At 52.8% G+C, this 57,158-nt stretch carries 55 protein-coding genes and 3 tRNA genes (1 of these 58 running past the window's edge); 38 read left to right on the top strand and 20 right to left on the bottom strand.

What is annotated here, in order from left to right:
• Positions 1-1,229: the 5' portion of a flagellin N-terminal helical domain-containing protein gene (locus KB213_RS09685; protein WP_211682573.1), read on the bottom strand. Its footprint begins 286 nt before the window's first position; 1,229 of the gene's 1,515 nt are visible here — the first part of the coding sequence; it begins with the start codon at positions 1,227-1,229; the stop codon falls past the left edge of the window.
• Positions 1,230-1,482: 253 nt separating this feature from the next.
• Between KB213_RS09685 and KB213_RS09680 the strand changes: the two genes are divergently transcribed.
• Both KB213_RS09680 and KB213_RS09675 read left to right on the top strand, forming a co-directional pair.
• Positions 1,483-2,556, top strand: a complete 1,074-nt coding sequence (locus KB213_RS09680) for an HlyD family secretion protein (protein ID WP_211682571.1) — start codon at positions 1,483-1,485, stop codon at positions 2,554-2,556.
• Between the two features lie 10 nt (positions 2,557-2,566).
• Positions 2,567-4,150: a DHA2 family efflux MFS transporter permease subunit gene (locus tag KB213_RS09675; RefSeq protein WP_211682569.1), complete on the top strand. Its 1,584-nt coding sequence runs from the start codon at positions 2,567-2,569 to the stop codon at positions 4,148-4,150.
• Here the strand turns inward: KB213_RS09675 and KB213_RS09670 are convergent.
• Complete coding sequence (locus KB213_RS09670) at positions 4,147-4,815, bottom strand: TetR/AcrR family transcriptional regulator (protein WP_211682567.1); 669 nt, start codon at positions 4,813-4,815, stop codon at positions 4,147-4,149. The genes KB213_RS09675 and KB213_RS09670 overlap by 4 nt on opposite strands.
• Positions 4,816-4,913: 98 nt before the next feature.
• Between KB213_RS09670 and KB213_RS09665 the strand changes: the two genes are divergently transcribed.
• From KB213_RS09665 to KB213_RS09635, 7 genes are all read left to right on the top strand, one after another.
• Entirely contained in the window at positions 4,914-6,464 is a 1,551-nt protein-coding gene (locus KB213_RS09665) for an efflux transporter outer membrane subunit (protein WP_211682565.1), read from the top strand.
• A 113-nt stretch (positions 6,465-6,577) separates the two neighbouring features.
• Positions 6,578-7,342: a response regulator gene (locus KB213_RS09660; RefSeq protein ID WP_211682563.1), complete on the top strand. Its 765-nt coding sequence runs from the start codon at positions 6,578-6,580 to the stop codon at positions 7,340-7,342.
• An 86-nt stretch (positions 7,343-7,428) separates the two neighbouring features.
• Positions 7,429-8,718, top strand: coding sequence for an ATP-binding protein (locus KB213_RS09655; RefSeq protein WP_211682698.1), 1,290 nt, complete (start codon positions 7,429-7,431; stop codon positions 8,716-8,718).
• 83 nt (positions 8,719-8,801) lie between these two features.
• The gene (locus KB213_RS09650; RefSeq protein WP_211682561.1) at positions 8,802-9,371 is read left to right on the top strand and encodes a NifU family protein; all 570 of its coding nucleotides are present in this window, start codon (positions 8,802-8,804) and stop codon (positions 9,369-9,371) included.
• A 3-nt stretch (positions 9,372-9,374) separates the two neighbouring features.
• Entirely contained in the window at positions 9,375-9,983 is a 609-nt protein-coding gene (locus KB213_RS09645; RefSeq protein WP_249110462.1) for a malonic semialdehyde reductase, read from the top strand.
• A gap of 24 nt (positions 9,984-10,007) precedes the next feature.
• Positions 10,008-10,637 carry a tRNA (adenosine(37)-N6)-threonylcarbamoyltransferase complex dimerization subunit type 1 TsaB gene (tsaB, locus tag KB213_RS09640; protein ID WP_249110461.1) on the top strand — a complete coding sequence of 210 codons (630 nt, stop codon included), beginning with the start codon at positions 10,008-10,010 and terminating at the stop codon, positions 10,635-10,637.
• Positions 10,637-11,080: a GNAT family N-acetyltransferase gene (locus KB213_RS09635; protein WP_211682558.1), complete on the top strand. Its 444-nt coding sequence runs from the start codon at positions 10,637-10,639 to the stop codon at positions 11,078-11,080. Before tsaB ends, KB213_RS09635 begins: the two co-directional genes overlap by 1 nt.
• Positions 11,081-11,190: 110 nt before the next feature.
• On the opposite strand, the gene KB213_RS09630 is transcribed toward KB213_RS09635, so the two are convergent.
• Entirely contained in the window at positions 11,191-11,433 is a 243-nt protein-coding gene (locus tag KB213_RS09630; RefSeq protein ID WP_211682556.1) for a sulfurtransferase TusA family protein, read from the bottom strand.
• 85 nt (positions 11,434-11,518) lie between these two features.
• Between KB213_RS09630 and KB213_RS09625 the strand changes: the two genes are divergently transcribed.
• The 5 genes from KB213_RS09625 (at position 11,519) to KB213_RS09605 (ending at position 15,660) form a co-directional block, all read left to right on the top strand.
• Positions 11,519-11,926 (top strand): MucR family transcriptional regulator, encoded by a 408-nt coding sequence (locus KB213_RS09625; RefSeq protein WP_211682554.1) that lies wholly within the window; start codon positions 11,519-11,521, stop codon positions 11,924-11,926.
• 96 nt (positions 11,927-12,022) lie between these two features.
• The gene (locus KB213_RS09620; RefSeq protein WP_211682552.1) at positions 12,023-12,556 is read left to right on the top strand and encodes a Fur family transcriptional regulator; all 534 of its coding nucleotides are present in this window, start codon (positions 12,023-12,025) and stop codon (positions 12,554-12,556) included.
• Positions 12,557-12,654: 98 nt separating this feature from the next.
• Positions 12,655-13,488 (top strand): GNAT family N-acetyltransferase, encoded by an 834-nt coding sequence (locus KB213_RS09615; protein WP_211682691.1) that lies wholly within the window; start codon positions 12,655-12,657, stop codon positions 13,486-13,488.
• A gap of 57 nt (positions 13,489-13,545) precedes the next feature.
• Positions 13,546-15,045 carry an apolipoprotein N-acyltransferase gene (lnt, locus tag KB213_RS09610; protein ID WP_211682550.1) on the top strand — a complete coding sequence of 500 codons (1,500 nt, stop codon included), beginning with the start codon at positions 13,546-13,548 and terminating at the stop codon, positions 15,043-15,045.
• A gap of 78 nt (positions 15,046-15,123) precedes the next feature.
• Positions 15,124-15,660 (top strand): helix-turn-helix domain-containing protein, encoded by a 537-nt coding sequence (locus KB213_RS09605; RefSeq protein ID WP_211682548.1) that lies wholly within the window; start codon positions 15,124-15,126, stop codon positions 15,658-15,660.
• Between the two features lie 76 nt (positions 15,661-15,736).
• Here the strand turns inward: KB213_RS09605 and KB213_RS09600 are convergent, their stop codons facing one another.
• Positions 15,737-16,399, bottom strand: a complete 663-nt coding sequence (locus KB213_RS09600) for a tyrosine-protein phosphatase (protein ID WP_211682545.1) — start codon at positions 16,397-16,399, stop codon at positions 15,737-15,739.
• A 67-nt stretch (positions 16,400-16,466) separates the two neighbouring features.
• On the opposite strand from KB213_RS09600, the gene KB213_RS09595 reads away from it, so the two are divergent.
• A complete protein-coding gene (locus tag KB213_RS09595; RefSeq protein ID WP_249110460.1) occupies positions 16,467-16,901 on the top strand; it encodes a hypothetical protein in 435 nt (144 codons plus the stop codon).
• Positions 16,902-17,089: 188 nt separating this feature from the next.
• On the opposite strand, the gene KB213_RS09590 is transcribed toward KB213_RS09595, so the two are convergent.
• The 11 genes from KB213_RS09590 to KB213_RS09540 all read right to left on the bottom strand — a co-directional run bounded on the left by KB213_RS09590 (position 17,090) and on the right by KB213_RS09540 (position 29,242).
• The gene (locus KB213_RS09590; RefSeq protein WP_068173461.1) at positions 17,090-17,509 is read right to left on the bottom strand and encodes a hypothetical protein; all 420 of its coding nucleotides are present in this window, start codon (positions 17,507-17,509) and stop codon (positions 17,090-17,092) included.
• Positions 17,506-18,144 (bottom strand): glycoside hydrolase family protein, encoded by a 639-nt coding sequence (locus tag KB213_RS09585; RefSeq protein ID WP_211682543.1) that lies wholly within the window; start codon positions 18,142-18,144, stop codon positions 17,506-17,508. Before KB213_RS09585 ends, KB213_RS09590 begins: the two co-directional genes overlap by 4 nt.
• A 187-nt stretch (positions 18,145-18,331) precedes the next feature.
• Positions 18,332-19,693 (bottom strand): c-type cytochrome, encoded by a 1,362-nt coding sequence (locus tag KB213_RS09580; protein ID WP_211682541.1) that lies wholly within the window; start codon positions 19,691-19,693, stop codon positions 18,332-18,334.
• A complete protein-coding gene (locus tag KB213_RS09575; protein WP_211682539.1) occupies positions 19,690-21,468 on the bottom strand; it encodes a GMC family oxidoreductase in 1,779 nt (592 codons plus the stop codon). Before KB213_RS09575 ends, KB213_RS09580 begins: the two co-directional genes overlap by 4 nt.
• A gap of 14 nt (positions 21,469-21,482) precedes the next feature.
• Entirely contained in the window at positions 21,483-22,211 is a 729-nt protein-coding gene (locus KB213_RS09570) for a gluconate 2-dehydrogenase subunit 3 family protein (protein WP_211682538.1), read from the bottom strand.
• Positions 22,212-22,344: 133 nt separating this feature from the next.
• A complete protein-coding gene (locus KB213_RS09565; protein ID WP_249110459.1) occupies positions 22,345-23,226 on the bottom strand; it encodes a hypothetical protein in 882 nt (293 codons plus the stop codon).
• A 24-nt stretch (positions 23,227-23,250) separates the two neighbouring features.
• Positions 23,251-24,267 (bottom strand): hypothetical protein, encoded by a 1,017-nt coding sequence (locus tag KB213_RS09560; protein ID WP_211682536.1) that lies wholly within the window; start codon positions 24,265-24,267, stop codon positions 23,251-23,253.
• Positions 24,264-25,199 carry an Hsp33 family molecular chaperone HslO gene (gene hslO, locus KB213_RS09555; protein WP_346266703.1) on the bottom strand — a complete coding sequence of 312 codons (936 nt, stop codon included), beginning with the start codon at positions 25,197-25,199 and terminating at the stop codon, positions 24,264-24,266. Before hslO ends, KB213_RS09560 begins: the two co-directional genes overlap by 4 nt.
• A 75-nt stretch (positions 25,200-25,274) precedes the next feature.
• Positions 25,275-26,243, bottom strand: a complete 969-nt coding sequence (gene argF / locus KB213_RS09550) for an ornithine carbamoyltransferase (RefSeq protein ID WP_346266699.1) — start codon at positions 26,241-26,243, stop codon at positions 25,275-25,277.
• The gene (locus KB213_RS09545) at positions 26,240-27,445 is read right to left on the bottom strand and encodes an aspartate aminotransferase family protein (RefSeq protein ID WP_211682534.1); all 1,206 of its coding nucleotides are present in this window, start codon (positions 27,443-27,445) and stop codon (positions 26,240-26,242) included. The genes argF and KB213_RS09545 overlap by 4 nt, the downstream gene beginning before the upstream one ends.
• A 156-nt stretch (positions 27,446-27,601) precedes the next feature.
• The gene (locus KB213_RS09540) at positions 27,602-29,242 is read right to left on the bottom strand and encodes a D-aminopeptidase (RefSeq protein WP_249110457.1); all 1,641 of its coding nucleotides are present in this window, start codon (positions 29,240-29,242) and stop codon (positions 27,602-27,604) included.
• A gap of 10 nt (positions 29,243-29,252) precedes the next feature.
• Here KB213_RS09540 and KB213_RS09535 point away from each other — a divergent pair, with 10 nt between their 5' ends.
• The 8 genes from KB213_RS09535 (at position 29,253) to KB213_RS09500 (ending at position 36,500) form a co-directional block, all read left to right on the top strand.
• On the top strand, positions 29,253-29,861 hold the full coding sequence (locus KB213_RS09535; RefSeq protein WP_211682532.1) for a regulatory protein RecX: 609 nt from the start codon (positions 29,253-29,255) through the stop codon (positions 29,859-29,861).
• Positions 29,862-30,332, top strand: a complete 471-nt coding sequence (locus KB213_RS09530; protein ID WP_211682530.1) for a CHAP domain-containing protein — start codon at positions 29,862-29,864, stop codon at positions 30,330-30,332.
• Between the two features lie 100 nt (positions 30,333-30,432).
• The gene (gene tatA, locus KB213_RS09525; RefSeq protein WP_211682528.1) at positions 30,433-30,696 is read left to right on the top strand and encodes a twin-arginine translocase TatA/TatE family subunit; all 264 of its coding nucleotides are present in this window, start codon (positions 30,433-30,435) and stop codon (positions 30,694-30,696) included.
• A gap of 17 nt (positions 30,697-30,713) precedes the next feature.
• Positions 30,714-31,343 carry a methylthioribulose 1-phosphate dehydratase gene (locus KB213_RS09520; RefSeq protein ID WP_211682678.1) on the top strand — a complete coding sequence of 210 codons (630 nt, stop codon included), beginning with the start codon at positions 30,714-30,716 and terminating at the stop codon, positions 31,341-31,343.
• Between the two features lie 5 nt (positions 31,344-31,348).
• The gene (locus KB213_RS09515; protein WP_211682526.1) at positions 31,349-31,912 is read left to right on the top strand and encodes a 1,2-dihydroxy-3-keto-5-methylthiopentene dioxygenase; all 564 of its coding nucleotides are present in this window, start codon (positions 31,349-31,351) and stop codon (positions 31,910-31,912) included.
• A gap of 10 nt (positions 31,913-31,922) precedes the next feature.
• On the top strand, positions 31,923-32,606 hold the full coding sequence (gene mtnC, locus KB213_RS09510) for an acireductone synthase (protein WP_211682525.1): 684 nt from the start codon (positions 31,923-31,925) through the stop codon (positions 32,604-32,606).
• Between the two features lie 5 nt (positions 32,607-32,611).
• The gene (locus KB213_RS09505; RefSeq protein WP_211682523.1) at positions 32,612-33,535 is read left to right on the top strand and encodes a bifunctional riboflavin kinase/FAD synthetase; all 924 of its coding nucleotides are present in this window, start codon (positions 32,612-32,614) and stop codon (positions 33,533-33,535) included.
• Between the two features lie 478 nt (positions 33,536-34,013).
• Positions 34,014-36,500, top strand: coding sequence for a TonB-dependent receptor plug domain-containing protein (locus KB213_RS09500; RefSeq protein ID WP_211682676.1), 2,487 nt, complete (start codon positions 34,014-34,016; stop codon positions 36,498-36,500).
• Between the two features lie 138 nt (positions 36,501-36,638).
• Here KB213_RS09500 and KB213_RS09495 read toward each other — a convergent pair whose 3' ends face one another.
• Together KB213_RS09495 and KB213_RS09490 are read right to left on the bottom strand one after the other, a co-directional pair.
• Positions 36,639-37,319 (bottom strand): Fe2+-dependent dioxygenase, encoded by a 681-nt coding sequence (locus tag KB213_RS09495; RefSeq protein ID WP_211682521.1) that lies wholly within the window; start codon positions 37,317-37,319, stop codon positions 36,639-36,641.
• A gap of 16 nt (positions 37,320-37,335) precedes the next feature.
• Positions 37,336-39,582 (bottom strand): TonB-dependent receptor, encoded by a 2,247-nt coding sequence (locus KB213_RS09490; RefSeq protein WP_211682519.1) that lies wholly within the window; start codon positions 39,580-39,582, stop codon positions 37,336-37,338.
• A 191-nt stretch (positions 39,583-39,773) separates the two neighbouring features.
• Here KB213_RS09490 and KB213_RS09485 point away from each other — a divergent pair, with 191 nt between their 5' ends.
• From KB213_RS09485 to KB213_RS09445, 9 genes are all read left to right on the top strand, one after another.
• Positions 39,774-40,370: a tetratricopeptide repeat protein gene (locus KB213_RS09485; RefSeq protein ID WP_249110455.1), complete on the top strand. Its 597-nt coding sequence runs from the start codon at positions 39,774-39,776 to the stop codon at positions 40,368-40,370.
• Between the two features lie 130 nt (positions 40,371-40,500).
• Positions 40,501-43,335, top strand: a complete 2,835-nt coding sequence (gene ileS / locus KB213_RS09480; protein ID WP_211682516.1) for an isoleucine--tRNA ligase — start codon at positions 40,501-40,503, stop codon at positions 43,333-43,335.
• Positions 43,336-43,502: 167 nt separating this feature from the next.
• Entirely contained in the window at positions 43,503-43,994 is a 492-nt protein-coding gene (gene lspA / locus KB213_RS09475) for a signal peptidase II (protein WP_211682674.1), read from the top strand.
• Positions 43,995-44,070: 76 nt separating this feature from the next.
• Entirely contained in the window at positions 44,071-44,646 is a 576-nt protein-coding gene (locus KB213_RS09470) for a DUF3035 domain-containing protein (RefSeq protein ID WP_346266698.1), read from the top strand.
• Between the two features lie 24 nt (positions 44,647-44,670).
• Positions 44,671-46,533, top strand: coding sequence for a DNA mismatch repair endonuclease MutL (gene mutL / locus KB213_RS09465; RefSeq protein WP_211682514.1), 1,863 nt, complete (start codon positions 44,671-44,673; stop codon positions 46,531-46,533).
• 74 nt (positions 46,534-46,607) lie between these two features.
• Positions 46,608-46,683 (top strand) — tRNA-Thr (locus KB213_RS09460).
• 152 nt (positions 46,684-46,835) lie between these two features.
• Positions 46,836-48,341: a paraquat-inducible protein A gene (locus KB213_RS09455; RefSeq protein WP_211682512.1), complete on the top strand. Its 1,506-nt coding sequence runs from the start codon at positions 46,836-46,838 to the stop codon at positions 48,339-48,341.
• Positions 48,342-48,394: 53 nt separating this feature from the next.
• A complete protein-coding gene (locus KB213_RS09450) occupies positions 48,395-50,011 on the top strand; it encodes a PqiB family protein (protein WP_211682660.1) in 1,617 nt (538 codons plus the stop codon).
• Positions 50,012-50,015: 4 nt separating this feature from the next.
• Positions 50,016-50,612: a PqiC family protein gene (locus KB213_RS09445; RefSeq protein WP_211682510.1), complete on the top strand. Its 597-nt coding sequence runs from the start codon at positions 50,016-50,018 to the stop codon at positions 50,610-50,612.
• A gap of 74 nt (positions 50,613-50,686) precedes the next feature.
• Here KB213_RS09445 and nusG read toward each other — a convergent pair whose 3' ends face one another.
• The 3 genes from nusG to KB213_RS09430 form a co-directional block, all read right to left on the bottom strand.
• Positions 50,687-51,217 (bottom strand): transcription termination/antitermination protein NusG, encoded by a 531-nt coding sequence (gene nusG, locus KB213_RS09440; protein WP_211682507.1) that lies wholly within the window; start codon positions 51,215-51,217, stop codon positions 50,687-50,689.
• A 10-nt stretch (positions 51,218-51,227) separates the two neighbouring features.
• Positions 51,228-51,479 (bottom strand): preprotein translocase subunit SecE, encoded by a 252-nt coding sequence (secE, locus tag KB213_RS09435; RefSeq protein WP_084367295.1) that lies wholly within the window; start codon positions 51,477-51,479, stop codon positions 51,228-51,230.
• An 81-nt stretch (positions 51,480-51,560) separates the two neighbouring features.
• Positions 51,561-51,637, bottom strand: a tRNA-Trp gene (locus KB213_RS09430).
• A gap of 155 nt (positions 51,638-51,792) precedes the next feature.
• Between KB213_RS09430 and KB213_RS09425 the strand changes: the two genes are divergently transcribed.
• The 6 genes from KB213_RS09425 (at position 51,793) to atpC (ending at position 57,079) form a co-directional block, all read left to right on the top strand.
• Positions 51,793-51,866, top strand: a tRNA-Gly gene (locus tag KB213_RS09425).
• 336 nt (positions 51,867-52,202) lie between these two features.
• The gene (gene atpH / locus KB213_RS09420) at positions 52,203-52,751 is read left to right on the top strand and encodes an ATP synthase F1 subunit delta (protein WP_211682658.1); all 549 of its coding nucleotides are present in this window, start codon (positions 52,203-52,205) and stop codon (positions 52,749-52,751) included.
• Positions 52,751-54,286: a F0F1 ATP synthase subunit alpha gene (atpA, locus tag KB213_RS09415; RefSeq protein WP_211682505.1), complete on the top strand. Its 1,536-nt coding sequence runs from the start codon at positions 52,751-52,753 to the stop codon at positions 54,284-54,286. Before atpH ends, atpA begins: the two co-directional genes overlap by 1 nt.
• A 9-nt stretch (positions 54,287-54,295) precedes the next feature.
• Positions 54,296-55,186, top strand: coding sequence for a F0F1 ATP synthase subunit gamma (locus KB213_RS09410; protein ID WP_211682503.1), 891 nt, complete (start codon positions 54,296-54,298; stop codon positions 55,184-55,186).
• A gap of 22 nt (positions 55,187-55,208) precedes the next feature.
• Positions 55,209-56,672, top strand: coding sequence for a F0F1 ATP synthase subunit beta (gene atpD, locus KB213_RS09405; RefSeq protein WP_211682502.1), 1,464 nt, complete (start codon positions 55,209-55,211; stop codon positions 56,670-56,672).
• A gap of 5 nt (positions 56,673-56,677) precedes the next feature.
• Positions 56,678-57,079 (top strand): ATP synthase F1 subunit epsilon, encoded by a 402-nt coding sequence (gene atpC, locus KB213_RS09400; RefSeq protein WP_211682500.1) that lies wholly within the window; start codon positions 56,678-56,680, stop codon positions 57,077-57,079.
• Positions 57,080-57,158: the final 79 nt, after the last annotated feature.

Here is a 57,158-nt window from a genome sequence, read left to right as displayed (position 1 = left end):
GTTTGTGAGGTGCTGGCGCTAGAGGATACTGTTCCTGCACTACCTTTTGATCCCGCGGTATAGGTTCCCATTTTGACGCTGCTATTTGTAGCATCAAGGTTGCCACCGGCCATGGTGATGGAGCCATCATTGTTTGTTTGTGCGCCAAAGCCAGCGTTATTAATGGCTGTGACGAGTGAGGATTCTTTTGCGTTATTTTGCTGAGCTGTAGAGCCAGCAGAATCAGCTTTGCTAATATCAACATCGACAATTTTGCTCATGGCTCTAACGTTGCCATTCGCATCAACATCGCCACCCTTGGCAACGGTGTAGGTCATATTGCCGGAGGCATCGGCTTGCGATTGAATGCTGTCACCATTTGTGAGCTTGTAAGATGTTGTTCCATCTGAACTCGTGGTCGTGGAAGCGATAGCACTTTTATTGTTCCCGTCCGTAACACTGAGTGTGCCGCCTGTCATGCTCACGCTCAGGTTGCTTCCAGATGTGAGTGCATCGGTAATCATGCTGGAAACAGTGCCTGATGCACCTGTGGAATCGCCTGGCTTGCTATCGAGAACAAAGGACGTGGTAACGGCTGGGTTTCCCGCGGCTCCAGTGTTGCTTGCTTGGGCTTGGTTCTGCACTTGTAGTACGCTGGCGCTACTGCTTGCGCCAGAAAGGGTGCCCGGATTGCTGATAGAAACACCATTCATAGAGGTGCTCAGCCCTTGAAGTCCAAGACCTGCGGACGTGGCATTAAATCCATTTTGCGTGAAAAGATTGCCGCTAACGTCCTGGGCTGCGGAAATGGAGTTATAATTCACACCATTTCCGGTGGAGCCGGAGAGAAGGTTGACGCCTTGGAAGGTTGCGGTATTCGCAGCGGAATCGATGGAACTGAGTGTTGATTTGATGGCGCTATTTAATTTGCTTTGATCCATACCATTATTGGCGGCCTGCGTAATGGTGCTAGATAAAGTAGAAAGATTGCTAGTGATTGAACTTGTTGCTTGCGTGGTGGTATTTAAAACCTGACCGGCAAACTGTAGGCCGGTTGAAACACCGCTCAGGCCTGAAATTTGTGCATTCATGCCTTGAGAGATGGCGTAAACGGCAGGGTTGTCAGAGGCATCGTTTACTTTTTTGCCGGTAGAGACAGCATTTTGCGTTTTGCTGAGGTCGTTAGATGTTTGATTAAGTGACTGTAGGGCTGCCATTGCAGCATTGTTGGTATTAATTGACATGGACATTGTTCTAGACTCCGTCAGTGCATTATGGCCTGCTAGAGGATAGGCAAAGGGATATTAATAGATTCTGAATTATCCTTTTATTCTTCTTGGTATTGGGTAGGAGTAGAGAAGGAAACGCGGTAGTTTTTTGAGCTTGCTGCCTCCGACATGATATGCAAAGAATGACCGAACTGATCGGTCATTTTGGGTGTTCGTGTCATCCTTCTGGCCTTCATAAAAATTTGTAAGCTCTTTGGAGTGTAAAAGAGACCACATGGCGCAGGATGATCAGCCGTCAGGCTCAGCACCGAAAAAGTCTAATCCCTTACGACGGATTATTCTTATTCTTCTGGTAATTCTCGCAATTGTGGGGATTGGTTTTTATGTGTTTCTGACACGAAATCAGTATAAAACAGATGATGCATACACAGAAGGGCGAAAAATTTCGATTGCCGCTCATGTGAATGGTTATGTCACGCGTTTATTGGTTAATGATAATCAATTTGTTCACCGTGGCGACTTGTTGTTTACGGTAGATGACCGTGATTACAGAGCCTCTCTGCAGAAAGCACAAGCTGCGGTAGAGCAAGCAAATGCCAATATTGATGCTTATCGTTTGCAGGTTGCTGTAGCACAGAAAAATTTCCCGGGTCAGTTGGTGACAGCTAAAGGCAACCTTGCGGCAGCGCAGGCGCAACTTGTGAAAGCCGAGGCAGATTTTCGTCGGCAACGTACTGTAGCGCGTGCAGCGACGTCACAGCAGGATATTGATACTGCCCATGCTGCTTTGGAAGAAGCACGAGCACGCGTTTTGCAAGCTGAAGGCCAAATGACGCAAGCTGAGCCCGTGGCGGCTAATTTGAGCAATGTTTCAGCACGTGTGACACAAGAGGAAGCATCACTGGCCTCTGCCTTGGCTCAGCTTAAGCAAGCTGAATTGAATATGGAGTGGACACAAGTGCGCGCTCCGCAGGATGGTTGGATTGCAGAGCGTAGTATTGAGCAAGGTAATTTTGTTCAAACGGGACAAAAGCTCTTTTCTATTGTTCAGCCAGAAGTGTGGGTTGTTGCGAACTTCAAAGAAACTCAAATTACGCGTATGCGCATTGGTCAGAAAGTCGACATGGAAGTCGATGCATATCCTGACCTGAAGCTGCATGGGCATATTGATTCTATCCAGTTAGGTTCAGGGGAAAATTTCAGCACGTTCCCACCTGAAAATGCGACGGGAAATTTTGTGAAAACCGTTCAGCGTATTCCGGTTAAAATTTTGATTGATCGTGGTTTAGACCCGCATCTTCCATTGGCGCTCGGCTTGTCCGTTACGCCGACCGTTTACGTGAAGTGAGCTGTGTTCCATGAGCGCGCCGGATACATCAAAAGAAGAGTGGAAACCCAAGCATAACCCTTGGTTGATTGCCGTTGTTGTGACGATGGCTGCGTTCATGGAAGTGCTGGATACAACGATTGTGAATGTGGCTTTGCCACATATCGCCGGGTCTTTGGGGGGGTCGTATGATGACTCTACATGGGCTCTGACGGCGTATCTTGTGGCCAACGGTATTGTGCTGACCATCTCAGGATGGTTGTCCCGACTGTTCGGGCGTAAACGATACTTCTTGATTTGTATTGTGATGTTCACCGTATCGTCATTCTTGTGTGGCCTTGCACAATCATTGCCGATGTTGGTGGTATTTCGTTTGATGCAGGGCTTCTTTGGTGGTGGACTGCAACCAAGTCAGCAATCAATTATTCTGGATACTTTCCCGCCAGAAAAACGTGGAGCTGCCTTTGGTCTGACGGCAATTGCAACGATTGTCGGGCCGGTTCTGGGTCCGCTTTTGGGCGGTTTTTTAACGGATGATTATTCATGGAGATGGGTTTTCTTCGTTAATATTCCGTTTGGCATTATTTGCGTTTTAGCCGTGTCTGCCTTGGTGGAGGATCCACCATGGGAGCGCCGGCGTCGTATGCCGATTGATGGTGTTGGTATTGGTTTGATCACTTTAGGTTTGGGTTGCCTTGAACTCGCTTGTGACCGTGGTGAAGATGAAGATTGGTTCGGGTCGCACTATATTATTCTAATGGCCGTTTTAGGGGCGATTGGTATTATCGGTGCAATCATCTGGATGTTAAAAGCACGCCAGCCTTTGCTTAGGTTGGAAGTTTTTAAAGATCGTAATTTTGCAACCAGTATGTTGCTAATGTCTATGGTCGGCGCTCTACTCTATAGCTCCTCCATTATCATCCCTCAGTTTGCGCAGCAGGTACAAGGGTATACAGCGACGACCTCTGGGCTTTTATTGGCGCCGGGTGGTATGGTCGTGATTGTGTTGATCCCTATTGTAGGGAAGCTCATGAAAGTCATACCGTTACGCTATATTATTGCGTGTGGCTTTACCCTGATGGGTTTGTCGATGTTCCAAGCCGCGCATTTGAACGCGCAAATTGACTTTACGACCCTAATTCAATACCGCGTGAGCCAGACGGCAGCGCTGGCTTTTCTGTTCGTGCCGATTTCAACGGTGGCGTATTCCACGCTCCCGCGGGAGTTAAATGCGGATGCATCGGCACTCTTCAGTATGTGCCGTAATTATCTTGGGTCTTTAGCGATTTCGTTATCCACGGCTGCTGTGGTGGAAGCGCGGCAAAGACATCAGAATGATATGGCTGGGCACATGATTACAGGGCACCAGCCGTACACTGATTATCTCAACACTGTGCAGAAAACGGCACAAGACCATGGGCTGACACCTGCCGCAGCCCATAGCTTTGCCGTACATCGGTTAATGGGAGAATTCTCAACTCAAACAGCAATGCTGGCTTACAATGAGGTCTTTCGTTGGATCGGTATTGTGGCCCTCATGGTTGTGCCGCTTTGTGCTTTATTGGCACCAGTGGCGAAAAAGCGCAGCGGTGATGCCCCCGCAGGGGGGCATTAATGAGGGGCATAAATCTTCCAAAAGCTTTCCGCCGTCAGCTGTGCCAAGCGCGTAATGGCTTTACTGCTATCATCGACCGGCATGGCCAAGCGGCGGCGGTTGATGATGCGCGTTTGGCACATAGCAATCAGTTGTTCTGCGGCGAACTCGACATCAGGGATTGCCAGCATGCCAGTGTCATGGCAGCGCTGCAGCCATTGGCTCAGATTGTTCACGGTTGCACCAAAGCTGTGCTTCCAGAAAGTATCCGCCAAGTTGGGAAATTTTTCTGTTTCAGCAACCAATATGCGATACAGTCCCATTGCTTCGGGGTTGAGCAGCAAGTGGATCGCCGCTTCGCACACATTCAACAGTGTGCTCTGGAGGTCATGAGCATCATCATTCACCAAGGCGGTAAGCGTTTGAAGCTTAGTTCGCGACTGTTCAATGATGAAGGCCGAGAACAGATCGGCTTTGCTGGTGAAGTGATTATACAGCGTTCCTTTGGAGACGCCGGCCTCTCGTGCGATATGAGACATGGAGGCGCCTTCGTAGCCATGCGCCAAAAAGACCTTCTCCGCTCCTCTCAGAATTTGTTCGCGTTTGCCAGAGAGCGAGTGAGGGGAGGGCGCCGAAGGAGTGGTGGGTGTCTGACATGGTGTCTTGGTACCCCGTTGGTTTCTCATAAAGCGCCAGCGTTCTTTCGTAATCAAACTGCAATACGCATTATGCTGACCGAACTGGTCGGTCAGTGCAAGATTATTTCTGTTTCAGGGGTCTGATCGTGAGAGCAACTTCTTTTGTACGAGCTTTGTCTGCTGGCGTTGCCATTGTTGCTCTTTCAGGGTGCTTGCATGTCGGCCCGGAGTTTCATGCGCCTAAGTCATGGGCTCCGGAACATTATACCCAAAGCGTGACACAGGCTCCGACTAGCATCACGCGTGAAGAAGCAATATCGGATCAGTGGTGGGCCTTGTTCCATGATGACGAACTGACGTCTTTGGAAAATCGTTTGGTGCATCAGAATTTGGCATTTCGTCTCTCCACAGCAAATCTTGCGCAGAGTAGAGCGCAATTGATGATGGCAGGTGCAGAGCGTTTTCCGGGTTTGAGTGCTTCGGGCTCCTATCAGCGTAGCCAATTTAGTTCTAAATTCGCCCAAGAAGCGATTGGGCAGGTTGGAAAAGGGTTAGGCTCTGGTACTGCAGGGCAGCTGGCGCAACGTGCTGCGAGCGATACTGAAATCCCACAATTAGATCAGTGGAAAGATGGGATTGATGCCACTTATGAAATCGATCTTTGGGGGCGAGTAGCACACCAATATGATGCGGCAAAAGCAGATTTGGCTGCGTCTGATGAAGAGCGGCGGGCTGTTTTGATCGCACAACAAGCGGATATGGCGCGTGCATATCTTACATTGCGTGGTGATCAGACGCGCCAACGTGTTTTGACGGACAATTTAGCAACATTGAAGCAGTTCCAAGCTCTTGCGCAGGCTCGTTATCGCGCCGGTCTGGTATCGGAACTTGACGTGGATACTGCTCAAGGACGTGTGCACGAAACTGAAAGTCGCTTGGCGCAATTAGCGCAGGCTGTGGCGCAAGAAAAGAATGCCGTCGCACTCTTATTGGGTGATGCGCCTAGTAGCTTAAATGAAGAGCTTACGGCGCGTGCAACGCCGGTTGTTCCGCCCGTTGTTCCGGTTGGTTTGCCTTCTGAGCTTGCGCAGCGTCGTCCGGATATTCGTGAGGCTGAAGCAAAGCTCCGTGGGGCTGTTGCAGAAGTCGGCGAAGCAACCGCTGACTTTTATCCTAAAGTGACGATTAATGCTGACTTTGGATTCCAAAGCTTGTCTTTCCGTGACTTAGGATTCTGGAATGCACGAGCATGGAATATTGGTCCATCTATTTCATTGCCTATTTTTCAAGGTGGGCGTTTGCGCGGGCAATTAGCGTTGAAAGAATACGCACAAAAAGCGGCTGCCATTAATTATCAGCAAACGGTTTTGCAGGCTTGGCATGATGTTGATAATGCGCTCATTGCTTACCGAAACGAGCAGTTACACCGTCAGGCTTTGGCAGGTGCGGTTGATGATAACCAACGCGCCTTGAACCTCGCAAAAAGCCAGTATCGTTCAGGGTTAACGACGTATCTGAGCGTGCTAAATGCGCAGACGCAGCTCCAGTCAGTACAGCTGGATTTGGCCGAAAGCGATTGCACTCTCGCGACAGATTTGGCGCGTTTGTATAATGCTTTGGGCGGTGGTTGGAGCAGTGTTTTGCCAGAAAATGATCCTTCTAAGCGTTCATTGGTAGCAGTGTCTCCGGGGCCGTAATGATGGCTCGCTAAAATTTGTTGCTAAAATATTGCGCTGCTCTTTATTGCTAAGCGCAATTTACATGTTATTGAGGGTGTAAGTTTTTCTTCTCAGCATGGATAAGCAAGAGCGTGCAGCCAAATCTTACTGATCCCAATCTACCGGCGCGTATTCTCGTTGTTGAAGACGATGCGGGGATGCGCACCCTGATTTTGCGTGCTCTTCAAGGGGCTGGTTTCCGTGTGCGCGGTGTCGCATGTGGAGAGGAAATGTGGGAAGCGTTGGAACTGGCACCGGTTGATTTGATCATCATGGATGTGATGTTGCCGGGTAGTAACGGTGTAGAACTGTGCCGTGCTTTGCGTAGTGGTAATGCCATGGCGCACGCCGAAGAGCCCCCGCCAGCACAATTGCCGATTATTATGGTGTCTGCTCGTGGGGAAGAGCGTGATCGCGTTAATGGGCTTGAGGCTGGGGCTGATGACTATGTGCCAAAGCCTTTTGGTCAACGTGAGCTTCTGGCGCGTGTTCGTGCTGCGTTGCGTCGGGGTAGTGTTGGTACGGTGCAAGAGCCAGCACGGCGTGAGCGTCTGAAATTTGCTGGATGGACACTGGACTTGCGTCGCCGTGAGTTGGTTGACCCTGCAGGTGTAACGGTTGATATTTCGGGTGCAGAGCACGACCTCTTGACAAGTTTCTTGGATAATCCCCAGCGGGTTATCGCGCGGGACCGCTTGTTGGAACTGTCTCGGACGCGCTTAGGGGATGTATCAGACCGAAGCATTGACGTGTTGGTTAGCCGTCTTCGCAGGAAGCTAGGCGGTGATGCGGAGCAATTAATTCGCACGGTGCGCGGGTTAGGATATATTTTTGTCGCCGAAGTAGAGCGGGTCTGACAATTTCTGAGCGTTTTTCATTTTTACCCTTAGGCCACGTGGGGCGCGTTAGCGTTGTTTTGATCGTGGCTGTTGTCTTGGTCTTTATGGCCAATACAATTTTTTATAATGAAGCGGAGTCATTCATTGTGAATGACGTACGTTTTGTACAATTAGGGGATGCGCTTAATACGGATCTGCGCGTTTTGTCCTCAGCACCTGCAAGCCAGCGCTCGTTTTTGGCAGTTGTTCTATCTGGAAGTGAGTTGGATGTTTCATGGGAAGCTCGTTTGGACTTGCCAAACCTCCCGAATTTGCCACGACATCACAGCCCATCCCTAAAGCGTTTGGTTCACCGTTTGGCGCGGGACTATCCAACGTTAGCAAAAGCCGATTTGGATCTGTACACGTTGGCACCCAGTGCAACGGATGTTTTGGGAAGTGCAGTCCTGTCTGATGGCAGTATTATGCGATATCGCGTTCCCGGTTTGATGCAAAGGCATACTTTTACGCGCGGTTTAGCGGCTGCCGCGATTACGGCGGGAGCCATTAGTATTGCTGCTGCTATTTTGATTCAGGGGCTAAGCCTTCCATTTCGTGCATTGAGCGAAGCCGCGGAGCGTGTTGGTCGTAATGAGGAGTGGGTGCCCGTAAAAGAGCAGGGTTCCCGAGAAGTGCGCGGTGTTGCACGGACAATTAATGCGATGCAAATGCGCATTCAGAGTTTGTTGGATGATCGCACTCAAGCGCTTGCCGCGGTGTCACATGATTTGCGCACGCCCTTAACGCGTTTGCGTTTGCGCAGTGGTTTCTTGATGGATGTTGAGGCGCAAACCGCCATCGAAGCGGATTTGGATGAGATGGAAATCATGGTGAATGGTGTCCTTGCTTATCTCTCTGGGGCGGATGATCCGGAGCCGATGCGCGTTACCGATATTGTGGCGACCATTTATACTCTGGTGGATGATTGTTCTGATTTAGGGCGTGATGCACGCTATGAAGGCCCGGAGCACTTTCGCCTTACAGTGCGCCCGTTGGCTATGAAGCGAGTGCTTTCTAATTTGATTGAAAATGGCCTGAAGTATGGTGGGCGTGTACTGGTAGAAATTGTGCAGCCTAAACCCGGTTGGGTTGATATTTGTGTCAGTGATAATGGGCCGGGAATCCCAGAGAGTGAGCGTGATCGTGTGCTCACCCCTTTCTATCGCCTAGAAGAATCACGTTCTCGGCAGACTGGTGGGATCGGTTTAGGGCTTGCTATTGTTTCTCGTGAGGTTCAGCGGGAAGGAGGTACTTTTCGCTTGACGCAAGGTGATGCACAGCGTGGTTATGGCGGTTTGTGTGCTGTAATATCGCTACCTTGTGAGCGGCCGGTACAGAAAGAGCACCGTGTTTAGTCCTATTATTTTGTCTCTCCCTCTTGCGTCTGGGGCAGAAACGGCACATGTGACGGAAACGTGTTGAGAAGGACGGACGACGCATGTTCATCGAGACTGAAGATACTCCTAATCCAGAAACGCTAAAATTCTTACCTGGTCGTGCCGTAATGGGTGCTGCGGGTACGGCTGATTTTGGTGATGTCGTTTCTGCAGAAGGCCGCTCTGAATTGGCGGTTGAATTGTTCGCACATGCAGATGTGCGGCGTGTTTTCCTTGGTAATGACTTCGTGTCTATTACTAAGCATCCAGAAGCTGATTGGCCGGCTCTGAAGCCAATTTTGCTTGGACTTTTGACAAGCTTTTTTGAAGCAAACCGTCCAGTTTTTGTTGAAGGTCAAAGCGCCTCCGCTGTTGATGCCGCTATTGCTGAAAAAGACAGTGAAACGGTCCAGCGTATTCGTGACCTTTTGGATGAGCGTGTACGCCCTGCCGTTGCGAGTGACGGTGGTGATATTGCTTTCCGTGGTTACCGAGACGGAATCGTTTATTTGAGCATGCAAGGCGCATGTTCAGGCTGCCCATCATCTCGTGCAACCTTGAAGCATGGTGTTGAGAATATGCTCCGTCATTACGTGCCGGAAGTCTCAGCAGTTGAGCAAGTCGAGGACTGATAAATGACAGAGCTGGGTATGGCATCGGTTGCGACGGCTGTGTTGGAGAACGCACGAACGGCGACTTCATTCTCGCGGCGCCCGGTACCGGAAGAGGTTCTACACCAGTTGTATGACTTGGTGAAAATGGGACCAACGTCGGGTAATTGCTCCCCAGCTCGGTTTGTTTTTCTGACAACACCTGAAGCGCGTGAGCGGATCAAACCATCATTATCGGTTGGTAATGTAGAGCGCGCCATGGCGGCGCCCGTTTTGGCTGTTGTGTGCCATGATCCGTTGTTTTTCGAAGCTTTCCCGCGTTTAGGTGTTGATCCGACGCTGCGTGAATGGTTTGCAGCAGATGTTGGTCTTTCGGAAGAAACATCTTTCAGAAACGGCACATTGCAGGGTGGTTATCTCATTCTTGCCGCGCGGATGCTGGGGCTGGATGTGATGCCAATGTCCGGGTTTGACACTTTTGCGGTGGAAGATACGCTGCTTGCCGGTAAAGGGTGGCGTGCTAATTTCTTAGTAGGGTTAGGGTATCCAGCTGAGAATGTCCCACATCCAGATCATGCTCCGCCACGTGCTCCGCGCTTGTCTTTTGATGAGGCATGCTTCTGTTTATCGTAATGCGTTCATGAGCCTGATATAAAAATGAAAACCATTGTCTTGAATGGTGCCGGTGCAGGAGCGCAGCCGACGAATCTCGTTGCTCTCCTTGATGGCACACAGGTCATTGCGCAGACCGTTTTGACAGGGCGTGGGGCCTCTGAGCATTTTGCCCCGACACTGCATACATTATTGGCAGAAGTAGAACGCACGGGAGAAGCTTTTCGTCCAGATCGCGTGGTTGCAGTGATTGGCCCAGGCTCTTTCACTGGATTGCGAGCATCGCTGGCTTTGGCGAGTGGCTTTGCTGCGGGCTTTGGATGTCCAACGATCGGTGTAACGCTTGGTGCTGCCTTGCGCGCAACGTTGGCACGCGATGATGTCACATGTGTGAGTGTGGCGCGGCGAGGCCGCTTTTTCGTAGATCCACCAGAGGGGGCGGTGTTTGCTGTTCCTGAGGCTGAGTTTGATACGGCATTTCTTGCCTGTGTAACGGGGGATGCGGTTGATGGTGAGCGCGTTTGGGGCTGTCCTACGGTAGCGCTGTTATCGCCAACAGCGCTTGGGGTTGTGACCGCTGCCGAGAAGTGTGGGGTAGAAACGCTTTCGCCATTGTATGTTGATCCACCTGAGGCAAAGCCGCCCGCTGCCGGGTTGCGTCCAGCGCCTGTGTAATGAGTGGTCAGGGACAAGATTACACACTTTCTGAGTGTGGTGCGGAAGCTGCGCCATTATTGGCGGCAATGCATGCTGAGGTTTTCGCTGGTGGTGAAGTGTGGAGTTGCGAATCGTTTCATGAAATTTTCACAATCCCTGGAACGCGCGCCTATTGCGCTCACCGTGGCGAGCTTGGTCTCGGCTTGATGGTATACCGCGTTATTGCTGGTGAGGTAGAAATTTTGACCTTGGGTACGTTGCCTCAAGCGCGTCGCTGCGGTGTAGGGCGGCGTTTGGTGCAAGAGGTGCTCCAATATGGCACGGTCTTTCTAGAAGTATCCGTGCATAATGTAGCGGCCCAAGCTCTGTATCAAAGTTTGGGTTTTGATGCGGTGGGATACAGAAAGCGTTATTACCAAGATGGTAGCGACGCTTCTGTGCTCCGGCGAAACGCGGTTTGAAGTGTATATAGTCTTATAAAAAAATTAGTAAAAATTGGCTTTTTTCTGCCGTATTAAGCATGCTGTGTACCTCGGAAATGAGGTGATAAGCACAGTCGAGAGAAACGTTCTTACGGCTTTGTAATTACTCCTGAAAAAACATCGGAATCGTTAATTGATTGAAAGTCTTTAACGATTTTGCATGGTATAATTTTCAGCATGTCTGAAATATTTCTATATGTGTCATGTCCTTTGAGGGTAATTTCAAGAATCTGACCAGAAAGTAAGCTGTCAAAACTTGCGCGGATATAAACAGTGGTCATAGGGCATTTTTTGTCCCTAATGTCGAGGTGAAGTATTTCATTTTCTTTCACGGCGTTTTTTTGTCCTTTAACACTTGAATAACACTCACTGTAGCCGCTAAAGGGGCCCACATAAATGTTGTAAAGGATTTAGGGTATGTCACAAGAAATGGAAGTGCCGGACTTCAAACATCTGACCGCGCAGATTGTCACGGCTTATGTATCTAACCACGATGTTGAAACAGAGACGCTGCCGTCTTTGATTCGCTCCGTACATGAAGCACTGGCAACTGTTGATGCACCTGCAGAGCTTCCAGAAGAAAAGCCAGTTCCGGCTGTACCTCTGAAGAAGTCCGTGTTCCCAGATTACATCGTATGCTTGGAAGATGGTAAGAAGCTGAAGCTTCTCCGCCGTCATCTGAAGACGGTTTATAACATGACGCCACAAGAATACCGTGAGCGTTGGGGCTTGCCACCAGAATACCCGATGGTTGCACCAAACTATGCAAGCCATCGCTCATCTTTGGCTCGCAAGATTGGTCTTGGCCGTCGTCGCGCAGGCTAATGACCTTCTTAAAAAACCCGCTCCTATCACAGGGGCGGGTTTTTTTTATAATGAAGGCATTGGACAACAGGAACGTTTTTCGGCTAGGCCGCAAATATGGTCGCTGACACAAAAACTGCGGGCGCAGGGTCCCGCTTCCCTGCACGACAACCAGCTGGTGCTGGAGTCGTAGAGGATTCGCCGATTGCTCGTCTCTGTGTGGAGAAGGGCCTGAAGATGACTGGTCAACGCCGGGTCATCGCTTATGTCCTTTCGGCTGCAGATGATCACCCAGATGTGGAAGAGCTATACCGCCGTGCAACCGCGATTGATGGGCGCATTTCTGTCGCGACAGTTTATCGTACGGTACGCCTTCTTGAAGAGAAGGGAATCCTAGAGCGGCGCGACTTTGGTGGTGGCCGCGCGCGGTATGAAGCCAGCGATAATGGCCATCATTATCATCTGATTGATGTTGAGAGTGGCCATGTCGCAGAATTTGAAGATGATGAACCTGTTCGTTTGATGACGGAAATTGCACGTCGTCTAGGCTTTGAACTTGTGTCACATCGTATTGAAATTTTTGGGCGTCGTATTCCTGATGCGAAACCTGAGAAAATTATTTCCTCAAAGAAAGATAAGAGCGGATCATGACAATAAAACCGACAGAGTTAGAGGTGCCGTCTTCCGCTAAGGAATGTGGGGAAGAAAAGGCCCATACGCTCGTCAGCAGCGAAGAAACTCGTCGGCAAATGGAAACACTGTCTACGTTGGCCTTGAATCGCGATGGTGGTTTTCAAGAAGTGCGTGGCGGGGCGTTGGGTGTGCGTCTGGCAGAAACAGATGCGGAGCGTGATGCCGCTCAGGCCCTCCGTTATCGTGTCTTCTTTGATGAAATGGGTGCGCGCCCAGACGAGCGGGCTTTGCGGACCAAGCGTGATGTTGATGAATTTGATGATGTGGCTGACCACTTATTGGTGATCGACCATAATATTTCTTCTGGCGCTGAAGGTGTGGTGGGGACGTATCGTCTTTTGCGCTCCGACGCAGCAGAGAAGGTTGGGCGTTTTTATACGGCTTCAGAGTACGACATTTCCCCATTAACGGAATTTCCGGGTCGTCTTCTGGAAGTCGGTCGTTCATGCGTGGCGCGGGAATATCGTGGCCGTGCGGCTATGCCGTTATTGTGGCAGGGCATCGCCTCTTATATCTTCTTGCACCGGATTGATGTGCTTTTTGGTTGTGGCAGTCTGCCGGGTACCGATCCGGATGCCTTGGCGGATCAGTTGACGTATTTGCATCATAACCATCTCGCTCCGCCTGCGCTGCGTATTCGTGCGTTGGAAGAACGTTATGTTGAGATGTTGCGTAAAGATCCGCACCTCCTTGAACCGCGTGCCTGTTTGAGCAAAATGCCGCCTTTGATTAAGGGGTACCTCCGCTTGGGCGGTTATGTGGGTGACGGTGCAGTTGTGGATGAGCAGTTCAACACAACGGATGTGGCCGTTCTGGTGAAGAGTGAACTCCTCGCGGACAAATATTATCGCCATTATGAGCGTCGCTTGCGTGACGCACTCGATTCCTAAAGAAAAACATGAAAGCGCTGCGTTTATCGTAGCGCTTTTGACTTTGAGGGTACGGTTATGAACCCCACGCTTCCGCTCTCAGGCTGGCGATTTGGTGCGCTGTTATTGGGGGTGGGAGCGCTGACCGCTCTGGCATTCCCGCCAGTATGTTTTGTGCCCGTGTTACCGATTGGCCTGCTGCTCTTGTACCGTGCGGCAGAAGATGCAGCGTCGTGGAAGCTGGCGGCATTGTACGGCTTTCTGTTTGGGTTAGGGCTACATACAGCGGGTCTCTATTGGCTTACGAATGCCATTTTGACGCGTGTGCATGATTTTTGGTGGGTTTTGCCCATAGCAGCACCGGGCGTTGCGTGCGTGATCGCGCCTTTGGTGGCTATTCCTGCGGTCGCATGTCGTTGGGTCCCTCCGGGATGGCGACGGGTATTGATGTTTGCAGGCAGTTGGACGCTCGCAGATATGGCGCGTGTTTTGTTGTTCTCCGGTTTCCCATGGAATCCTCTGGGAAGTGCTTTGGAAGTATCCGGAGGGCTGGGTGATGTACTGATACAACCCGCTTCAGTGATCGGTGTTGATGGTTTAACGCTCGCTGTTGTGTTGGCAGCTTTGACCGTGACGCGTGGCCGACGCGGTGTTGCTTTAGTGAGTTGTGGCCTTGTGGTGTGGGTGGGGTGGTCCGCTTGGCACATGCGCCACGTTGTGACCTTACCTGCCCAAAATCCGCGTGTTGTTGTGGTGCAAGGCAATGTTTCAGAAGATCAGATTTTAACGCGCGCTGTACGTGTTGAGAATTTTTTACGGTATCTCCGTCTGACAGCTCAGGGTGTGCATGCAGCTCAAGCCGCGGGAGATGACAAGCCTATTGTCGCGATCTGGCCTGAATCCGGTTTCCCCGGCATTCTGGATGAAGATGCTGCGGCACGAAGCTATATTGCGCGTGCTGCCGATGGTGCCATGACGATGGTGGGGTCTGACCGTGAGCTGCAGGGGCATTGGTATAATAGTTTAGAGGTAGTGGACCCTAGCGGTAATATAGCGGCCGTTTACGATAAGAGCCGTTTGGTGCCTTTCGGTGAATATAAGCCTTGGATTGTCCCTTTTAACCTTTTGCCGGAAACCTTAACGCCGGGTGAAGGTCTTAAGACGCTAGATCAGCCGGGTATTGGCCGGGTTGGTCCAATGGTGTGCTACGAAGTGGTTTTCTCGGGGGCGGTCATTGCTGCACATCAACGCCCAAACTGGTTGGTGACGATTTCTAACGATGCATGGTTTGGCAATAGCGCCGGGCCGCGCCAGCATTTGGCAACAGGTCGTATGCGTGCGGTGGAGGAAGGTTTGCCGATGGTGTTTGCAAATAACACCGGTATTTCCGCCATTTATGATGGGCAGGGCCATGAAATGCAGCGGTTAGGCTGGGGAGTGGCGCAAGAGATGGTAGCCGATCTTCCATCGCCATTATCTCCAACTGTGTTTAGCCGTTTGGGGCGGCACTTTCCTTTATGTCTTGCAGCCTTGTGTGTGTTGCTTGCGCTTATACCGAAACGTCGTTTGAGGGTGTAAGAACCAAAACACTACCTAAAGGTTAATGTTGACAATCTCAGGTTGCTTATTAATTTTAAGACAACCCAAAGGAGAGTTATGTCAAAACCTCAAGCGAAAACCGAGAGTAAAAACGTGGCAGGCTCCACGGACGTGCATATTGGCAACCGTATTCGTTTACGTCGTACGCTGATGGGTTTGTCGCAGGAAAGTCTGGGGGAAGCGCTAGGCGTTACCTTTCAGCAAGTGCAGAAATATGAGCGGGGGGCTAATCGCGTCAGTGCTAGCCGGCTTTTCGAGTTGGCGCAGGCGCTCGATGTGCCGGTTGGATTTTTCTATGATGGGCAACCACAGGCCGAAGTACAGAAAGAGCAACTGACCGCGCCAGGATTGTTTGCACCGCCGCCGGTTACAACGCCTTTGGGTTTCGCAGAGACGCAGGCCGGTTTTGGTGGCCCGCCTCCAAGTACTCCAAAGCCACAGAGCCTTTTCAGGCCATCAGAAGATGAGGCTGCGTTATTCAGTAAGCGGGAAACGGTGGATTTAGTGCGTGCTTATTATCGCATTCCTGATCAGGGCGTACGTAAGCGCATGCTTGATCTCATGCGCAGTATGGCAGCGCCGGAAGAAGCATAATTTGTGCCAATAAGACCGTAGGATAGATCAGGGAGCGCCTGTGGTTGCGCTCCCAACGGAAGAGAAGTGACCCGTTCTATTCGCGGCGCAATACGCGATCATTCACAAAGGATGACAGCTTGCCCGCTTTGTAGTCAGAGCGTAGGCGATCTTCATCATATTCATCTCGTACCCAGTCGAGAAAGGGAAGCCGGCCTTCTGCTTCGGCCTTATAGCGCATGAAAAAGGCATCCAGAATCCCGGTGCGGGAACGGTTGAAATGCCCAAAGCGCCAGTGCAGCTGGTTGAGCGCATCATCTGCCGTACCGCCTTCAAACATGAGCACGAGGCCGGAGGCCAGTCCTGCTCTGTCTGCACCGGATTTACAGTGCATGAGCATGGGGAAGGTGATACCGCGATACATCTCCGCAAAGCGGAGGATACGGTCCCGGTGCGGCGCACCACGGCTCTCAAAGGCCATGTCGAGATGCTCGAGTCCTAAACGCGCACTTGCACGGCGTGAGAGAGCGTCAGAGCCACATTTGCGGTGTCCGCGCAGGTTCACCAGTGTTTTGATGCCTAGGCGCCTCTGAAGGCTACGGAGGCGTGCTGGCGTGGGGTGATTACAGCGCCATACCTTACCGGGTACAACAGCAGAGAGATTGGTCCAGATGAGGCGGAAAATGGAGTGATCAACAAAGAGGCTATCGCGCCACGCTCGGCGACGATCGGCTGCGGAAGTAATCCGGCCTTCGAACATCAGATGTTCCTTATTTCTGGAGCGACAGATGCCGCACGTTGAATGTTTTGTCTCACCCCATAGGAGGATGCGTCAACGGTGCGAAGCTGCTATTTTGATTCGCATGATGTTTGCCTCGCGCCGTAAGCCTTTTGTGATTCTTCCGTTGATGACGCTGCTGTCCGGCTGTGCGCTGGGCTCATCGTTCCAATCGCCGCCTGCAGATATGATTTCAACAATCCCGCCAGACCCGGTGCCGCGCCGTCATATTCTGCCGCCGGGCGTGACGGCAGGGCGCATCATTCCACCTATGCCCATGCCACCGGGTGCTGGTGTTGAGTTGGCGGGGGATGGGCCGCAGCACGCACCCCCGACAGACGGAGCCCCACCGTCAGGCGGGATGAGCTTTGGTACGGGGGATGGAAGCGGTCAGACCACTGACATAACCCCACGCCCCGCCGTGCCCGATACGGAAGTTTCTTATGGCCACAGAGGCGCGACGGTGTCTGCGCCGGGGCAGTGAGGGGGGGAATTGCGACGGTCCGCTTTTGATCGCAGCGGTGATGAAATCGGCAGGTACGTTGATCAAATCTAAAATACCATGACAAGTGGTGATTAAGAACTTGTTCAAGGCATGCTGGCATTTGTACGAAAGGTGTCGCGCTTGTTTATTTCGGCCCTCGTTCGCGGGAAACGTGGTTAACGATGATGTCACTTGGGTAGACAGGATAGGAGGTTGACACCGGCCGTATCGTCAAAACGGTCTGGATGCGCCGTGAGAGGTAAGGAGATAACATCGGTGATCCGATGATCAGCGTAGACGAACTTCCAATAGTGAAACCGGGCATCAAACCAAGGATTGTCATCAAACATCTCGTCCCATTCCAGTAGGTCACGCCGCAATGGCGATCCGACACCGTTGCTCTGTGTCCAGACCGCAGACTTGCAAATCGAGGCACGCTCGACTCGCACGATCAGCCGCCCGTTGAGAGATGCCTTTCCATCAAGTTCCTCGTTGAGCACAATGTTGAGGTTATGGGTTAACTCTTCCAACGATTCCGGCTTGGCTCTCGCGAGGGCAGTACCACTAATAAAGACGGCAAAAATCAGGCTGAGGACAACATGAATCATTGATATTGTCCTTTCAAAAATAGCATGGCCTCGTCATGCCGTCGCTTGATCAGACCGTCCATGATCTGGCCTTTCGAGCGCACCTGGTTTTCAATGATCCTGACGGCCTCTTGCTTGTCACCGCTGTTGATAGCGGCGCGCACACCCCGCCAACCGGCCCCCGGATTGTAGACGAACGAGACTAGGGCATTGAACTCGTTTTGTGTCAGGTAGACATGGATGCCCCGTCGCACGATCGCCTCGTAACTGGGAAGATTGACCTGGAGCAGGTGCGCTTCCTGATCATCCGTCAGATTGACGAGATCATGGTTGACCTCGGCAAACTTTCTAGCGGCTTCGCCCCGCAGTCCGGCACCCGCCGACACACGGGCCGCAATACCGGAGTTAACCCCAATATCTCGTAATTTCTGCTCGATCTCTGCCCGGAGACGATCGCGCATGTCATACCCCGGCCCGAGCGTCACACCAGATGCTCCGCCCGGCCAATGCAGATGATTACTGACGCCTTTTTGCTCCTCATGCCGTTCGATAAAACGTTGTCCTTGCGTAGAGGTCGTAAGCGCGCTGGGAGTATATGGCGCTGCTGACGTCGACGGTGTGCCGGAAACATTATAGAGACGATTTATTCCAGACATAACACCTCACTTTCAATGGCATTTTGCCACAACCGCACTCAAAAAGCAAATCCGTACATCGACCAACAGAGATGCGTGACCCCGTAGGCCAAGGTCCGCTCCCAAGAAAACAAGGACAGCCACAGATTGTTCGAGATTAGGGCGAAACCGGACTCCCCAGAATAAGCCTCCCGGGGAGTAATCTCGTTTAATTCTGCGGAATAGGGCCTTCGCTCATATTCCGTGGCGGCATGGTCTTCTTGAGTTTTTCAACATCACGTCGGCTGACGGGTGGTGCATCATTGCCCCAGCTTTGACGGATGAAGGTTACAACATCAGCGATCTCTTGATCACTCAGATGCCCTTCAAAAGACGGCATCGTTAAAGCGGATGGCGCTTTGTGCATTGCGGGTAGTGTGGCGCCACTCTGTACAATATGCACCAAGGATGCCGGGTTTGCGCTCATGACCACAGGGTTTCCGGCTAGTGGTGGGAACACATCCGGATAACCGGAACCATCTGTACGGTGACATGCGGCGCAGTTATTGACGTAGAGCATTGCGCCACGTTCTGTTGTCCGGCCTTGATGCAATTCGTTGGTGACGCGTGGGTCATACACCCAAGGTTTTTCTTTTAAGCGTGAAGGGCCAAGGTGATGAAGATAGTGCGCAATAGCATGAAGGTCAGCAGCAGAGAGGTTTTGTGTCCCGTGCATAATGGCCGGAGTCATGCTGCCAAAGGCCGATCCTTTTTGGTTTCGCCCCGTGGCTAGGAAGGTGGCAATATCATCCTCACTCCAACGGCCAAGACCGGTGCGGTCATCGGCGCGTAAGCTGGGTGGAATATAGCCATCCACAGCAGCACCGCCGGAGAGATAGGCGTCTCCTTCCTGAGTGCTTAAAGCTTTCTCTTGCATGGCGAGGCCACGTGGGGAGTGGCAAGCCCCACAATGCCCAGGGCCTTCGACAAGATATGCCCCGCGGGCAAGGATCATGTCATCATAGGCTGCTTGTGTTGTTTTGAGTGCCTTCTCAGGGGATGGTGAGAAAATGCCACGCCAAAAAATGAGTGGCCACCGCATTGAAAGCGGCCATGGGATGGTATTTTTCGGTGGCTGTGCGGCAGAAGGTGTAATGCCGTTGTGGAAATACACATACAGAGCATGCATGTCCTCATCGGTCATGCGTGCGTAAGACGGGTAAGGCATGGCAGGGTAGAGGGTACTGCCATCTTTGCGAATACCGCGCCGTATCGCGCGCGCGAATTCTTCCTCGGTATAGGCGCCGATGCCGTGCTCTTGGTCTGGTGTAATATTGGTTGAGTGAATAGTACCAAAGGGGAGGGCAAAGGCCATACCACCGGTATATTCTTCGCGCCCTTGGACGGAGTGACAGGCTGAGCAGTCTGAGGCCGCAGCGATATAACGGCCTTTTTCAATAAGAGCCGCATCAGGTGTTGAAGGCGCGGCTAATGAGGCCCCAATGCTAGAGAGGCAAACAGCAATTGCACTGACAGAACGCAGAGCTGCTGCGCTGAGCTTGCGCTTGGAAGAAGAGTGTCGCTTGCTCATGCTTGCACCATCGGGCCGGGGGATTTCAGATAGGTGGTCCGAATATGATGGGCAGACCAATAAGCGAGCGCGGCTACGGTGCCTGTTGGATTATAGCCCATTCCTTGCGGGAAGGCATTGGAGCCGATGACAAAGACGTTTGAGACGTCCCAGCTTTGCAGGTATCGGTTGAGTGCGCTCGTTTGGGGGTTATCCCCCATAATTGCGCCGCCCCCGAGATGGGTTGTCTGGTAGTGGCGTGTGTCAAAAGGCTGCCCAAATTCGAGGTGATTGAGGCTGACTTTCGTGGCACCCATAGCCCGGGCAATGGGTGCAATTTTATTGACCACGTATTGGTTCATGCGGATGTCGTTATCCTTCCATGTGAAGGTCATGCGCAGGAGGGGGAGGCCGTAGGCGTCTTTCCACGTGGGGTCGAGGTCAAGATACACGTCACGGTAAGCCATGTTGCTGCCATGGGCATCAATGGCGAGGGAGTGCTTGTAGGTATCAACCAAGGCATCTTTATAGCCAGCGCCCCAGCGTGGCGTGCCGTGTCCTCCCGTACCTAGGGCCGCAGCAATAGGCTTCATACCCGCTTGGTTTACCCAAACCGGTGAGCCACCCACAAAGCCAAGCGGGCCGTGGTCAAAATTCATGCTGTTAAAATCATCAATTGCGACACCAACGCCGCCCGCACCAACGAATTGATTGGTGTAGTTGTTTTCAGGCAGCCAGACGCGTGATGTTGTGATGGTTTGGTAAACGAAATTTCGCCCAATGGTGCCGGTGTTTTTGACCGGGTCATAGGGTTTCCCAATGCCGGATAGGAGCATCAAATGAACGTTGTGGAATTGGAAGGCGCTTAGAATAACCAAATCGGCTTTGAGAGATGTTTCTTTCTGCGTCGTTGTATCGAGATATGTGACACCGGTGGCTTTTGTTTTGCTCCCGTCTAAATCCACGCGCAAAACATGGGCATTCGCGATGATCTTAAAGCGTTTATCTTGGCGCAAAGCGGGCAAAATGTTCACATTTGGGGAGGCTTTTGAGTACAGATAGCAATCATATCCACTGCAATATCCGCAGAAATTACATGGGCCCATCTGGCAGCCATAGGGGTTGGTATAGGGCTGAGACGCATTGGCCGCGGGTAGGGAGTAAGGGTGGTATCCTGCGTCTTTTGCGGCTTTGCGGAAGGTCGAAGCGGAGAAAGTGTCTTTCATAGCGGGTAAGGGAAAATCGCTCGAACGGTCTGGAGCGAAAACATTGCCATCGCCAATGACTTTGCCTTTTACGGTATAGGCTGTGCCCGATGTCCCGAAGACTTTTTCCGCTTTATCAAAGAAGGGCTCAAGTTCTTCGTATGTTACTCCATAATCCTGTAGATTCATGTCTTTGGGGATGAAGCTTTTACCGTAGCGTTCTTCCATTGCGCTCCGTAAGCGTAAGTCATTTGGGTCTGCGCGGAAATGCACGCCGGACCAATGTAGGCCCGCTCCGCCTACGCCTTCTCCCGGCAAAAACGCTGCTAATTGACGGTAGGGCAGTGCTGTTTGATCCATGGTATTACGGATCGTAACAGTTGTTTTGGCTAGGTTTTGGAAGAGCCGTTTACGCACAGCACCACGAAGCTCATCAATGGAGTCCGGATATGCGCCTTCAACTGCGGTGGTATGTTCTTTGCCGCGCTCTAATAGGATGACGGAAAGGCCAGCTTCGGTGAGTTCTTTGGCCATAATAGTGCCAGCCCAACCGGCGCCCACAATAATGGCATCTGCATTTTTTGTATTCATGATCAAAGGACTTTTTACGCGGTTTGGCCAGAGATGGAGACGGGGGGGAGAGGGTAGGCAGCACCCTCTTGATTGACCCAATCCATGAAGTCAGCGCGGGCACCGGGGAAGCCCAGCATTAGCCAGCCGCCGAGATTATGATTCCCGCCGTATAGTGGGTCTGAAAAAGCACCTTCCAATGTATTGGTACGTAATTGCTCAAAGAAAGTGCGCCCGGGAATGTCATGGAGTTGGATGGATCCACCTTCCAACGCGGTGAGGATGGCATCTTGCGTTTGGGCAGAGAGGCTTGCAAAATTCGTGCCGTATTGCTGGCGGGCATACTGCTCCAAAGCTGTAATGCCACGGCGGTATAGTGCGCGCGGTACGAGCGGAAGTTGATACCCTAAATTTGCAGGGCCTTCTTGGAAGGGCGCGCTCATATACCAGTTATCACCGACACCATATGGCGTTTGCATTTGCCGGTCGATAAATTCTGGTACGCCGAGTTCGGTTGCTCCCGGTCCATTGTGATCTTTGGGGAAAAGGCGTTCTGTTGCGGCTGTTAGAAAACTATATTCTTCTGCAGTGAAAAATTGTGGTTTGTAAGGGGCTGCCGCCGCTTCATGCGCGAGGGCGCGCGACACGCTGGTACTGGGCTGCGTTAACCAAAAAGCGGTTGTCCCTAGAAGAGCGCTGGTGACGCTCCGGCGAGGCAACGTAAAGCGAGGTTTCGGGGTAGAAGTTGGGTCAGGTTTGACCATGTCGTACTCCGGTCGGGCCGTATGATAAAATGATATGATTGTGCAATGACCAGAACGGCCGTCCCAGACCCTTAACCATGTCCCGCTTTATATCTCCAGTGAAATGGAGTTCACGAACGTGAGAGCAAGACGATTATTGTGCGTGTGTTGCGTTTGTGGTGGGAAGTTTCAGCACTCCCGCTTTAGGCGAGTGGGTGGAAGGAGTTGGGGGTACGCTGCTCTCTTGACCCGTTGGAAAAATTGCATCGGGAGTGTCTGACGGTGCTGCGGTTTTGGAGGTGGGCGTTGGGGCCGATGTGTTTTGTATCGGCATGGTGGTGGGTGTCGCCGATGGCGTGGCTGGAGCCGTCGTGGTTGATGGCGCAGGAGGCTGTGCGCTCGAACCGGGTGCTGTGAGGCTTTGTTGCTGGATGCCGCCCGTTAGAAGGTTGCCCTCAGCATCTGTGAGCCAATCGGCCAGACGGTGGCGGATTTGGTACTCCAGTTCGACATTCATGTCCTGCGTCATTTGTTTTGTGAGAGTATCTAAGGCAGCCGGAGAGGAAGCACTTTGGTCTGTTGATGTGAAATGGCGTGTGACGCGGGCATGGACATAACCCGTGTGCTGATTATTGGCATCGGTAACATTGAGCTGCACATCCATCGCGCCATCGACGGCATCATCGGAAGTTGGTTGGAGGTAGGCTTGTTTAATAATGAATTGGCCCTGCCCCGTGGTGCCAGTGCCGACGAGGCGCTGCTGAGCGAGGATTTTTAACGCGCTATTGGGCGGGGTGGGAGCACGTGCGCTCAATGAGTCCGGTGTCGGTGCGGTTTGATCTTGCACATCAATCGCAGCGACATTGAGATGAAGAGGGGTGAGGTAGCTGAAATCAGGTGGGCTAAAATGCTGCGGTTGGGCATCATCTGCACAGGCGCTGAGCCCTAAGAAAGACAGTCCCAGCATAAAAGCACGTGTGGTGCGGTGTGGATGATTAAGGCGAGTAGAGGAAGAAAAAGAGTGTACCGTCATCATCCATGGTCCTTACAGTTAGGGTATTTATAATGTTTTTGTTGAGAAAAAACGTTTTTTAAGACGTTGGAAGAACTTGTCTTCCTTCTGTGTATGCGGGGTTATGGGGGGGTGTGGCAATACGGGTAAGAAATCGGGATCGGTCGCAGCAGCCGTTGGACGAGGGGGCTCTGATGAGATGCTTTCAACCGCAGGTGTTTGCGTCGTCTGCGGTTGAAAGCGTGTTGTAGAGGCGCGCCCCACACCAAAGTCCGAGGCGAGGAAAGGGCGTGCTTGTGCAATAGCAGTGCTGTGGTTTGGGTTCTGTGCAAACCAAGCTAAAATCCAGTCTGGTAGCAGCGCCGCCAGAGGGGAGTCTGAAATGAGTAAACGCCCTTGCGGGTAATAAAATGAAGGGCGTTCTGCTGTTATATCAACTGGCCAGATGAGGTAAAAAATCTGCCCTGCCTCTGGGTCATGAAAACGGTAAGCCGTATGGCTGATGAGGTCTAACGGAATTTGCGCTCGTAATGGTGCCCCGGAAAAAGGTGACGTAAGGACCAGTGCATCAGCGTTAGGGCGCGCCTGTAAAAGAGTGGCGATCCGCCCTTCAGGAATGAAGTCTCCATTGGGGCAGGTGAGGGCCTCACCACTATCAGCGTGACCGGACGGGATGTGCACGAGGCGGTCCGTATGCTGATCGAGCCATGCTGAAGCAAGTTCGCGCAGTGCCGTGACGGGTAAATCATCACGGAAAAGAGATGCCTCAGGGTTGGGTGCGCTGCTCAAGACGCCGTTTGTCAGTGGCCGAAAGAGAGGCTCTAAGGCGTTTAGCAAGGCGTGCTGATCATCGGCCGGAAGAGCAAGGGCATGGCTGCCTTGATAGGTATCAGCAGAGAGCCACCAGCAGGCCTCACGACCGCTGGCGGTTTCTGTGAACAGCACGACGCTAAACCCATCGGCAATATAGTGACGTGATGTCACTTCCCAACCGGGGTAAAGCTGAGTTACGGCCTCACCGTTTAGGATGATCCCACCGAGGGAAGTCGTGCTGTTAGATGTCATGCAGGGTCCGTTGCGCTCAGATTGTCACGTGAGAAGCGGAAGTCGTGATTACAGAATTCACATTTCATGGTGATCACGCCATCTTCTGCCATGTGATCAAGATCATCGTCACTGAAACGTGTCAGAACGTTTACAAGGCGTGAACGTGAGCAATGGCAAGAATAAGCAAGAGCACGTGGCGCACTATCTTGAACGTCGAGCGTACCGAACAGGCGATGGGTCAGGTCTTGTGCTGAAAGCTTCTCGTTAAAGAGTTCGTTTTCGCGCAAGGTATCAGCGAAGGCGCATGCTGTTTCCCAAGCATCTTCGGCATCATTTTGTTGTGTATCGGCACCGCCGTCAGCGGCAATACGTTCTAGGACCAGAGCACCAGCTTCCCAGCCATTGGGGCCGCGTGTGCAGAATAGCCGGATATGGCAGGCATGCTGTTCACTTGTGGTGAAATAGTGCTCAGCCATTTCGGACAGGGTTTGGCCTTTGATCTCGACCACACCTTGATGGCGCTCTGTGTCCGGCCCTTGATCAATGGTGAACGCGAGATAACCGTTACCCAGCAGTCCGGCGGCATCGTCGGGTAGGGCGCTGGTGTCAGCGTCATCGTCGAGGCGTGCGAGGCCACGAATGCCACCGTTATTCGTTGCATCGGCCAAGAGCATGGAGACGGGGCCGTCCCCCTTAACCTGTAGGGACAGAGAGCCTTGGAATTTTAAGGCGGACGCCATCGCTGCGACGAGTGCGAGTGCTTGCCCATTCAAGCGAGCAACACTTTCCGGCACATCGTGGCGGGATAAGATGGCGTCTGCCAGTGCACCTAGGCGGACGATACGGCCGCGCACGGGGGAGCGTTCGAGGTGAAATGGGAGAACCCCGCCAGCGACCACCATGTCGGGGACGTCAGGGCGTGTCGTATCAAGAAAAGGCGGCTGGTCGATCAAAAAATATTCCTTTCTGGACGCGTTCTAGAACGCGACAAGATCGGTGCGGTTTTCCGCACCGATGCCGTGGGGTTAGTCGTGTTCTGCGCCGAGAGCCCAAAGCAGCAGACCCTTTTGGGAGTGCAGTCGGTTTTCAGCTTCATCAAACACAACAGAAGCAGGGCCTTCAAAGACCTCTTCTGTGACTTCTTCCCCTATATGGGCAGGCAAACAATGTAAGAATAGGGCCCCAGCTGCGGCTTTTGCCATAAGGTCTGCATTGACTTGATAAGGGCGGAATGCATTCAAGCGAGCATCACGGTCGCTATCTCCCATGCTGACCCATGTGTCCGTGAGAACGGCATGCGCGCCTGCAACGGCTTCGTTTGGATTGGTGAAGAGTTCAATGCTTGCGCCATTTTGGCGCGCCCATGACACAACGGCCGGGTCTGGCTGAAATGCTTCTGGAGTAGCGATACGGACTTTGAAATCAAGGCGTGCGGCCGCTTCCATGAGGGAAGTAGCAACGTTATTGCCGTCACCAACCCATGCGAGTGTTTTGCCGGTAATCGGGCCGCGATGTTCTTCAAAGGTCAGAATATCGGCCAAAATCTGGATGGGATGAGAGACAGGCGTTAGGCCGTTAATGACGGGTACGCTGCTCCATTGTGCCATTTCGCGGAGGGCCGAATCATTGCCGGTACGCAGAACAATGACGTCCAAAAAGCGGGAGAGAACGCGTGCCGTGTCGGCAATGCTTTCGCCTCGGCCTAGTTGCATATCACCGGGGGAGAGGACGGTGGTCCGTCCTCCTAATTGTCCCATGCCAACCTCGAAGGAAACGCGGGTACGCGTGGAAGGCTGCGCGAGGATTAGTCCTAAGCTACGGCCTTCTAATGGGCGTGCCGGGTGCAGCGGTAGGCGGCGGTCAATTTGCTGTGCTTTGACGCGTGCAGCCGTTTTTAGAATGCTGCGAAGTGTCTTCCCGCTGTGGTCACGAATATCGAGAAAATGCCGGAGATGAGATGTCTTCACGATAGGTTTTTGTTCAGCGGGGCTCACGATGCGCAGTCCTTTTTGGTTTCCGTTTTATGGGTGGTGAGAGCATGTGCTGCTGTAATGAGAAGGTCACAAGCAGCACGACAATCGGCTTGAGTGACAATAAGTGGTGGTACAAGGCGGAGGACATTATCGCCTGCCGTTACGGCTAGTAGGCCTTGTTGAACGACGGCATTGAGGACGTCCCCGACGGGCAGGGTGCAATGTAGGCCACGCATGAGGCCGAGGCCGCGTACGGAGTCAAAGACGCCGTTAGAGTTGTGGACCACGTTTTCTAACATCGTGCCGAAAGCGCTGCCTGTGGTTTCAATGTGCTCAATAAAGCCGGGTTGGAGAATTTCGGTCATGACACAGGTCCCAGCAGCACAGGCGAGGGGATTGCCACCGAAGGTTGTGCCGTGAGAGCCGGGTGTCATGTGTTTTGCCACTTCTTCTGTGGCTAAGATGGCCCCGAGTGGGAAGCCACCGCCAATGCCTTTGGCAACGGACATAACGTCAGGCGTTATACCGGCCCATTCATGCGCGAAGAGTTTACCTGTACGCCCGACGCCAGTTTGGACCTCATCAAAACCAAGATAGAGGCCAAATTCATCACAGACCGCACTAAGGGCCTTCATGAAGTGAATGTCGGCGGTTTTAATACCGCTTTCCCCTTGGATTGGCTCGACAATGATGCCTGCCGTTTCGGGGGTGATCGCATCACGTAAGGTATTGGTGTTGTTGAAGGGGATGTGATCGAACCCTTCAACAACGGGGCCAAAGCCCTTGAGATAGGCTGGGTTTCCGCCTGCGGCGATCATGGCCAGCGTTCGCCCGTGGAAGGCGCCGTCAAAGCACAAAATGCGTGTGCGTTCAGGGTGACCGTTCTCGTATTGAGCGCGGCGGATCATTTTGACCATGCCTTCATTGGCTTCGGCCCCGGAATTGCAGAACAAAACCGAATCGGCAAAGGTGTTCTGCACTAGAAGGTCTGCTAGTTCTTCGGATTGTGGCACGCGGTATAGATTAGAAACATGCATGACTTTACCCGCTTGCTCCGCAATGGTGCGGACCAATTTCGGGTGGGCGTGGCCCAGCGATGACACCGCGATGCCTGCACCAAAATCCATGAATCGTCGTCCGTCCGCCGTCTGCAGCCAGATGCCTTGGCCTTGCTCAAAGGCGAGGTCAGCACGGTTGTAGTTGGGCATAAGGGAGGCGATCATGATGGTGATCAATCCTATTCATAAAATGGTGTACAAAGACGGATGTGGAACACGAAAGCCCCGCTCCGGCTCATCCTTGAAGGATGCCGGGCGGGGCTGATATGTCATCACAGCACTATTCTGACGCGCGAAAACGCGTTCCGTCAAATGCTTCTGTCAGATTTTACGTGAGACGCGTGTATAAATCAGGTCTCGGGCGAGCCAGCAGCCGACACGAATGGTATGAATACGCTCGCCGTGACGTTGCATATTCAGTGTCCAATCGCCAGGGGCTGTATGGTCTAAGGCGCGAGGACATGGAAGCACCCATAAATTCTCGGCAAGGCGTTGCAAGGGCTCCATTTTCCCGTCTCCCAACATGCCAGAGAACCCCCCATAGACAACGCCGCCGTCTGTGGTGATGGATAAAGTGGCATCATCCAACTCTGCGCACACATATTCACCCGCTAATGAGATGATCTCATTATCTGGCGCGATGGGGCTGATATCTTTGGCGCGTTCCAGATGTGTGGTGCGGTTCTCTTTGAGGTGCTCCATCTGAAGGGTGCTGTCATTCAGCGTGGTTAGGCATATGCTGCTGTTTTCGGCTCGGTCGGTGCCGCTGATGTTCAGTGTGTCGGGCAGCATCAGGTAGCGCAGGCGTAACGCATATTCTGCTGGGTCAATGCGTGCTGAAAGACCGGTTTCGCGTTCACGGTACACACCGGGCAGGGCGCTCTCCGCAGGGAGGGGGGCTGGGTTGGGCGTTATGTTTAATGCTGCGCCAAGGAGTTCGGCTGCAGCGTTTTGCGCGGGTGACATATGGTTGAACATCACCACAACCGATAAGCGCTCTGAGGCAACATGCAGGCGGTGTGAACGCCAGCCGCGTAAGGCTCCACCATGTGCTGTGACGGCTTTTCCATGCAGTGTTAAGTGCTGTAGCCCGAAGCCATAGGGGGCGGGTGTACCGTTGCTGAAGGTGGTGGGGGTGGATAGGCGATTATAGAGACTGTTGGGGTCACCACGCGTCGTATCAATGAAGCGTTCCCACGCGATCATATCGTCTAGAGAAGCGCCGAGGCCTGCATCACCCGTCCACCAGATATTATTGACGGCGGGGCGGAAGCCTGTGGTGACGGAGCCTTCATAGCCGATGGTTCCATCAGGCATGGCCTGCGTTTCTGCCGCGAGAATGGCGCGCTCCATACCGGCAGGTTGGAAGACAGAAGTTTGTAGGATTTCTGCAAAGCTACGGCCTGTATGCTCTTGTAGTGCATCTGACAGCAGGCGGAAGTTCTGATTGACGTAAGAATAGGATGTGCCGGGGGCAAACTGTAGGGAGCGTGTGCCGCGGATCACGCGTTCGGCTTCACGATCTCCGAAATATCCTTCGATGGGCGCACCATGCAGCATGGCGACGGCCCAGTAGTCGCGCAGGCCAGATTGGTTATGCGCTAGATGCAGGGCATCAGGGTGTGGCCCTTTGAGTAGTGGAAGGCGGGATGCAATCGCTGCGTTGAGAGACATTGGGTCTGGGGTTGTGTCCAGCATGGCCGCGCATGTGAATTGCTTGGTGATCGAGCACATGCGGAACAACGTGGCCGGGGTGAAGGGAATGCGGCGCTCGGCATTGGCGTAGCCCCAACAGTGTCGCGCTATGATGGTACCACGGTGAATAATGGCCACTGCGCCGCCCGGTCCGGGGTAGCGTTGTGGGAGGGAACGAAGGGCAGCGTCCAGCGCAGGAGAAAATGATACGTTCATGTCATGACCATACGCGATCTTTGCTTGCCGTAAATGCCCGTTCAGTTTCATACTCATGAAAATGATAGAGATACCAGCAGCCCCTGATTTTCGTACGCTGCGTGAGACAGCACTTGCGCATCTGGCCCGTTTTGCAACGACGGAGCAAGGCTTGCGACAGATGCTGGAAAGACGGTTACGTCGCTGGGGAATGCGTGCGGTTCAGGCCGGGCTTAATGAAGAGGAATTGACAGAAAAGCTTACCTCTTTGCGCGGTATTATCGATGATGTTGTTTATGCGATGCGCGCATTGGGTGCGGTTGATGATCCGGGGTTTGCACGAACGAAAGCGTCTAGCTTGGCGCGGACGGGGCGTTCACGTCGGGCGGTAGAGGCGCGCCTCCAGCAAAAAGGCATAGATGCGGAGACGGCGCAGGAAGCGTTGTCCGATTCGCTGGGGGAAAAGGGAGAGGCTGCGGCGAAAGACGCTGAATTGGCGGCAGCGCTTATTTTGGCACGTAAGCGGCGGGTGGGGCCTTTTCGGCGTGATGATCGGCCGCAGGAAGAGCATATGCGTGTGCTGGGAATTTTTGCGCGGAATGGATTTTCGCGGGATGTTTCTGAAACCGCCTTATCAATGGATCGCTATGATGCAGAAGAACGTATTATTGCGTTCCGCAATCGTCATTAAATGATGTTCTCCACGCGGCAGAATGTCGGGTGTTGGTCTGCTGTCCTGTTGCTTGGCGTATTGTCTTTGGCGGGGTGCAGTGGTGGCCGCGGTCGTTTTGATGGGGATGTGCAGTGTGCGCCTTATGCACGGGCTCAGACGGGTATTGCGCTTCACGGGAATGCCGCAACGTGGTGGTGGCAGGCCGCCGGGCGTTATACGCGTACGCATACCCCGTCTGCTGGGGCGATTTTGGTGTTCAAAGCAACACGTCGCATGCCTTACGGGCACGTCTCTGTCGTCCGGCGTGTGGTGGATGACGATACGATCTTGGTGGATCAGGCCAATTGGGCACCGGGGAGCATTGATAATGCTGTGCCGGTTAAGGATATTTCAGAGGCACATAATTGGTCTGTAGTGCGTGTGTGGTGGAGTCCCGGTGCGATTATGGGGTTGCGGCCTAACCCAACCTATGGGTTCATTATTCCATAGCAAACAGTCTGCTCTGTGCTTTTGAGTACGGTAGAATGCTTGCACAATTGGTCAAGCCTTGCCACATGAGGGAAGCCTTGGCATTTCGGAGTATAAGAACATGGGCGGTATGAGCCCCATTCACTGGGTCATTCTTGCGGTTGTTGTTCTCGTCGTCTTTGGCGGCGGCGGTAAAATTAGTGGCATGATGGGTGACTTCGCGAAGGGGATTAAGTCCTTCAAGAAGAATATGGCTGATGATGAATCAATGGCTGCGTCCAACGGTTCAGCATCAGAAAGCCCGGGCCATTTGTCTGCTCCTCAGCAAAATGTGAATGCTGCTGGGCAAACGCAGGCGCATGAGACAACACAAACGCGGGTTTGATAACGTTGAACAGCCGTTTGGATGAAGACAATACGCTGCTTGATCCCGCTTGGGAGCAGGCGCGTGTGGATGTAGTGCGCGCGGGTCAGCGTATGGATCAGCGCGGCTGGGTTCCGGCAACGGCGGGGAATATTTCACGCCGCCTGCCGGATGGTCGTATCGCGATTACGCGTTCGGGGGGGCATAAAGGCTTTCTGAGCGTTGAGGATGTGATTGAGATCACGCCAGAGGGGCGCCCGGTTCAGCAAGGGCAGAAGGCTAGTGCTGAAACGCTTTTGCACACGCAGCTTTATGCGCATGATGCCTCTATTGGGGCTGTGCTGCATGGTCATTCTGTTGCGGCGACGGTTCTATCGCGCGATGAAGTGCGGGATGCGATTACGCTTGAAGGCTATGAAGTTCTGAAAGTGTTTGAGGGACAGACGACGCATGAGACGTCGCTTGAGCTACCTCTTTTTGCGAATGATCAGGATATTGCACGTCTGGCCACCAAGGTAGCTCCTCATTTGTCACATATGCCGATCGGATATTTGATCCGTGGGCATGGTGTGTATGTCTGGGGCCCGGATATGCCGACGGCACTCGCGCGTTTGGAAGGACTTGAGTTCCTTCTGGCCTGCCATCTGGCCCATCTTCAAAAAGGCTAAGAGTCATGAGTCGTTTGACGGTTTACCGGGATGATGCACCGGGAAAGCTTTTGCTTGATCTCTCCACTCCCGGAGAAATTGCAGAGACGCTGCGCCCGCATAACATTCGTTTTGAGCGCTGGTCTGCGCCGGTAACACCGGCAAAGGATGCATCGACCGACGAGATATTGGAAGCGTATCGTCCTTATCTGGATACGTTGATGGGGGAGACTGGGGCAGGCAGTGCGGATGTCGTGCGGATCAATGCACAAACACCGAACTTGCCGGAGCTTCGGAAAAAATTTCTCTCAGAGCATACTCATAGTGAAGATGAAGTCCGTTTTTTTGTGCATGGGCAAGGGGCGTTTGTTCTGCATATCCAAGGGCGTGTTTATTCGGTGTTGTGCACGGAAGGTGATTTGATTTCTGTGCCAACGGGTATTCCGCATTGGTTTGATGCGGGTGCTACGCCAGACGTTGTGGCGCTGCGGGTCTTTACGGATAAAACTGGTTGGATTGCTGATTATACAGGCGATGATATTGCGGAGCGCTTTCCGGCGAATGTGCCGGTAGTGGCTGTGCAGGCCTGACGGAGATACCATGGTTCGCCTTGTTCTGCTGGATATTGAAGGCACGACTTTGCCGATCACATTCGTGAAGGATGTGATGTTCCCTTACGCTGCGCGTGCGCTTCCGACGGTGCTTGAGGAGCAAGCTGAACCTGTGGTGATAAAAGCGCGGGCTGATATTGAGGCAGCGTTTCCGGGGCGTGCTCCACTGGATGTGTGTCGTGATTGGATGGCGCGCGATGAAAAAGCCGCGCCGTTGAAGGCATTGCAGGGAGTTGCGTGGCGGCAAGGCTTTGCTGATGGCACGATCCGCGCGGATTTATATGCGGATGTGCTTCCAGCTTTACAGGCGTGGCATGATGCGGGTTTGCGCCTCGCTGTCTATTCGTCGGGCTCTATTCCATCACAAAAATTGCTGTATGGGCATACGGTACAAGGGGATGTGACGGGCTTGTTTGAAGGGTTTTATGACCTTTCGACTGGCGGAAAAAAAGACGCAGATTCTTACCGCAAGATCGCTGTTGCTGCAGGTGTGGCACCGCAGGATATTTTGTTCCTTTCGGATATCGGTGCGGAATTGGATGCTGCGATTGAGGCTGGCTATGCCGTTTGCCAACTCGTTCGTGCACAAGATGGCACGGTGCCGCATCCGGGCGTGCCCCAAGCGGCAACGTTGGGAGAAGTCGCGCAGAATTTTGATCTTCTAGGCGCGTAAGCGGGATGAGTGTTTACACGGATTGGCGGGATATTCCGGTAGAAGCCCGTGGTTCGGTTGTGGCTTTGGGTAATTTTGACGGTGTGCATCGTGGGCATGTGCATGTTTTAAATACGCTGCGAGCGGCACGTCCGGAGCGTCCATTAGCAGTGGTAACGTTCGACCCACATCCTCGGGCTTTATTTCGCCCGCAAGATCCTACTTTCCGTTTGATGCTGCCTGATGTGAGAGCGCGTGCTTTGCTCGATCATGGGGTTCAATCCGTTTTCCAACTCCCATTTGATACAGATTTTTCGCGTCTTGGTGCCGAGGAGTTTGTGGAGGATGTATTGATCGCCGCGTTGGGTGTTCATCATGTGGCGTGCGGGGCTGATTTTGCTTTTGGTCATCGGCGCGGTGGTGATACCGCGCGTTTGGAAGAGTTGCTCACAGCGCATGGTGTTGGCCTCAGTATTGTCCCGCAATTGATGGATGAGAATGGGCCAATTTCATCAAGTCGTATTCGGCGCTTGTTGCAAGAAGGGTATCCAGAGCGGGCAGCCATGGAATTAGGGCGTTTGTGGAGTATCGTTGGCCCGGTGGTGCATGGTGACCAACGAGGGCGGGTCCTAGGGTTCCCGACAGCGAATATTCCTTTGGGGCAGCATGTTGAGCCTGCGCGTGGGGTTTATGCGGTCTGGGTGACCTTGCCAGATGGGCGCGTTGTGCCGGGTGTAGCGAATATTGGACGGCGCCCGACGATTAATGATGGGCAGGAGAGCCGCTTAGAGGTGCATCTCTTTGACTTTTCTGAGGATTTATATGGGCAGACCTTATCCGTGGCACTGGTGGGTTTGTTGCGGGAAGAGCGCCGTTTTAATGGTTTGGATGCTTTGAAAATGCAGATTGCAGCCGATGCAGTGCAAGCACGGGCAATGTTAAACCTCTGATAAGGTGTGTGGGAGGTGCGTTTGGTGACGGACTGATTCTGTTCTGTTGCCTTTGTAACGTTGTTGTATTTTAGACACGTTTCGCATGTGATGTACGTGAATGTCTCTGCTGTCGGTGCAGCATAGAGTTTTCATTTTTTGGAATGAAAATTGATGATTGTGGTCTTTTCTGGAAAGGGAAAGCACGGCCCATCAAAGTATAAAAATTATTTAAATATTTGAAAAATAAGATCTTTTTTTTGCCCTTGCGTGAGCGGGGCGTGGTGGTGTTTTGAGGGGAGTAATTCTTTAAAAACGCGCAAAATACGACACAATATGAAATCTATGACAGTTTTATGTATGTGACTTAAATCGGTAACTTTTGTTGCGTTTTCGGGCTTATTAAATCGCGCTTCAGAAACAGAAATATTTTCCTGATCTGGAGTTTTTCGTGAAAAAAGTAAAACTACTTTTGGTCGCGACATCTGCGTGCACACCGATGCTTTTTGCAACGGGTGCTTTGGCGCAAGAGACGCAAAAAGCGGCTGCTAAGGCTGCTCCGGTAGCGCACAAGCTGAATAAGCAACCTGTAGTATCTCGTAACAGTGACACGCAGGAGCAGGTGATTGTTACCGGGACCCGTGCTGCTCACGTGAAGGCACGTCAGAGCATCAGCCCGATTACGTTGATTTCTGCAGCAACGCTGGCGCGTTCTGGTGAACTGAACGTGTCAAACGCACTGACGCGGACATATCCGTCTATCAGCATGAGTGCGCGTGGCTCGAACACGAACTCTCTGGTTGCTTCCATTCAGATGCGTGGCTTGAACCCGAATGAAACGTTGGTCTTGGTGGATGGTAAGCGCCGCCACACGACGGCTAATATTGTTCAGAAGTCCGGGCCTCAATTCGCATCATCCGGTGTGGATATGAACATGATCCCCGGGAATATGATCGATCATATCGAGGTATTGGAAGACGGTGCTGCGGCGATGTACGGTTCAGACGCGATTGCGGGCGTTGTGAACATCATCACCAAGAAAAAGGATCACGGTTTCAACTTGGCGGCACAAACCGGCGCTAATGCGTATAACGGTGATGGCTGGCAGTATCAGCTTGATGCTGATGGCGGTTTGAAGCTCGGGACGGATGGGTATGTGCATTTGGGTGCACAGCTTTATCATACGGATCATATGATTGCGTGGGGCCCAGATCATGCTCTTCTGGGGTACTGGCCAGATGGTGCGGATACGTCAAAGTATTTTGTAAAGCCGGGCGTTAATCAGTCATGGAAAGGTCGTAAGACTGACTATGTGAGCTCACCAGAAGAGACGCGCGAGAACTTCGGTATTGATTTTGCTAAACCTCTGACAGAAGGCGTTGAGCTGTATGGTCAGAGTACATTGGCTTATCGTCATGCTGAAATGCAGGCGTATAAATCGCCGTATGTTGTGCCGGGTTATTTCCCAGATGGTATGCGCTCCATCACAGCGGATGACGAGTTAGATTACTCCGCATCTTTGGGGCTGCGTGGTCATAATCTGTTCGGCTTTGATTGGGATCTTTCGTCCGTTTACGGTGGTGATCACTCCCGGATTAGCATCAGCAATGTTGTTAACTTTGGGATGATTGCTGCAAAGGGATATTCTCCGACGAAGTTCTGGGATTACACTCAGAAAAACGCTCAATGGACGAATAACCTCGACTTGCGTCGTGCCTTCACGATTGGTTCGTTCTTGCCGGTGAACTTGGCGATGGGCGGTGAGCATCGTTTGGACTCTTACCAAATCGTTTCGGGTAACCCTGAATCTTACCTCTATGGCGGTCCGGTAGAGCATGTTGGTATGCCGCCACAATCTGCTGGCAAGTGGTTCCGTGACGTTTACTCAGCGTATATTGATACGACGCTGCACCCAACGCAGAAGCTGCAGGTCGATCTGGCTGGACGTTACGAGTACTATACGAACACGCAAAGCACAGAGAATGGCAAGGTTTCTGCGCGCTATGACGTGACGTCTCGTTTTGCTCTGCGTGGTACGATCAGCAATGGTTTCCGTGCGCCAACGCTGCAAGAGGCTCATTTCAGCCGTTTGAATACCTTTGCGGGTAGCGGTAGTGTTGCGGGTCAGTTGCCGGTTGAGTCGGCGGCGGCACGTTCTTTGGGAGCGGTCGGGCTGAAGCCGGAGCGTTCAACAAATGCCAGCTTCGGCTTCACAGCAGAGCCATTGCAAGGTCTGCATGTTGAGGCTGATGCTTACCAGATTAACCTGCGTGACCGGATTGTGCAGGGTGGTACAGTTAAGGGTGCATCAGCTCTGAGAGCGATCAGCTCTTTCGGTTTCGATGTCTCTCCAACTGCGAGCAATATTTTGAATTCGTCAGCGTATTACCTGTCAAATGGTGCGTCGACGCGTACACAAGGTATGGATTTGAAGGCCGATTATCTCGTGCGGATGCATGATTACGGTAATCTGAGCCTGACGGCAGCGTTGAACTTGAACCGGACACGTTTGCATCATAACGGTCTTTCGAGCATGGGTAAGCAACTCCTGAACGATCAGGGTATTGCGTATCTTACGACGGCAACGCCACGTAGCAAGCTGATCCTCAATGCGCTGTGGACGGTTGGTAAGTGGGACGTCAATCTGCGCCAGAGCCGTTATGGCGAAACGACGTCGATGATGACGTTCCAGGATTGGACGCCAACTTGGGCAACGTGTTCAAAGAACGGTCAGCAACTGCGTTATTCTAACGCTTGCTTCGCGCAGTTTAAGAATACGCCGCGTTGGTTGACGGATCTGGAAATCGGTTATCGTGTCACGCCGAGCATTCATGCCTCTGTCGGTGCAAACAACATCTTTAATGTGCGCCCACGTAAGCTGCCAGGTGAACTCACGCAGGCAGGTAACACGATGTATGACCAATTCTCTGGTCAGGTGCCATTTACAGGTGCTTACTACTTTGGTCGTGTAAACGCTTCATTCTGAGGTTCATGCACAGAAAAAGGCCCCTTCCTAATGGAAGGGGCCTTTTTTGTATGTGCGGTGCAAGATAACTGTGTTGAAGAGGTTATTCTTACAACGGAGTTTATGAGGCCAGATTTGGCCTGAGCCTGAGTTGACGCTTTATGGCTCAGCGTGGTGGCGTACGAGGTTATGATACACGTTCGTTAACGATAAAACGCGCGGGTCTTCTGGAGCATCAGCGGCTAATGCACGGATGTTTTGATCCAGTGTATAGAGCGATTCACGAATAACGGGGTCTCGGATTAGGCTTTGCGTCCAGAGGACAGCGGCAAAGCGCTCGCCACGTGTGAGGGGAGAGACGCTGTGCAGGGATGATGACGGGTACAGCACCATGTCACCCGCTGGGAAACGAAGTTTCCGTGCGCCGAAATTATCTTCGATGGTGAGTTCGCCGCCCTCATACTCATCAAGATCAGACAGGAAGAGTGTTGAGGAGAGATCAGCGCGGATGGTGCCGCGTTTGTCGTAGCGAATGGCATTATCGACATGTGTGCCAAAATGCTGGTTTTCGCTTGCTTGATACCGGCTCAACATGGGCGGATAGATCCGTTTAGGCAGGGCAGCGGAAACGAATTCCGGTGTTCTGCCCAAACGGGTTGCAAGCTCATCGCCAAATTGAATGGCGAGGGGATCATCCTCTGGGATCTGCATATTGTGCTTCACCCGAGAGGATTGGTGCCCTGCGGTAACGCGCCCATCCGTCCATGGTGCGAGGGTGAGGCGTTCCCGCCACTGGCGGACGGCATCACGATCAAGAACACCGGGGATATGGATGAGCATGAAACAGGGCTCCTGATCAGTAATGTGCGCTCAAAGAGAACAGGGCAGCGCGGCCCGGACCGACGACGATATGCGTTGGGTGAAGCCCAGCATAATACAACTCATTTGAGATGTTTGTCAGGTTCGCCTGTGCGGTGAGGTGCTGATTGATACGGTATTTCGCCATGATCTGTGCGGTTACGTAACCGGGCGCACGCTCAAGGATCGTGGTGCCTGAGACCGGGTAAGAGCTTGCTGTACGGCTGGAAGAGTAGTTTACGCCAGCGCCGAGTTCCAGCGGAATGCTATTAAAGCGGTATTCTGACCACATGGAGAGCGTGTGCTTTGGAGCATTAGGCGGCTGGTTGCCGAGTTCCAATGGGCTCGGTGACTTGATGACTGTTGCATCATCATAAGCGTAACCGCCGAAGACGCTGAGTTGCTTGGTGATGTGGCCAGCCAAGGAAAGTTCGAAACCTTGTGAACGATAGGTACCGGCATTGATCATGCTGGTGGCATCGTTCGGGTTGGTTTCACGGACGTTGTCCATCAGGATTTTATACAGGGCACCGCTGATAGACAGGCCATGTACGTTCCATTTTGAGCCTAGCTCGTAGGTGTATGACAGCTGTGGTTGCAATGTTGCTGTGGAAGCTGTCAGAGCAACGTTCTCACCAGACGGGTCAAAAGATGTGCCGTAGGAGAAGTAAACGGAGCTGTTATCCGTTGGTGTGTACACAAAAGCGGTACGGAATGTGGAGCGCTTATCTGTACGGCCAACGTTCACGCGTGTGAGGTTTTCGTGGTAGTTGGTCGTGTAATCGTCAAAGCGATAAGCGCCGAGGATCTGGAATTTCTTCCAGCTGATTTGGTCATTGATGTAGGGCGCATAATCGGTTGAGACGGCACCAGAGACGGCGCGTAATGTTGGCGCCATAGGAACGGCGACGTCATCTGCTGGGGTGAGCAGTGATGTTTTGCTGCGCGGCAGGTAGTTATAGCGCGTAATGTCGGCCATTTGGCGTTGCTCTTCCATGCCGGCCATCAGTTCATGTTTGATGGCACCGGTATGGAAGGTTGCAGCGAGTTCGGTTTGGTTATCAATCAGGCTGGATTCACCTGACAGAGCCAGCACGTTACGCGAGACTTGGATGGATGACAGTGGTGTGCCTGCCGGAACGACGTCAACATACGGTGTGTAACCGAGGATTTCGGCTTCGGTCGCACGTTGGCGGGGTTGATAGTAAGAGTACCGGAACTGATCATGGATCGTGATGTTCTGGCTTAGATCATGCTCAAGGCGGATCGTTGAGATGCTGACATCTGCTTTTTGATAATCGCCTTGGTAACCGTAATAGTTACTGCGTTTGACTGGAGCAGGGGAGCCGTTCAGCCAAGGGAGGCCGTAGGACTGAGAATCATAATTCTGCTGCCAGAATTCATCGATATGCAGGCGTGTGCTGGTGTTCAGGCCAAAGGCGAGTGACGGAGCAATGCCGTAGCGGCGCGGGTGTTCATAACCAACACCTGCTGTGTTGGACTGGTTTGCCATCGCGTTGATACGGAAAGCGGTACCGCCCAGAACGTTCCAGTTGCGGCTGACATCAGCGGTTGCACGTTGTGTGCCGTCGGTGCCGAAGGAGATACTGCCTTCGGTGCGAGACATCATGTCAGCACGTTTGGTGACTTCGTTAATGACGCCGCCGGTGGAACCACGACCAAACAGTGCACCTGATGGGCCTTTGAGGACTTCGACTGTTTCAAGGTCGAACGGGTCACGATAATAGCTGCCGAAATCCAGCATGCCATCACGGTAGAAATCGTTCTGAGCATTAAAGCCGCGAATGGAGAGATTATCGCCCTGTTGCGCGCCTTCACCTGCTGCAATGGACACACCCGGAACCGTTTGCAGGACCTGCGCCATGCTAACGGTGTTTTGGTCTGCCATGACCTGCTTGGGCACTTCAATGATCGTTTGAGGCGTGTTGATCAGTGAGGTGCGGATACGATCGAGGTGCGGTTGCAGTTCCTGATAGTCATGCGCGTGGCCGATGACCTGAAGGTTTTCGACGCTGGTGCTGTCGCGGCCATCGCGCTCGGTCAGGTCATTATGATCTTCTTGACCATGATGGTGGGGGTGATGGTGTTGTTTGTCGGTCTCTGTGGTGTCTGCCAATGCCATGCGTGGAAGAAGGCAGGCGCCTGCCAGAACAAGGCCGAGCGTCGGGCTACGATGTGACGGCGCGAAAGGCGACGAATCGTTACATGTTGAAGATGTAGTCATAAATAACCTGTATGTGATAATAAATCGCAACAACTCGCTATAGGTAATGAGAATTGTTTGCAATACGGATGTCACACCTCTGTTGCCCTGCCGACACGCATTCTGAAAAACTTTGTTATGAAAAAAGATTTAAGATTCGTCAGGATGCTGCGCGCGGCGATGTCGCTGCTCAAACGTTATGGGGGCAGATCTTGCTGGATAGTGATCCAGAGGCAGGGCAGGCGCCAGATTTAATTGGCGCACGAGACTGGTTCCGCATTGCTGCTGAAGCGCAGTTTCCACCTGCGTTGAATATGCTGGGGCGTTGCCTAGAGCGTGGCTGGGGTGGCGAAGTGGACTGGCCGGCCGCGGCGCGGGCGTATGAAGCGGCAGTAATGCTGGGCGATGATTGGGCGCGGTATAATCTGGCGAATATGGTGCTGCGTGGGCGCGGTGTACCGCAAGATCGTGCACGGGCGTTTATCTTATTTGAGCAAGCGGCGCGGCGTGGACATGCGAAGTCTATGAATTTGGTGGCGCGTTGTTTGGAAGAAGGGTGGGGGTGTTCGCCTAATCGTGCTGCCGCGGAAGCGTGGTATTTGCGCTCGGCCGAGCAGGGGGATTACCGGGGGCAGCATAATTATGCGGTGCTTTTGGCGGAGCGTGGTGCTTTTCATGATGCTTTTCAGTGGTGGGGGAGGGCATTATCTGAGGCCACGCCTGATATTCGAGAAGCGATGCGCGCTATTCTTCAGCAATTAAGCCAGCATAAAGAGGCGCAGAATTTGCTTCGCCGCTTGGCGGAATAACTTCAGAAAACGGTGATTTAGTAAGGCATAAGGGCGCTGAGGGGGGAGAGTGGACTTGACCACATTGCCTCTCGCTCTCCATATGAAACACATTTGCTTTTATGCCTGACCAAACGAGGCCGTTTTTTCCATGTCCGACGCCAGTTTTAAAGAACAACAGGAACGCTATCGCCAGACTGTGTTTTTGCCACGCACCGCTTTCCCAATGCGTGGTGGCCTTCCGAAGCGCGAGCCAGCAACATTGGAGCGCTGGGATGCGATAGATCTGGACGGACAGATTAGAGCGGCAGAGACAGGGCGCCCGGTTTTTACGCTGCATGATGGCCCTCCCTATGCGAATGGTCACATTCATATCGGTCATGCCCTGAATAAGGTCATGAAAGACGTGGTGAACCGTGCGCATCGTATGTCGGGTTATGCTGTGCGGTATCAGCCGGGTTGGGACTGTCATGGTCTGCCGATTGAATGGCGGATTGAGGAACAGTACCGAAAGGCAGGTAAGAACAAGGACGAAGTGCCGCTTTTGCAATTCCGTGCAGAGTGCCGTGAGTATGCGGCGCAATGGGTGGCGAAGCAGGCAGACGACTTTAAGCGCCTTGGTGTTCAGGCGGAATGGGCTCATCGTTACGTCACGATGGATTTTGAGTCAGAAGCGAAGATTGTTCAGGAAATTGGCCGTTTTCTGCTGAATGGCGGTTTGTACCGTGGTCTGCGCCCTGTGATGTGGAGCCCGGTTGAAAAAACGGCTCTGGCAGAAGCAGAAATCGAATATCACGATATTGAATCCACCACGATTCATGTGGCGTTCCCTGTTGTTAAAGATACGACGCCGGGTAAGGCGCTGGCTGATGTGTCTGCCGTGATCTGGACGACCACGCCTTGGACCATGCCGGCAAACCGCGCCATTACGTTTGGCCCCGAAATCACTTATGTTGTGGTGCGGGTTGATGAGACGGCTGAAGGCAGCAAGGTGCCAGTAGGTGCGAAGCTTCTCGTCGCGGAAGATTTGGCGGAAGGGTTCTGCCAGCAGGTCGGTATTGCAGCGCATCATGTGCTGTACACCCTGCCGGGCAGTGCGTTGGACGGTGTGGTCTGCGCTCATCCATGGCGTGGCCGTGGTTATGAGCATGATGTCCCTTTGCTCTCTGCAGATTTCGTCACGACGGATGCCGGTACGGGTCTGGTGCATACGGCGCCATCGCATGGTGTGGATGACTTTATTGTCAGCCGTGCTCATGGGATTGAAGTGCCGGAATTGGTGCTGGATGATGGTCGTTATGCGGCTTGGGTGCCGCATTTGGCGGGAACGCATGTGTTTAAGGCGTCTGACCCGGTCTGTGCTTTGCTCGATGATGTGCGTGATGAGGCTGAGCGTGCTGGCGGGGCCGCAACGGGGCTGATGGCGCGTAGTAAGGTGCTGCATTCTTACCCGCATTCATGGCGTTCAAAAGCGCCGGTTATTTACCGTGCGACGCCACAATGGTTTATTGCCATGGATGGTGAGCAGAAGCTGCGGGATAAGGCGCTTAAAGCGCTGGATGATGTGACTTTTGTGCCGGAATCCGCACGCCGTCGTTTGACGTCTATGGTGGAGCAGCGTCCGGACTGGTGTATTTCTCGTCAACGTGCTTGGGGCGTGCCGATTGCCGTATTCGTCGAAAAGCGGACGGGTGAAGTGCTGCGGGACCCGGCTGTGATGGCGCGTATCGTCGAAGCCTTCAAGGAAAAGGGGGCAGATGTTTGGTATGAAGCTGATCCGGCCCAGTTCCTTGGGGAAGGGCGTGATCCGGCGGATTACGAGCAGGTCTTTGATATTGTGGATGTGTGGTTTGAGTCTGGCTCAAGTCATACCTTCATCGAAGGCCAAGAGAACATGAATGTTCCGGCTGATTTGTATCTTGAAGGGTCTGATCAGCATCGTGGTTGGTTCCAGTCTTCCTTGCTGGAAGGTGTTGGGACGCGTGGTGTTTCTCCGTACAAAGCTGTTGTGACCAATGGCTTCGTGCTGGATGAGCAGGGGCGCAAAATGTCCAAGTCTTTGGGCAATGTCGTGGCGCCTGCTGATGTTTGGGGTTCATTGGGGGCAGATATTCTGCGTCTGTGGATTTTGAACTCAGACACGAACGAAGATCTGCGTATCGGTAATGACATTCTGAAGCAGCAGGGCGAGTTGTATCGCCGCCTGCGTAATACGTTGCGTTGGTTACTGGGTGCACTGGAAGGTTTCGTTGAGGAAGAAGTCGTTCCTTATGCTGAATTGCCGCCTTTGGAGCGTTATATCCTGCATCGTTTGTCTGAACTGCATGGGTTGATTGCGCGTGCGGTGGAGACGCATCAATGGGTTGGTGTGTATCCGGCGCTGCATGGTTTCTGCACCACTGATTTGTCCGCGTTCTACTTCGATATTCGTAAGGATGCGCTGTATTGTGATGCGCCGTCCGACCCGACGCGCCGTGCTGTGCGTACGGTGTTGGATGTGCTGCATCGTTCGCTCTGCACATGGTTAGCGCCTGTGCTTGTCTTTACGGCGGAAGAAGCGTGGCAGGCACGGTTTGGTGAAGAAAGCAGCATCCATTTAGAAGGCTTCTTTGAGCCAAAAGCAGAATGGCATGATGCAGCGCTTGGGGAAGCATGGGATCATATCCGTGCGTATCGCCGCGTTGTGACGACAGAGTTGGAGACGGCGCGTCGTGATGGTGTGATTGGGTCTTCTTTGGAAGCGCAAGTGACACTGCCATTAACAGCAGAAGAGCGTGCGCGGTTTGGTGATACGTCACTGGATTGGGCGGAGTTGCTGATTGCGTCTCAGGTTACACTGACAGACGCAGAAGCAGAGCATGCTGCACCAAAGGTGGAGCGTGCTGCTGGTGAAAAATGTGCCCGTTGCTGGAAGGTTTTGCCAGAAGTGGGTGAACACGAAGAGCATTCAGCGCTTTGCCGTCGTTGTGTGAGTGTTGTGGCTTAAGGGGTGTGGGACACGCAGTAGAGGATCTTGCCAATTTTATTGGCGGGTTTGTGCTTGCATTATTGCGCCTCCTTCTGATGACGGAAGTGGGAAATTATGTTGCGGGCGCGATTGTACTGGGTGTCTTGAGTATCTTTTTAGTTCGAGGGTTTAAGCGTTTGTTGAGCATGGGTCGGTCAGGTCGGATAGTTTTGGGTGTGTTGCTTCTGGTTTTTGTCCTGGTTGCAGATCAACTGAGCAAGAATTGGATTCTCTATGGCTATGATCTGCCGGCGCGTGGTTCAGTCGAAGTGTTGCCCTTCTTGAATTTCACCATGGTGTGGAATCATGCTGTGACGTTTGGCATGTTTGGTGGGTTGGGCAGTAAAGGGCCGTTGATTTTTGAGGCTGTTTCTCTGGCGGCTGTTGTTTTGCTTCTAGTGTGTATGGCGCGGACATCGCGCCCGCTTGTGGCCGCCGCGGCAGGGGCGATTGCTGGTGGTGCATTGGGCAATGTGATTGACCGGGTCCGTTTCGGTGCGGTGGTTGATTTCTTGCATGCCCATGCTTTTGGCTGGTCATGGTATGTGTTTAACATTGCGGATTCGGCCATTGTTTGCGGTGTGGCTGTGTGGATGTTGGATAGTTTTTTGTCCGAGAGGCAGCGTTCTGCGCCGTAAAGCGGAGTAGAACATTTATGCAAATGTGTCTCATAGCTTGCCCCTCAAGGCTTGGGACGGTAGGAGTATCTGAATTGTGATCGCCTTTCAGGGTCTGACCATGCGCTTTTTTCGTATTCCCGCTGTTCGTTTATGTGCCCAGATTGGTGCCGTTGCTTCTTTTGGGGTGATGCTCTCCGGTTGTTCAGGGGATGATGTGACGCGTGCTTTTGGCATGGAACGCATTATGCCTGATGAGTATACCGTGACCACGCGTGCGCCGCTTTCCATGCCGCCATCAGAGAAGATGCAGCTTCCCGGTGCAGCGGATGCCCATCGTCCCGATGAAAGCCCGCGTATGCAAGCGCTGGAGACGTTGTCTCCGGATACGGCGCTGCATCCAGTTGCAGGTGGAAACAGTGCTGGGCAGACCGCATTGGTGGACCAAGCCACGCAAGCATCTCATTCGGCTGATAATGCTGAGTTGGGCAATGCGGATGCAGGTTTTGTCGATAATCTGATGTTCTGGTCCGGCGGTAAGGCTGGTGGCGTTGTGGATGGTGATGGTGAGAACCGTCGTATTCGTGAGAACACAGCGCTGGGTCGTAAGCCGACGACGGGTGCGACGCCAACAGTTACGAAAAAAACGGGTCATTTTCTCGGCGTTTTCTAACGTTGAAGGCGCGCGCATTTTTGTATGAGTGATTTTACTGCGCGTGAACGGCCGATTATTCGGCCTTTATCAGGTCATGTCATTGATCTGATTGCTGCGGGTGAGGTGATTGAACGCCCAGCCGCAGCTCTCAAAGAACTTGTTGAAAATGCTCTAGATGCAGGCGCACGACGTATTGTTGTGGCTCTGCGCGGGGGCGGCGTTGACCGCATTGATGTCACGGATGATGGTTGCGGTATGACGCCGCAGGATTTGGAGTTGGCGGTTCAACGGCACTGTACGTCCAAATTACAGGATGAGCGGCTGGTTCAAATTCGGACGCTGGGTTTTCGTGGGGAGGCCTTGCCGTCTATCGGTGCGAGTGCGCGTTTGGCGATGACATCGCGTGTTGCTGGGGATGAGACAGCGTGGTGTTTGCGGGTTGAGGGGGGCATTATTACACCGCCTGAGCCCGCATCGGGGCCCGTGGGTACACGTATTGTTGTCACGGATTTGTTCTTTGCAACGCCAGCCCGTAGGAAGTTTTTGAAATCCCCACGTGTTGAGACGGGCCATGCGGAAGCTGTGATGCGACGTTTGGCATTAAGTGCACCACAATGCGCCATGCGGGTATTGCTGGATGACCGTGTTTTATTTGATCTGCCTGAGCAGAGTCCTCTTGCGCGTGCAGCCTCTGTTTTGGATACGCCATCGGATTTATTGTTGCCGTTGGATGAGCAGCGCGGCGTATTGCGTTTATCGGGCTATGCGTGTGGGCCGGGGCGGACACGGGCGACGGGTGCAGGACAGTTTGTTCAGGTTAACGGTCGCCCGGTAACGGACCCCATGCTGCGTACGGCCATCCGTGTGGCGTATCGACCAGTGATTACACAGGGGCGTTTTCCGGTTCATGCGCTGAATATTACGGTGCCGTTGGAACGACTGGACGTCAACGTGCACCCTGCAAAGACCGAATTACGGTTCGCGGATGAAGCGGATGTGAAAGCATTGATCATCGGGGGCTTAGGGCGTGCCTTGGGGCATGGCTCTGGCGGGGGTGGTGTACAGGCGCGTTTGGGAGGGCGTTCTTCGATTGTGTATCCGTCCCGTACTTCAGAGGCTGCGTCTTATGTGGCGCCGTCTTGGAAGACGCCGGAGCGTTCTGATGCACAGGCAGAAATGCCGGTGGGTATGCGACCCTCTTCTGCTGAGAAGCCTGTAGCAGGGTTTGCAGAGTTGGAACGCCATTTTGAGCCTGCTGCGCGTGTTCCTTTGGCGGGAGAGCAGGGGCCAGCGCAGGGTGCTGCTTTTCCGTTGGGTGCTGCTGTTGCTCAGGTGTTTGATACGTATCTTCTATCGGTAGCGCCTGATGGTGATTTGGTTTTGGTGGATCAGCATGCGGCGCATGAGCGTTTGACACATGAGCGTTTGCGGGAGCAGCAGGCGCAAGGAACGTTGAAGGCTCAGGCGTTGCTTTTGCCCGAAGTTGTGGATTTGCCACAGCGTGACGCAGATGCTTTGTTGGCACGTGTGGATGATTTGGAAGCACTGGGTTTGGTGGTGGAAGCCTTTGGGCCAGGGAGTGTGTTGTTACGGGCAGTACCGGCTCTTTTGGGCAAGGCAGATATGGTGGCATTGCTAAGAGATGTCGCGGATGAATTGGCGCAGGACCCCGATCTTGATGCGGCCACGACGGAGACCTTTGCTCGGAAGTTGGATGCAGTTCTAGCGCGGATGGCGTGTCATGGCAGTATTCGTGCGGGGCGGCGTTTGAAGCCAGAAGAAATGAATGCTTTATTGAGGGAGATGGAGCGAACCCCACGTGCAAACACATGTTCGCATGGTCGGCCAACGTGGTTGAAACTGACGCGCACAGAAATAGAGCGTCTTTTTGGGCGAATTACTTAAAAGCGTCATTTTTTCAAAAAAAGGGCTTGTCAGGGGAGGGGGAGGCCGCTAAAACGCCCTCACCTCAATGGACGGCCGGTGTAGCTCAGCTGGTAGAGCACGTCATTCGTAATGATGGGGTCGGGAGTTCGAATCTCTTCTCCGGCACCATTGAGGTGATTTCCTCAAAAATAAATAGCCTATACAAAGCATTTATAATCTGGATGCTTTTGTGAGTTTTGGCTGTGTTTTGCTCAATATAAGTTTGAGCTGTGTGCGGTTTGACGTAGCTTGGGTCTGCGATAGATCCGCTGAGGAGAAGCATGAGCAAGCAGTTCCACAAACAATTGTGGCGAAGAGCCGTTCGTTTGTCACCGCAGAGTCAGGCGCCGCATGATTCGTTGCTGGTGCTGGAAGATGCGCGGGAATGCTCTGTTTGTGGGCAGGTGCAAATGTTGCCTGCTGTGAAGCCGGGTTACTCAGTCAATTGTGTGCGTTGTGGAACGCATTTAGCGCGTCGCCGTCGGACCTCGGTTATTGGGACGCCAGCGGCTTTTTGTATGACTGCTGCGGCATTGTATGTGGTGCTGTTGCTGGATCCGCTCATGACATTGAATGTGTATGGGCGTGAAAATACCGTTTCTTTGTGGGCTGGACCTCAGGAACTGGCCCATCAGGGTTATGGAGGCATTGCCCTGCTGGTTGCGTTTGTGACCATCCTTATGCCGGGTGTTGCTATTGCTTTGATGGGGGCTATTTTATACGGCGCGTCGCGCAAGCGTATGCCAGATTGGGCCCCTTGTTTGCTGGCTTGGTATGAGCGGCTCCGGGCGTGGTCTATGGTGGAAGTCTACGTTCTGGGCGTTTTGGTTGCCTACACAAAGCTGGTCGACCTAGCGGTGGTGACGTTGCAGCCGGGCGTTTATGTGCTTGGCGCTCTGATGTTGACGATGGCCACATTGGACTCCACATTTGACGATGAGCTGATTTGGAACAATCGTACATTGCGTGAGACGGTTGACGGGCGGTGTGGGCGTCTGTTTGACGTGGCGCATGCCGACCGGCGTTGTGATGTATTGCCGCCCTCTAGTCATATTGTGTCTTGTACGTGCTGTTCTTTGGTTATGGCCTTTGACCATCCCGTAGATCCACAGGCTGATTTGGGGGATTGTCCTCGTTGCGGTCAGATTCTGCGGAGGCGTAAGAAAAACGGCTTTGTGGCGGCTATGTCCTTTTTGCTTGCAGGCATTACGCTTTATATCCCTGCGAACCTTCTGCCTGTGATGACGTATAGTAAGGTTGGGTCTGGTAACCCGAGTACTATTATGAGTGGCGTGATTGAGTTGTGGCAGGCGGATATGATTCCGTTGGCGCTGCTTGTATTGTTTGCCAGTATTACAGTGCCTGTTTTGAAAATTTTGGCCTTGGCCAGTATGCTGGTGGCGACGCGCCTGAAGGTGCGGAAGCCTCTGGTTTGGTTAGGGAAATTATATCGTGCGGTGGAGATTATAGGGCGTTGGTCTATGATTGACGTCTTTATGATTTCGATTTTGTGTGCCGTTGTGCGTTTTGGCTTCATGGCGAATGTTCATGCAGAACTCGGTATGGTGTGTTTCGCGCTTGTTGTGGTGCTTACAATTTTTGCAGCAGAGCGGTTTGATCCGCGCGGTATGTGGGATGCTGCTGGTTTAAACGATGCTGCGCCGAATGTTCATGAGCATGAGTGGCGTGTTCGTGAGGATGTTGCAGTGGGAAAGGCGCAAAATGCTGCGCCGATTTCAAAGGGCCAACCGCCTGGTCATGATGATATGGAGCCCGAACACGCGTGACTGAACGTCCATCTGAGCGCGATAATGCGCCTCTTTCTATGCCTGAAGCGCCGATGCGTCGTACGCGCTTTTCGTTGATATTGCTGATTCCTATTTTAGCCATTGCCATTACGGGTTGGTTAGCTTGGGAGCATTTTGCCACGCGTGGTCCGGAGATTACGATTACGTTTGATACGGCGGATGGTCTTACGCCTGGGCAAACGCAGGTTAAAAATAAAGCTGTAACATTGGGTACAGTGCAGGATGTCACATTGAGTGATGACATGCGGCATGTCACGGCACGTGTTCAAATGAATGCGGATAGTGCGCGGGTTTTGACGGATAAGACGCGTTTTTGGGTGGTGAAGCCCCGTATTAACGGAACGAGTATTACGGGCCTCGATACGCTGTTATCTGGGGCTTATATTGCGATTGATCCGGGGGGAGCAGGTGGACATTATCAGACAGAATTTCGGGGGCTGGAATCTGTTCCCGGTGTGCGCTCGGATCAGCCGGGTAGTACATTTTGGCTGATTTCACCGAACTTGGGGTCTCTGGGGCAGGGGGCGCCGGTATTCTTCCGTGATGTGACCGTTGGAGAGGTGCTCGGCTATACGATGCCGCCGGGTGGCGAGGGGCCGATTGTGCTGCAGGTGTTCGTCAAAGCGCCTTATGATCATTATTTGCGGACGGATAGTCGTTTCTGGAACGTGTCTGGCTTGCAGGTTGGCCTTGGGGCGGGTGGTCTGAAGGTGCAAATGCAGTCGATCCAGGCATTGTTTTCTGGTGGTGTAGCATTTGGCCCTCCGGGAACCGCGCAAAGTGCGAGTGGTCCAGTGGCGCCGGCCAATTCTGTTTTCAAGCTTTATGGTAGCCAAGCTGAAGCTGATACGGCGCGTTATCATCATCGCCTCTTAGCGGTGACGTATGTGGATACGTCGGTGAAGGGTTTGACGGCGGGTAGTCAGGTCAGCATGTTTGGTTTGCAGGTCGGTACGGTGACCGAGGTACGGCTGCAGATGCGTGCGGCAGGTCAGCCGCCGCGAATCCGTGTGGCGATGGAGTTGGAGCCGGAACGTGTCATGTCTGATGATGATGTGGCGGCACGGACCGGAGAAGGCGCGCAATATATAGAGGATTTTGTTGCAAGCGGCATGCGGGCATCGGTTGAGAGTGCCAGCTTCTTGACTGGCGAATCGTTGATAGCGCTACAATTTATTAAGCATGCCAAGCCTGTGACGTTAACCTATGAAGGTGATGCTGCTGTCTTGCCCAGCCAGCCTGGTGGGGTGGACGGCATCATGGCGTCTGTTTCGACCATTACGGATAAGGTGGCGGCGATGCCGCTTACGCAGATTGGTGAGCATGTTAACGAATTGCTGGCACATGCGGATGGTCGTTTAAAAAGTCGTGAAGTCACGGATTCGCTGGTGGCGTTGCGTGATTCGCTGCGTCACTTGGATGACGTGACAAAAACGGCCAATGAGCATCTGCCCGCGATGATGGCTGCGCTTCAGGGGACGCTTACGAATGCTCAATCCGTTTTGGGAGCCTATGGTGGGGATACAGATTTCCATCGTAATTTGCAGACAATGATTTTGCAGTTGACCCAGACATCACGCTCTTTGCGGTTGTTAACTGACTATCTTGATCATCACCCTTCATCACTTGTGACGGGACGTAGGAATTAAAGCGATGCGCCATCATATGAGGAAGGTTTTAGGGCGCGTAGGGGCGCTATCTGTGGTGGTGTTGGGGGCTACAGCGTGTAGCAGCCCTTCACCACAGCTCTATACGCTCGCTGCGCAAGGTGGCGATACCGTGCAGGGTGGACCAACCTTGGTTGAGGTTGTAACCCCTGTCATTTCGTCTCGTTTAGACCGTGATACTATTGTCTTGGGTGACCGCGGGTATCAGACGAATATAGCAACGGGTGCGAGTTGGAGTGAGCCTCTGGCTGAAATGTTGGCGCATACGCTAACGACAGATTTGGTTACACGTTTGCCGCAGAGTCGTGTTTACGCACAAAATGATGCGGTAACGGCATCGCCGACGGTTGTCGTAGAGGTGACGTTACGGAATTTCGAAGCGGATGAGCAGGGGCATGCCTATATTTCTGGCGCCCTTACTGTGCACCGACGTGATGGTACTGGTGGAGTTTTGTTACAGCCTTTTGAGTGGCGTAGTTCGGATAACGTTGACCATAATACGGCACGTTTAGTCGCTGAATTGAGCCATGGTGTTTCTGCTATGGCTGATATTTTGGCGGTACAACTGCACAATACGCCATAAAATATGAGTGTGTAGGGTAATAAAAAAGGGCCTCAAAGTGAGGCCCTTTTTTTATGAATTGTACTCTACGGCTCTCAGAGCTTTTCCACCTGAGTGAACTCTAGATCCACAGGTGTTGAGCGGCCGAAGATGGAAACGCTGACTTTCAAACGCTGACGCTCATCATCAACATCTTCAATCATACCATTGAAGGAGGTGAACGGGCCATCCGCTACGCGAATCTGCTCGCCAATTTCGAAGGTCAGTGTAGAGCGTGGACGTTCCACACCTTCCTGAGCCTGCTTCATGATGCGATCAGCTTCAGCAGCGGTGATGGGGCTTGGTTTATTACGTGAACCCAAGAATCCTGTGACTTTTGGGGTATCTTTCACCAAGTGCCATGCTTCGTCTGTCAGTTCCATTTTGACGAGGACGTAACCAGGGAAGAACTTGCGTTCCGCGTTGACTTTGCGGCCGCGGCGCACCTCAGTTACATCTTCGGAAGGAACTAAAATCTGTTCGAAATGGTCTGAGAGACCTTTTTGACCAGCTTGCTCTTGGATATGGCTGGCGATCTTTTTCTCAAAGCCGGAATAGACGTGAACTACATACCAACGTTTTGCCATGTTGCTTGTCTTAGCCTCCGACGCCAAAAAGTTCGCGAACGCCAAGGCCAATGGCTTGGTCCACGATAAAAAAGAAAATGCAGGTGATGGTTGCCATGAGGAGCACCGCACCTGTTGTGATCATGGTGTTGCGCCGTGTAGGCCACGTTACGCGGAGCGCTTCTGCACGGACCTCTTTGAGGTAAGAGCGCGGATTGAAGCCTGAACCGTTGTTCTGTGGCGTCGTCTTACGCGACTCGCCTTGCGGGGTACTGACCGACACCGTGATCCTCGAATTCAAGTGAGATACCGCATTCCGCGGCTCACGAACCTAAAGATCGCTGAACTGCCGCAGAAGGCGGAGTGGCAGGGGTGGAGGGTCTCGAACCCGCAACCTCCGGTTTTGGAGACCGGCGCTCTAGCCAATTGAGCTACACCCCTTTTGTCAAAACGTTGTTCTAGGCGAAGTAACGTTGTGACGATGGAGGGAAAAAAGAATATTCTGAGGAGAAAGTCAAGCGATATTGCTATATAATTTTATCTGAAAAAGAAACTTGTGCGAATAAGGTATATGCGTTAAATGACCCCTCATCTGAGCGGGCGTAGCATAGTGGTAATGCAGTAGCCTTCCAAGCTTCTGAGGAGGGTTCGATTCCCTTCGCCCGCTCCAGAAAAATCCCCAAAATAAAATGCACGTACTCCGATAGAATGTTGGGGTATTCGATCGGATGCTCTTCGTGTTGGTCGCTATCGTGAGAAATCTATGTTTCGTGGTGCAGGATTTGCATGAGCATTGGTTGCGCCAGATTGGTGAGCCGTGCTAGACGCTGCCCAGTGTGGATGATCATACTGTCGTGAGTCATGCTTAATTATCAACAAGGGCGTGACCGAGTATGGTCGGATTAATCAGAAGCACGGGGGCTGATTCCTCAGCGTCCGGCCGCATTTGCGGTAGAGATAACAGAGACGGAACACGCGTGTGACGACGGTAACACAGGTGCCGCAAATGGGGGCCGTAAACGGTGCAGCAGGGCGTTATGCCCGGGCTTTTTACGATTACGTCTCCGAACAAGGCGGATTGGCTGAAGTTGTCCCTCAGGTGCGTGCGTTGCGCGACGCCTTGGGCGCAAGTAATGATCTCCAAGCATTTTTGAATGATGCGCGGATTGATCAAAAAGGCGCTGATCGCGTTGTGGGCGCGCTAGTGGAGCGCTTTGGCTTGAGTGATGCAATTCGGCGTTTGGTCGGAGTGGTATCACAGAATGGCCGTTTAGCGCTTCTTGGTGATGTTCTTGACGGTGTTCTCGCGTATGATGCCGCTCTTCGTGGTGAGAGCGTTGCAGAAATCCGTTCCGCACAACCTCTTTCTGATGCGCAACGTGTTCAGCTTCAAGTGCGTCTTGCTGAAGCTGGATATAGCCGTGTTGCACTGGTGGAGCAGGTGGATCCTGCTTTAATCGGTGGTATGACGGTGCGTGTTGGATCTACTTTGTTTGATACCTCGATCGCTGGGCGTCTCACTCGCCTGCAGAACGCTATGAAGGGAGCCGCGTGATGGATATCCGTCCCGCCGAGATTTCGGACATCCTCAAGCAGCAAATCGCGTCTTTTGACAGTGCTGAAACCGTTTCGGAAACAGGAACGGTACTGTCAATTGGTGACGGTATTGCGCGCGTTTACGGGCTCACCAACGTCATGGCTGGCGAAATGGTTGAGTTCGAGGGTAGTGGCCTGAAGGGCATGGCGCTGAACCTTGAAGCAGACAACGTTGGTGTTGTGCTTTTTGGTGACGGCGATGAAGTGCGTGAAGGCGACACAGTTCTTCGTACGAAGGAAGTTGTTCAGGTTCCAGTAGGCAAGGGTCTTCTGGGGCGTGTTGTTGACGGTATCGGTAACCCGATCGATGGTCGCGGCCCGCTGACGGATGTTGAATACCGTCGCGCTGAAGTTAAGGCGCCTGGCATTATGCCGCGTCAGTCCGTCGGTGAGCCGATGCAAACGGGTATCAAGGCGATTGACGCACTTGTTCCTGTTGGTCGTGGCCAGCGTGAGCTGATTATCGGTGACCGTCAGACGGGTAAGACCGCTATTCTGGTGGACACGATTGTCGCTCAGAAGACGGTGAATGCTGAAGGCGACCCGAAGAAGTCTCTGTACTGCATTTATGTTGCTGTTGGTCAGAAGCGTTCAACGGTTGCTAACCTTGTTCGTACGCTGACGGAACAAGGCGCGATGGAGTACTCCATCGTTGTGGCCGCTACGGCTTCTGATGCGGCACCGATGCAGTATCTTGCGCCATATGCAGCATGTGCAATGGGTGAGTACTTCCGTGATAACGGTATGCACGCTCTTGTTTGTTATGATGATCTGTCGAAGCAAGCTGTTGCTTACCGTCAGATGTCTTTGCTGTTGCGCCGTCCGCCTGCGCGTGAAGCATTTCCAGGTGACGTGTTCTATCTGCACTCACGCTTGCTGGAACGTGCGGCTAAGATGTCTGATGCCAATGGCGGTGGTTCATTGACGGCTCTGCCGGTTATTGAAACCCAGGCTGGTGATACGGCTGCATACATCCCAACAAACGTTATTTCGATCACAGATGGTCAGATCTTCCTTGAAACGGATCTGTTCTATAAGGGTATTCGCCCTGCTGTGAACGTTGGTGGCTCTGTGTCTCGTGTTGGTTCTGCTGCGCAGATCAAAGCGATGAAGCAAGTTGCTGGTAAGGTGAAGTTGGAACTGGCTCAGTATCGTGAAATGGCTGCGTTCTCGCAGTTTGCTTCTGATCTGGACCCTGCGACACGCCGTCAACTGGACCGTGGTGCGCGTTTGGTGGAACTGTTGAAGCAACCAGAAACGTCACCGCTTCAAGTGGAAGAGCAAGTTGTTGTTCTGTACGCAGGTACACGTGGTTATCTGGATACGGTTCCAGTGGATCAAGTGGTTGCGTATGAAGCAGCTTTGCTGAGTGAAGTGCGTGGCCCGAGTGCGGATATCCTTGCGGCTATTCGTTCGGACCGTCAGATTAAGCCGGAAACCGAGAGCAAGCTTAAAGAGCTGCTAGCAGCATTCGGCCAGCGTTTCTCCGCGTAAGGATCGATCATGCCCTCGCTGAAGGAATTGCGCGGTCGGATCGCAGGCGTCAAATCGACGCGGAAGATTACGAACGCGATGAAAATGGTTGCAGCTTCTAAGCTGCGCCGCGCTCAGTCTCATGCTGAGGCATCACGTCCCTACGCGGTTGCTATGGGTCGTATGATGTCTGAGTTGGCTGCTGCAGTACGTCATCAGGATGCCTCTAGCCTGCCAGCTTTGCTGGCGGGTACGGGACGTGATCAGACGCATTTGGTTGTTGCCATGACGTCTGACCGCGGCCTTGCAGGTGGCTTTAATGCAAACGTTGTGCGTAACGTGCGTCTGTTGATCAAGGAGCTGCAAGCTGCTGGTCGTACGGTACGAATCCTTCCGGTAGGCCGGAAGGGTGCGGACGTTTTGGGGCGTGAATTTCCGGGTCTTTTGCTGGAAAATGAAACGGGTATCATTGGACGTGATATTGGTTTCGCTAAGGCAGAAGAAGTCGGTGCTAAGATTGTTTCTCTGCTGGAAGCAGGCGAAATTGATCGCTGTACGCTCGTTTACAACCGCTTTGTCAATGCGATGACGCAGTTGCCAACGCGTACAGCTTTAGTTCCGCTGGCTGCTGCGCCGCAAAATGACAATGAAGCTGTTGCGGATGCTGTGCAGTATGAGTTTGAGCCTGACGAAACGGCGCTGCTTGAAGCATTGCTGCCGCGAAATCTGAAGGTTCAGATTTTCTCGGCTCTTCTTGAGAGTGCTGCTGGTGAGCAGGGCGCGCGTATGACCGCTATGGATAACGCGAGCCGGAATGCTAGCAAGGCTATTGATCGCTTGTCTCAGAAGTACAACCGTACTCGACAGGCTAATATTACTAACGAACTGATCGAGATCATCTCCGGCGCCGACGCCGTTTGAGATCACGCAGGAGACGACACCGATGTCTGAGACTCTTTCTTCTCCCGCCCAAGCTGCTAACAACGCGGTGGGCCGTGTCACGCAGGTGCGCGGACCGGTTGTCGACGTGCAGTTTGAGGGTGAACTTCCTCACATTTTAAATGCGCTGCATGTCAAGAACGGTGATGAAACACTGGTTCTAGAAGTGGCCCAAGAAATTGGTGACCGCCAAGTTCGTTGTATTGCTATGGAAGCAACCGACGGCTTGGTTCGTGGTGCAGAAGTACGCGACACGGGTAACCAAATTATGGTTCCTGTTGGGCCATCAACGTTGGGTCGTATTCTGAACGTTGTTGGTGATGCGATCGACGAGCGCGGTCCGATCACGTCTGACAAGTACTTGCCAATTCATCGTAAAGCACCTGCTTTCGAAGATCAGGCTGCCGCTTCTGAAATTCTTGTTACGGGTATTAAGGTCGTTGACTTGCTTTGCCCGTACTTGAAGGGCGGTAAGATTGGTCTGTTCGGCGGTGCTGGCGTTGGTAAAACCGTTATCATTCAAGAGCTGATCAATAACATTGCAAAAGCACACGGTGGTGTGTCTGTTTTTGCTGGTGTTGGTGAGCGTACGCGTGAAGGTAACGACCTGTATTTTGAAATGCAGGATGCTGGCGTTATTAAGATCGCAGAAGATGGTTCAACCGAAGGTTCTAAGGTTGCGCTGGTCTACGGTCAGATGAACGAGCCGCCGGGTGCACGTTCACGCGTTGCGTTGACGGGTCTTTCTTTGGCTGAGTACTTCCGTGACGAAGAAGGGCAGGACGTCCTGTTCTTCGTGGATAATATTTTCCGTTTCACGCAAGCTGGTTCAGAAGTTTCTGCTCTCTTGGGCCGTATTCCTTCAGCTGTGGGTTATCAGCCGACGTTGGCAACCGAAATGGGTGCTCTTCAGGAACGTATTACGTCCACGAAGAAGGGATCTATTACGTCGGTGCAGGCCGTTTACGTTCCTGCTGACGATTTGACTGATCCAGCGCCAGCAGCAACCTTTGCGCATTTGGATGCAACAACGGTTCTGAACCGTTCGATTGCTGAAATGGGCATTTATCCTGCGGTTGACCCGTTGGATTCAACGTCACGTTCGTTGGACCCGAAAATTGTTGGTCAAGAGCATTATGACGTTGCACGTAAGGTGCAGCAGACTCTTCAGACATATAAAGGTTTGCAAGATATTATTGCGATCCTCGGTATGGATGAGTTGTCGGAAGAAGATAAGAAGATTGTTGGCCGCGCACGTCGCATCCAGCGTTTCTTGTCTCAGCCGTTCCATGTTGCTGAAGTCTTCACTGGTGCACCAGGTAAGTTGGTCTCTCTTGAAGATACGATTCGTTCCTTTAAGGCAGTCGTCGCGGGTGAATATGATCACCTGCCAGAAGGTGCTTTCTACATGGTAGGTAGCATTGATGAGGCTGTGGCTAAGGCCGAGAAGATGAAGCAGGAAGGCTGATTAATATGCCTATCCGCATTGAGATTGTGAGTCCGGAGAAGCATCATGTCGATCGTCAGATCGATATGGTGGTGCTTCCGGGCCGAGAGGGGCAGATTGCGGCGATGCCGGGTCATGCGCCTGTCATGCTTCAGCTCTCAGGCGGTGTCGTATCGCTGTATGAGGCGGATCGTGTTGTTGATGAGTTCTTTGTATCCGGCGGATTTGCGGATATCGGGGCTGATCGCTGCACGGTGTTAGCGGACACGGTACGTCATATTGATGAACTGGATGCGGAAGCTGCTCGTGAACGTTTAGGGACGCTGGAGCATCAGTGGGCGCAAATCACGCCTTCTGAACCTAGTGCATCGGAGCGTTTGGAGTTGGAGCTTCAAGCTGTACGCGCTGAGATTGAAGCGGGTAGCTGATTTTTCACAAAGGAACCGGGCGATGCCCGGTTTTTTTGTATTTTTTTTGGTTATTTTTGTTTCGTTTTGCGAATGTATT

It is taken from the genome of Neokomagataea anthophila (genome assembly GCF_018122595.1).
GTDB lineage: Bacteria > Pseudomonadota > Alphaproteobacteria > Acetobacterales > Acetobacteraceae > Gluconobacter > Gluconobacter anthophilus.
Note: the sequence above shows the minus strand (reverse complement) of the source record. Positions and strands in the feature narration are given on the sequence as shown.

Coding starts and splice junctions, on each gene's coding strand:
- KB213_RS09680 (WP_211682571.1), top strand. CDS start 1,483: ATGGCGCAGGATGATCAGCCGTCAGGCTCAGCACCGAAAAAGTCTAAT.
- KB213_RS09675 (WP_211682569.1), top strand. CDS start 2,567: ATGAGCGCGCCGGATACATCAAAAGAAGAGTGGAAACCCAAGCATAAC.
- KB213_RS09670 (WP_211682567.1), bottom strand. CDS start 4,815: ATGAGAAACCAACGGGGTACCAAGACACCATGTCAGACACCCACCACT.
- KB213_RS09655 (WP_211682698.1), top strand. CDS start 7,429: ATGGCCAATACAATTTTTTATAATGAAGCGGAGTCATTCATTGTGAAT.
- KB213_RS09650 (WP_211682561.1), top strand. CDS start 8,802: ATGTTCATCGAGACTGAAGATACTCCTAATCCAGAAACGCTAAAATTC.
- KB213_RS09645 (WP_249110462.1), top strand. CDS start 9,375: ATGACAGAGCTGGGTATGGCATCGGTTGCGACGGCTGTGTTGGAGAAC.
- tsaB (WP_249110461.1), top strand. CDS start 10,008: ATGAAAACCATTGTCTTGAATGGTGCCGGTGCAGGAGCGCAGCCGACG.
- KB213_RS09635 (WP_211682558.1), top strand. CDS start 10,637: ATGAGTGGTCAGGGACAAGATTACACACTTTCTGAGTGTGGTGCGGAA.
- KB213_RS09625 (WP_211682554.1), top strand. CDS start 11,519: ATGTCACAAGAAATGGAAGTGCCGGACTTCAAACATCTGACCGCGCAG.
- KB213_RS09620 (WP_211682552.1), top strand. CDS start 12,023: ATGGTCGCTGACACAAAAACTGCGGGCGCAGGGTCCCGCTTCCCTGCA.
- KB213_RS09615 (WP_211682691.1), top strand. CDS start 12,655: ATGGAAACACTGTCTACGTTGGCCTTGAATCGCGATGGTGGTTTTCAA.
- lnt (WP_211682550.1), top strand. CDS start 13,546: ATGAACCCCACGCTTCCGCTCTCAGGCTGGCGATTTGGTGCGCTGTTA.
- KB213_RS09605 (WP_211682548.1), top strand. CDS start 15,124: ATGTCAAAACCTCAAGCGAAAACCGAGAGTAAAAACGTGGCAGGCTCC.
- KB213_RS09600 (WP_211682545.1), bottom strand. CDS start 16,399: ATGTTCGAAGGCCGGATTACTTCCGCAGCCGATCGTCGCCGAGCGTGG.
- KB213_RS09595 (WP_249110460.1), top strand. CDS start 16,467: ATGCGTCAACGGTGCGAAGCTGCTATTTTGATTCGCATGATGTTTGCC.
- KB213_RS09590 (WP_068173461.1), bottom strand. CDS start 17,509: ATGATTCATGTTGTCCTCAGCCTGATTTTTGCCGTCTTTATTAGTGGT.
- KB213_RS09585 (WP_211682543.1), bottom strand. CDS start 18,144: ATGTCTGGAATAAATCGTCTCTATAATGTTTCCGGCACACCGTCGACG.
- KB213_RS09580 (WP_211682541.1), bottom strand. CDS start 19,693: ATGAGCAAGCGACACTCTTCTTCCAAGCGCAAGCTCAGCGCAGCAGCT.
- KB213_RS09575 (WP_211682539.1), bottom strand. CDS start 21,468: ATGAATACAAAAAATGCAGATGCCATTATTGTGGGCGCCGGTTGGGCT.
- KB213_RS09570 (WP_211682538.1), bottom strand. CDS start 22,211: ATGGTCAAACCTGACCCAACTTCTACCCCGAAACCTCGCTTTACGTTG.
- KB213_RS09565 (WP_249110459.1), bottom strand. CDS start 23,226: ATGATGACGGTACACTCTTTTTCTTCCTCTACTCGCCTTAATCATCCA.
- KB213_RS09560 (WP_211682536.1), bottom strand. CDS start 24,267: ATGACATCTAACAGCACGACTTCCCTCGGTGGGATCATCCTAAACGGT.
- KB213_RS09545 (WP_211682534.1), bottom strand. CDS start 27,445: ATGATCGCCTCCCTTATGCCCAACTACAACCGTGCTGACCTCGCCTTT.
- KB213_RS09540 (WP_249110457.1), bottom strand. CDS start 29,242: ATGAAACTGAACGGGCATTTACGGCAAGCAAAGATCGCGTATGGTCAT.
- KB213_RS09535 (WP_211682532.1), top strand. CDS start 29,253: ATGATAGAGATACCAGCAGCCCCTGATTTTCGTACGCTGCGTGAGACA.
- KB213_RS09530 (WP_211682530.1), top strand. CDS start 29,862: ATGATGTTCTCCACGCGGCAGAATGTCGGGTGTTGGTCTGCTGTCCTG.
- tatA (WP_211682528.1), top strand. CDS start 30,433: ATGGGCGGTATGAGCCCCATTCACTGGGTCATTCTTGCGGTTGTTGTT.
- KB213_RS09515 (WP_211682526.1), top strand. CDS start 31,349: ATGAGTCGTTTGACGGTTTACCGGGATGATGCACCGGGAAAGCTTTTG.
- mtnC (WP_211682525.1), top strand. CDS start 31,923: ATGGTTCGCCTTGTTCTGCTGGATATTGAAGGCACGACTTTGCCGATC.
- KB213_RS09505 (WP_211682523.1), top strand. CDS start 32,612: ATGAGTGTTTACACGGATTGGCGGGATATTCCGGTAGAAGCCCGTGGT.
- KB213_RS09500 (WP_211682676.1), top strand. CDS start 34,014: ATGCTTTTTGCAACGGGTGCTTTGGCGCAAGAGACGCAAAAAGCGGCT.
- KB213_RS09495 (WP_211682521.1), bottom strand. CDS start 37,319: ATGCTCATCCATATCCCCGGTGTTCTTGATCGTGATGCCGTCCGCCAG.
- KB213_RS09490 (WP_211682519.1), bottom strand. CDS start 39,582: ATGACTACATCTTCAACATGTAACGATTCGTCGCCTTTCGCGCCGTCA.
- ileS (WP_211682516.1), top strand. CDS start 40,501: ATGTCCGACGCCAGTTTTAAAGAACAACAGGAACGCTATCGCCAGACT.
- lspA (WP_211682674.1), top strand. CDS start 43,503: ATGGGTCGGTCAGGTCGGATAGTTTTGGGTGTGTTGCTTCTGGTTTTT.
- mutL (WP_211682514.1), top strand. CDS start 44,671: ATGAGTGATTTTACTGCGCGTGAACGGCCGATTATTCGGCCTTTATCA.
- KB213_RS09455 (WP_211682512.1), top strand. CDS start 46,836: ATGAGCAAGCAGTTCCACAAACAATTGTGGCGAAGAGCCGTTCGTTTG.
- KB213_RS09450 (WP_211682660.1), top strand. CDS start 48,395: ATGCGTCGTACGCGCTTTTCGTTGATATTGCTGATTCCTATTTTAGCC.
- KB213_RS09445 (WP_211682510.1), top strand. CDS start 50,016: ATGCGCCATCATATGAGGAAGGTTTTAGGGCGCGTAGGGGCGCTATCT.
- nusG (WP_211682507.1), bottom strand. CDS start 51,217: ATGGCAAAACGTTGGTATGTAGTTCACGTCTATTCCGGCTTTGAGAAA.
- atpH (WP_211682658.1), top strand. CDS start 52,203: ATGGGGGCCGTAAACGGTGCAGCAGGGCGTTATGCCCGGGCTTTTTAC.
- atpA (WP_211682505.1), top strand. CDS start 52,751: ATGGATATCCGTCCCGCCGAGATTTCGGACATCCTCAAGCAGCAAATC.
- KB213_RS09410 (WP_211682503.1), top strand. CDS start 54,296: ATGCCCTCGCTGAAGGAATTGCGCGGTCGGATCGCAGGCGTCAAATCG.
- atpD (WP_211682502.1), top strand. CDS start 55,209: ATGTCTGAGACTCTTTCTTCTCCCGCCCAAGCTGCTAACAACGCGGTG.
- atpC (WP_211682500.1), top strand. CDS start 56,678: ATGCCTATCCGCATTGAGATTGTGAGTCCGGAGAAGCATCATGTCGAT.